Source organism: Brevundimonas sp., assembly GCF_052436175.1.
Classification (GTDB): Bacteria; Pseudomonadota; Alphaproteobacteria; order Caulobacterales; family Caulobacteraceae; genus Brevundimonas.
Map to the genome: position 1 here is coordinate 1 of NZ_JBQVNM010000010.1, position 55,780 is coordinate 55,780.

Here is a 55,780-nt window from a genome sequence, read left to right on the forward strand (position 1 = left end):
GACTCGGGCGCCTCGCTCGGCGACATCCTGGGCGCGGCCCTGCGCGAGAAGGCTGGCAAGGAGTAATCCTTCCTCTCTTTCGTGACTGCGATCAGGCGGCCGGAGCGATCCGGCCGCCTTTTTGCTGGGTGAATCCCCGGATTCACCTCCTGTTGCTGATTTGATTCGGCTTTCGGGGCTTTTTCACGCGCCGTGACGGCGCTAGGGTAGGGCAGGACAGGCCAGCGACCGTCGAACACGTTCGACAGCCGCACAGAACCGGGGGCGGTGCATGATCAAGTCCGAACTGATCGAACGACTGGCCGCCGAGAACACCCATCTGACCCATATCGAGGTCGAGCGCGTCGTCAATGTCGTGCTGGGCCGGATGACGGCGGCGCTCGGCGAGGGCGGACGCGTGGAACTACGCGGTTTCGGCGCCTTTTCGGTGCGGTCGCGCCCGGCGCGCGCGGGCCGAAATCCCCGGACCGGAGAGGCCGTGGACGTGCCCGCCAAGTCCGTGCCCTTCTTCAAGAGCGGCAAGGAGCTGCGCGAGCGGCTGAACGCCTCGGGCGACGCCTGAGACGTTTTCCCTCCCGGTCTTGCCGGATTTGGGGTTGAGGCCCCTCAGCAACTCGATTCATATGCCCGTTCAACGGGAAACGGTCGCCGGCCACTTCCCTGAATGAGTGGGTCGCATGAGCGTGTTTTCAGAATTCCGCGATTTCGCGGTCAAGGGCAATGTCGTCGATCTGGCCGTCGGGGTCATCGTCGGCGCGGCCTTCGGCAAGATCGTCACCAGCCTGGTGGATCAGGTCGTCATGCCGCCGATCGGCCTGCTGACGGGTGGGATCGACTTCTCCAAGCTGGAATGGGTGCTCAAGCCCGAGAACCCGGCCACCGAGGCGATCGAGAAGGTCTCGATCCAGTACGGCGCCTTCCTGAACGTCGTGATCCAGTTCGTGATCGTGGCCTTCGTCATCTTCCTGCTGGTCAAGGGCATCAACAGCCTGCGTCGGCAACAGGCCGAGGCGCCCGCCGAACCGGCGGCGCCGACGGCGACCGAGGCGCTGCTGGCCGAGATCCGTGACGAGCTGAAGGCCCGCCCCAGGGCCTGATCGCTCAGACCTGAAGCGCGATCCCTGCGTCTGTGCGAGCGGGCGCCGGTCGGTCGGCCGGCCCGAACGGGATCGGGCGCTGGCAAACGCCGTAGTCGCCGTCGAACGGCGTCGGCTGCCAGTTCAGGCTGGACGGGGCGCCGGGGCGGAAGGCGGCGTGGCAATGACCCCACCCGCCCTCCTGATGCGCCCGGCGCGCCCAGATCCCCAGCCGGCGCAGCAACTCCTCGTTGACGACCTGAAGCCTCAGCTTTGCCGCACCCAGGTTTTGCGCCGTCTGGACCAGGGCCTGCATCAGGGCCGGGATGGCGTGGGGTTCGTCCTGCAAGGCGATCAGGTCGATGATCTCGAGGGTCGCCGGCTCGACCGGATTGCCCTTGGCCGGAAGCGCCATGGCGTAGCCGGTGATCGCCCCGTCGCGGCGGAAGGCCAGCAGAACCGGCGGGTCGGTGCGATCCGGGTCGGCCAGGCGCCAGCGCAGCATCTCCGGACTGCGATCCGCGATCAGCCGGCCCTCCGATCTCAGGGTGCGCCAGAAGATCTCGTAGTCGGAGTCGTCCGTCAGATCCGTCAGACCCTCCACCGCGCCGGGAAGGGCGGGGGGCGAGGCGAGCCGCGCGGCTTCGGAGCGGCGACGCTTCAGACGCCGGTTCATGAAATGCTCGCGATGCGGATCGGCGAGGCGCGGGGCGCGATGCAGCAAGGCGCGCAACAGCCGCCCCTGCAGACATTCCAGCGGATCCACGATCCACGACAGCTTCAGCCCATGGGTGCGCGGCGGCCATGAGGCCAGCCCCTGACGCGGATAGAGGCGCGCCGCCATCGGATTGGCGTTGAAGGTGTAGGTCGTGAAGACGTGCGGCTGGCGCATCACCGCCTGGATAAGGTTGCGGCTGCGGCCGCGTGCGGCGTGGGGCACGATGATGGAGAAGCCGGTCCCCCCATGGAGTCGGTCTTCGCCATGCCAGAAGCGCTGGATCAGGTTGCCGACGAAGGCGACGGGTCGGTCTGTCCCATCCACCGCCACCCAGCCTGACGGCGCGCCGATATCCTGACGGGCCGGATTGGTGTCCAGCCAGGCCCAGCCGGCCTCGGACCGTTCCGGCCACCAGACGGCACGGTGCAGGGCGTTGACGGCCTCGCGGTCGGCGGCGGTGAAGGGGCGGACGGTCATGGCGGTTTCCCGAACCGGGACGGAGAAGGAATTCTCCTTTCGGGCGTGCAGGGATCACGCCAGTTCGGCCGTCCTCCTCCGACCTTGGCGAGCGTCTCATATCCTTAACACTTGTTCGCGCGGACCGGCCGTGGTCCTTATGGCCGCAATCGCGCCGGAGGGGCGCCGAGTTATATGGAGTATGGCATTTGACCGCGACGGATGGGGGGGCGCTTACGCCTCGCAAGACGTTCCTGGGACACCCGCGAGGGCTGGTGATCCTGTTCTTCACCGAGATGTGGGAGCGCTTCTCCTACTACGGCATGAGGGCCCTGCTGGTTCTGTATCTGACCCAGCACTTCCTGTTCGGCCCGGCCGAAGCCCAGGGCATCTACGCGGCCTATGCGGCCATGGTCTATCTGATGCCGGTGCTCGGCGGCATGATCGCCGACCGCTATCTGGGGTCGCGCAAGGCCGTGATCATCGGCGCCGTGCTGCTGGTTCTTGGTCACTTCACCATGGCCTTCGAGGGCACGGGCGGCAAGGAACGCCTGACCGTCGCGGGCACGACCTATGAGCTGCAGGTCGAGGGCCGCGACCAGAACCGCAAGATCTTCGCGGTCAACGGCGCCGAGCGCACCGAGGTGGTCATCGCCGCCACGGGCGTCACGGCGGTCGGAACGCCTGCGGGCGCCTTCCCGGCCTCCATCCCCGACGGCGGCTATAAGCTGGAGAAGACGCGGGACCTGAAGGTCGGCGAGCCCCTGCTGTTCCTGGCCCTGTCGCTGATCATCGTCGGCGTGGGCTTCCTGAAGGCCAATATCTCGACCGTCGTGGGCGCCCTTTATGAGGAAAACGACCCGCGGCGCGACGGCGGCTTCACCATCTTCTACGTCGGCATCAATCTGGGCTCCTTCCTGGCGACGGCGGCCTGTTCCTACCTCGGCTTCACCTACGGCTGGGCCTATGGCTTCGGTCTGGCGGGCTTCGGCATGCTGGCGGGCCTGCTGACCTTCGTGCTGGGCCAATCGTGGCTCGAGGGTCGCGGCGCGCCGCCGGTCCCGACCGAGGGGCGTTCCATCCTGGGCGTGCCCCTGGTGCCCTTCTTCTGGATCGCGGGCCTGGTCGCCGTCTTCCCGGTCTGGCTCCTGATGCAGCGCCATGAGCTGATCCAGGCCATCCTGCTGCCGGTCGCCGGCCTGACCTTCCTGCTGGTGGTCGGCTACACCGTCTTCCGCCTCAAGGGCGCCGAGCGGTCGCGCATGCTGATCGCCCAGCTGCTGATCTTCTTCTCGGTGCTGTTCTGGGCCCTGTTCGAACAGGCCGGGTCGTCGCTGACCCTGTTCGCCGACCAGTCGACCCAGATGCCGTCGTGGTTCAACGCCGGCTACACCCAGATGTTCAACCCGGGCATCATCGTCATCGGCGGTCCGATCATGGCCGCCCTGTGGGTCTGGCTGGGCAAGCGTGGCAAGGAGCCGTCGACCCCGGTCAAGTTCGCCGCGGCCCTGGCCTTCGTCGGCGCCGGCTTCCTGCTGCTGGCCTGGGCCTCGGGCAATGCGGCCAATGCGGACTTCCGCGTGCCGCTGCTGTTCCTGTTCCTGACCTACTTCCTGCACACGGTCGGCGAGCTCTGCCTGTCGCCGGTCGGCCTGTCGATGATCACCAAGCTGTCGGTGGCGCGGGTGGTCGGTCTGATGATGGGCGTCTGGTTCCTGTCCAGCTCGGTGGCCCACATCGTGGCCGGCTGGATCGCAGCGGCGACGGCGACCGACACGGTCGCGGGCGTGGTCACCAACCCGGCCCTGGCCCTGCAGACCTACGGCTCGATCTTCGGGACCATCGGCTGGACGGGCGTCGGCGTCGGCCTCTTCCTGCTGGTGCTTTCGCCCCTGCTGAAGAAGGGCATGGCCGGGGTCCACTGATCCCGACGGCACCCCGGACAAAAAGAGCCCCGGCGGAGCAATCCGCCGGGGCTTTTCAGTTTGCGGTGGGTGTAGTCAGAAGGTCTTGCGCAGACGGATCTGGAAGAAGGTGCGCGGGTCGATGAACCGCTCTTCGGTATAGGCCACCGGGCGGGTCGTGCGGTTGGCGTAGACCGTGCGGCGGGTGGTGAAGTCGTCCCACAGGTTCAGCTGGGCCCGGATCGACAGGGTCGCGGTCGGCTTGTACTCGGCCGCCAGTTCGAAATAGTCCGAGCCGCGCCAGATGAAGGTCTGGTCCGGGTCGTAGCTGCCCTGGCCCAGACGCGGCAGCCAGGCGATGCTCCAGTTGGTCTTCCAGCTGGTGATGTCCTGGCTGAGGCTGACCACGGCCTGGCTGGCGCGGACGCCGGAGATGCGACGCTCCTCCAGCGTGGTCGGGTCGGTGACGCGGGCCGAGTTCCATTCGTTGCGGAAGCCGAACTTGCCGCCCGAGAAGCCGATCTTGCTCAGCGGCAGGGTCAGGTTGACCGCCAGCTGATCCAGCGTGCCGTCGCCGATATTGCCCGTCGCCGACAGGCCGCCCGGCAGAGGCAGGCGGTCGATGACGTCGATGATCTCGTCATGCCGATAGCCGACCGACAGGATGCCGTCGCCGAGGAAGCGGCGCTCATAGGTCACTTCCGAGATCCAGCGCTGTTCCGGCTCCAGATCGACATTGCCGCCGAACACGTTCTCCTCGCTGAGCTCGGCCGAGGCGGCGAAGTCGCCGAAGTCGAGCTGGCCCAGTTCGCGCTCGAAGCGGAACCGCAGCTGGTTGGACGGCATGGGCGTCCAGGTCATCAGCAGGCGCGGCTTGGCGAAGAAGAAGCTCTTCTCCAGATTGGCGTCGCCAGACTGGCTGATGGTCGAGGCTTCCAGCCTCAGGCCGCCCTCCACCGTCAGATTGGGGCGTGCGCGCCAGGTGGCCTTGGTGAAGGCTTCGCCCCGCGTCTCCTCGACCTTGACCGAGGCGCTGGGCAGGGGCACGGCGACGCCGCCGACGCTGTAGGCTTGGGTGACGTCCAGCATGTTGTAGGCCAGCTCGCCGCCGAACTCGACCGTCAGGGACGGCGACCGCTCGTTGCGCAACAGGGCCCGGACGATGGATTCGGAGTTGTCGCCGCTGGACTCGAACTTCGATTCCGGGTCGGTCACCCCATTGATCCGGGCGTTGGACAGGGAGGTGCGGTCGAACTGGCCGAACACGTGCATCAGCCGGGTTTCCAGCGTCCAGCGCGGGTTCAGGGCCCGGGTCCAGGTCAGGCCGGCCTCGCCATAGATTCCGTCCTCGGCATAGTCGCTGCGGCGCAGGGCGGTCGGGGATTCCAGGGTCTGCCAGTTCTGGTAGTCGTTGCTGCCCAGGCGGGCCGTGGCGTCGATCTTGCCGCCGAACAGGGGGCCGGCGTAGTTGACGCGCCCGGCCTGGCCGCCGCCCCAGCCGTCGTTCTCGAACCGCTCTTCGCGAATGATGTTTCCGGCGGCGTCGCGGCGGATGCTGGGGCCGGAGCCGTTGGAGTCGCTCATCCCCATGCCGTCGGACAGGGTGACGCCCCAGCTACGGTCGCCCTCCTGGGCCGTGAAGCGGTAGCTGCCGCCGAAGATGTCGCGGCCGCCGTCGAAAAAGATGCTGTCGTGCTGGACGATCGACTGGCGGCTTGAGGTCGTCTTCAGGATGACGTTGGCCACCACCGAATAGCCCTGCATGTCGATGCCGGGGGCGCCGCCGCGCACCAGTTCGATGCGCTCGACCTGACCGACGGTGGTTCGCGCCAGGACGTTGGAGCCCGTGTCGTTCTTGGACGCCGGACGGGCCCCGTTGATCAGGATGTTGCCGACCGCCCCCTCGAAGCCCCGGGCGCCGGAGCCGTCCTCGATGGAGAAGCCGGGCAGGCGGTTGACCATGTCCAGGGCCGTGGCCGGACGATAGGTGGCGAAGAAGTCGGGCTGGAAGACCAGCACGCCCTGCTGGTCGGCCTCGGCCACGGGCGCGGCCTGGGCCGGGGTGGGGGCGGGCGTCGGGGTCGGAGCGGTCTGGGCGACGGCGGCGCCGGCCGTGAACAGCAGGGCCGTGGTGGCCAGAAGAATGGTCTTGGTCATCGCCTTGGGGTTCCCCTCTTTGGTGATGACGGTGTCGCCGCCTGCGACGTTTCGTTCCAGTTACAAGCTGGACAGGTGGATTAAATCGGAGACAGGATTACAGGAAATTCACGTGTATTTTCCGTAATATAATCGCCATGATTTCGGCATGACCCGTCGCCCCACCGCCCTCGTCGCCCTTTGCGCCGCCCTGTCGCTCGCCGCCGCGTCAGGGTTGCTTTCCGCCGGTCCGGCCCAGGCCCAGGACGAGGCCGTGGACACCGTCGAGGAGGTGGTGGTCACCGCCCGCCGCGCCGGGGCGCCGATGTGGACGGTGGAGCAGGGCGGGTCGACCGTCATCCTCGTCGGGGCCATCTCGGGCGTGCCGCGCGACTACGCCTGGCGGCCCGAGGCGCTGGAGGCGGCGACGGCCCGGTCGCAACGGATCCTCTATCCGATGGAGGCCCAGGCCTCATTCAGCGACATCCTGCGCCTGCTCTGGCGCATCCGCACCATCGCCCGTCTGCCGAAGGGCCAGACCACCGCCGACGTCCTGCCGCCGGAGCTTCAGGCGCGGCTGGAGCGGGTGATGGCCGACGAGCGCAACGACAACTGGCGGACCCAGAGCCTGGTCGGGCTCGGCTTCGACCTGGTGGAGAAGGGCGGGATGGACCGGCGCGGCCGCGGCGCCAACGACGCCGTCCGACGCGCGGCGCGTCAGGCGCGGGTGGAAGGCGGGCCGGTCGGCACGGTGCGCGGCGACGACCTGATCGACAACCTGATCACCGCGCCGCCTGCAACCTATGTTCCCTGCATCGAGGCGGCCGTGGCGGCGGCGGAGGCCGGACCAGAGGGGGCGGCGGCGCGACTGGACGCCTGGCGGTCGCTGAAGGTTCCCGAGGTGCTGGCCAGCCCGCTGGATCAGGCCACCAACCTGTGCTGGCCGTCCGGCGATCCGGACATCGCCCCGGTGCTGCGAACCCAGTGGGCGGAGGCGACGCGAACCGCCCTGACCCAGCCGGGCGTCACCCTGGCCGTGGCACCCCTGCGTATTCTGGCCGAGCCGGGCGGGGTTCTGGACCAGTTGGTGGCCGGCGGGCTGGATGTCGTCGGGCCGGTCTGGAAGCCGGAGCCCTGATCCGCGATCAGTAGAAGGCGGCGTCCGGATCGCCGGTCGGCCGCGAACTGTAGCGGCGCGCGGGTTCGCGCTGGGGACGGCGCGCTTCACGTTCGGCCCCGCTCTCGGGCCGAGGGCCGTCGAAGCCGAGGCCCATCCGATCGCCCCGTCCCTCGTAGGTGCGCCACTCGTCGGGCGGCGGCCCGTCGCTGGAGTAGCGGTCGCGGGGGTATGGATCGCCGCCATAGGCGTCGCTGGCGTATCGCCGCACACGCGGCGGCGGGGCGTCGTCCGTATAGGCGGGCTGGTCCAGATAATAGTCCTCGCCCGCATAGTCAGCCTCATCGGCCGGCACGGGTTTGGGAATGGCGTCGGCGTCGAACCCGTCGACCAAGGCGCCGACCTCCATGACTTCGCCGGGCTGGATGTCCGGCTCCACGGGCGCCACGACGGCGATGTCCAGGGCCGGTCCCGTGGTGCGAGGTACAGACCCCCGCCCGCCGTTCAGGGCGAAGGCGCCGAGGGTCACCAGGGCGACGGCGCCGATCACGCCGCCCACGATCAGTCGCGGCCTCCGGCGCCAGGCCTCAGTCAGACGATCCGGCATCACGCTCTCCCAAATCCGCCATCGCGGCGGCCCCCGCTGTCAAACCCGGCGCGTCGTCGCCGGTTCCGGTCAGACCGCCGTTCCGCCCACCGTCAGGCCGCCGATCTTGAGGCTCGGCTGGCCGATGCCGACCGGCACCCCCTGTCCCGCCTTGCCGCAGACCCCGACGCCGGGATCGAATGCGAAGTCGTCGCCGATCATCTGGATATGGGTCAGGGCCGTCGCCCCGTCGCCGATCAGGGTCGCGCCGCGCACCGGGGCGGTGATCTTGCCGTCCTCGATCAGATAGGCCTCGGTGCACTGGAAGACGAACTTGCCGTTGGTGATGTCCACCTGGCCGCCGCCGAAGTTGGCGGCATAGAGGCCGCGCCTGGTCGAGGCGATCATGTCGTCCTTCGAATCCTTGCCGCCCTCCATGAAGGTGTTGGTCATGCGCGGCATCGGCATATGGGCGAAGGACTGGCGGCGGCCGTTGCCGGTCGCGGCCACGCCCATCTGACGCGCCGACAGCCGGTCGTGCATCAGCCCGACCATGATGCCGTCCTAGATCAGGACGTTGAGCGAGGTCGGCGTGCCCTCGTCGTCGATCGACAGGGAGCCGCGCCGTCCGGCGATGGAGCCGTCGTCCACCACCGTCACGCCGGGGGCGGCCACCCGCTTGCCCATCATGCCGGTGAAGACCGAGGAGCCCTTGCGGTGGAAGTCGCCCTCGAAGCCGTGGCCGATGGCCTCGTGCAGCAGGACGCCGGGCCAGCCGGCGCCGAGCACCACGTCCATCTCGCCCGCCGGGCAATCGACCGCGTCGAGGTTGATCAGGGCCTGACGCAGGGCCTCGTCGATCTGGCCTTGCCAGCGGTCCGGTGCGATCCAGGTCTCGAAGCCCGCCCGGCCGCCGGCGCCGGATGAGGCGCTCTCGCGTTTGCCGTCGCGCTCGACCGTGACCGAGACGTTCAGCCGGACGAGGGGCCGCACATCCCGCAGGTTGCGGCCGTCGGCGCGCAGGATCTCCACCGTGCGCCGCTCGCCGATGATGGAGGCCGAGACCTGGACCACACGCGGATCGCGGGCGCGAGCGAAGGCGTCCATCTCGGCCAGCAAGTCGATCTTGTCCGAGAAGGTCGGCGAGGCGAGCGGGTCGATCTCGCCATAGAGCTTCTGGTTGGTGGCGCGCGGAGCGTCGGCGACCACGGCCGCATGGCCGCGCTTGGCCAGGGAGGCCGTCTCGGCCGCGCGGCGGATGGCGGCGGCGGAAATCTCGTTGGAATGGGCGTATCCGGCCGTCTCTCCCGCCACGACCCGCAGGCCGAAGCCCTCGGTGGCGTCATAAGCGGCGGACTTCAAGCGGCCGTCGTCGAAGACCAGGCTCTCGCTCTCGGCGCGTTCGAGGAACAGCTCGCCGTCGTCGGCGCCAGCGAGGGCGCCTTTCAGGATCGACATGGCCTCGTCGGGATCAACCCCGGCCTGATCGAGAATGGGAGGCGTGGGGACGGAAACGGTCATGGCCGATAGATAGGCGACGCGCGCGCAATCGGCTACAGGGCCGCGATGACGACTGTTCTTTATGGCCGCCCGCCTCTGGTCTTCGATCCCCCCGCCACGAGCGGAGAGGGTGCGGCGATCCAGACCTCGCCCCTGATCCCCGGCTCGACGCCGCTGGAGAGTTTCGCGCCGGGTTCCTTGGACGCCGCCATGATCTACGCCCCGCCCGGTGTGCTGGAGCGGCGCTATACGCTGGCCCTGACGCTGCGGGCGCTGAAGCCCGGCGGGCGGCTGACGACCATGGCGCTGAAGGACAAGGGCGGGTCGCGGCTGAAGAAGGAGCTTCTGGCCTTCGGCGTCGAGATCGCCGAGGACGCCAAGGCCCATCACCGCCGCTGCGTGGTGATCCGGCCGGAAGCGATGACAGGCATTGAGGAGGCGATCGAGGCGGGCGCGCCGCAGATCGTGCCGGGGCTCGAGGCCTGGTCCCAGCCCGGCGTCTTCGCCTGGGACCGGATCGACGGGGGATCGGCCCTGCTGGCCGAGGTGCTCCCGCCGCTGAAGGGGGCGGGCGCCGATCTGGGCTGCGGCTATGGCGCTCTGGCGACGGTCGTCCTGCGCTCGACAGCGGTGACCTCGCTCAAGCTGGTCGATCTGGACCGCCGGGCGGTGGAGGCGGCGAAGCGCAATGTCGAGGACGGGCGCGCGACCTTCGACTGGGCCGACGCACGGACGCTGGAAGACATGGGCGATCTGGATTTCGTGGTCATGAACCCGCCCTTCCACGACGGCGGCGCCGAGGACCGGCGACTGGGCCAGGCCTTCGTGCGCAAGGCGGCCGGCCTGCTGAAAAAGGGCGGGGTGCTGTGGCTCGTCGCCAACCGGCACCTGCCCTATGAGGCCGAGCTGAACGCCGCCTTCAAGCGGGTGACGCCGGTGGGCGACGGCGGCGGCTACAAGCTGTTCGAGGCGGTGAAGTGAAGACGCCGACCAGTCGCATCGACAAGCTGCTCGGCTCCATGGGCTACGGCTCTCGGTCCGAGATCGCGCGGCTGGGCAAGGTCGGCGGCATCGTGCTGGACGGGATCGATCTGACGGATGTGTCCAGGCGCATCCCGGTGACGCCCGACCTGCCGACGCGGATGGAGATCGACGGCGAACCGCTCGATCCCGTGGCCGGCATGGTCATGCTGCTGAACAAGCCCCTGGGCATGACCTGTTCGAGGAAGGAGGACGGCGCCCTGGTCTATGACCTCCTGCCAGACCGGTGGAAGCGTCGCGACCCGGCCATCTCGACCGTCGGGCGGCTGGACAAGCAGACGAGCGGCCTCCTGTTGCTGACCGACGACGGCGACCTGCTGCACCGGATCATCAGCCCGAAACGCCATGTGGCCAAGGTCTATCGCGCGACCCTGGCCCGGCCTCTGAACGGGTCGGAAGAGGCGTTGTTCGCGGCGGGGGGCATGGTGCTGGAGGGCGAGGACAAGCCGCTGGCGCCCGCCGTTCTGGAGGTCCTGTCGCCCACCGAAGCCCGGCTGACGGTGACCGAGGGCCGCTATCACATGGTGCGGCGGATGTTCGCCGCCGTGGGCAACCACGTCGAGGCCCTGCACCGCGAGCGGATGGGCGGTCTGAGCCTGCCAGACGATCTCGCGCCCGGTCAGTGGCGGTTGATGACGCCCGCAGAGATCGACCTGATCTTCACCTGACCCTTATCTTGGGTTGGGACGGACCCAAGGGCGCGCGTCGGCGTTGTGTGCCCGAGCGGGCGTTGACCCGCCCGGGGACGACCGCCTTGACCACCAGCGCCACCATCAAACGCGACCTCCGCACGGGTCGCTCTCTCTGGGCCGACAGCGCAGGGCTCGGCGTGCCGATCAAGCCCCTGACCCAGGCCTTGTCCGTCGATGTCGCCGTGGTCGGGGCAGGGATTTCCGGCGCCTTCATGGCCCATGAACTGAGCCGGGATCATTCGGTCGCCGTGCTGGATCGCCGCCGGCCGCTGATGGGCTCGACCCTGGCGTCCACGGCGATGTTGCAGTGGGAGATCGACCTGCCCTTGACCGAACTGGCCGAGCGGATCGGGACGGCGAAGGCCAGACGCGCCTGGCTCCGCTCGTTCGACGCGGTCCAGGCTTTGGAGAAGATCGTGACCGACGAGGGCATCCGCTGTGGTCTGGCGCGCAAACGCAGCCTCTATCTGGCCGGTGACGCCTATGGCCGCCGCGCCCTGGAGGCCGAAACCGTGGCGCGGGCGGCGATCGGGCTGGACAGTCGTTGGCTCAAGGCCGCGGATCTGCGCGACCAGTTCGGCGTCGATCGCACGGGGGCCATCCTCTCGACGGGCTCCCTGAGCGGCGATCCGGCGCAGATGGCGGCGGGTCTCCTGCGTCGGGCCGAGAAGAACGGGGCGAAGATCTGGTCGCCGGTCGAGGTCGAGGAGGCCCTGGTCGATCCGGACGGCGTGACCCTGGTCACGGACGCCGGCGTGCCGGTCCGGGCGGAGCGGGTGGTCTTCTGCTGCGGCTACGAATTCCCCAAGGGCGTGCCGACGCCCGGCGCCTCTGTGGCCTCGAGCTGGGCCGTCGCCTCGAAGTCGCGTACGCCCTGCCCGTCCTGGCTCAAGGACATGCTCGTGTGGGAGGCGTCCGATCCCTATCTTTATATGCGGATGGGCCGGGACGGCCGACTGATCGTCGGCGGCGAGGACGAGGCCTCGGCCACCGCGCATGAAGACCCCGACAAGCTGAAGCGCAAATGCCGGGCGCTCGTCGAGAAGCTCGAGACCCTGTTGCCGGGGGTCGAGTTCGAGGCGGACTACGCCTGGGCCGCCGCCTTCGGAGAAAGCGTGACCGGCCTGCCCCAGATCGGCCCGGTCGACCCGGACGGCCGCATCCACGCCGTCATGGGCGTCGGCGGCAACGGCATCACCTATTCCGTCATCGCCAGCCAGATCGTGGCCGGGGCCCTCCGGGGGCGGCCCGATCCGGATGCGGACCTGTACCGCGTCTGATGGACATCTGTGCGCCAGATGGCTATCTTGATGTTCATGACCCACTACTCTGTCGCCGAAGCCAGGAACAATCTTCCGAAGCTGCTGGATCGCATGCTGGCGGGCGAGGCCGTGACGATCACCCGACGCGGCAAACCTATCGCGCGGCTTGAAGCCATTTCCGAAACCAGACCTGCCCCAGGTGTCGTCGATATCGAATGGTTGCGCAGCGTGCGCGTCAAGCCCGCCGCGCCCATGAACGCCGTCGACCTCGTTCGGCAGATGCGCGACGAGGACTAGGTGGCCGTCTATCTGGACACGAGTATTCTGGTCTCGGCCTTTGTCGAAGACGATCATTCCGACCGGGTCGCGGTCTTCCTGACCGGACGCCGGGACCTGGTCGTCAGTAGTTGGGCTGAGGCTGAGTTCAGTTCCGCCCTCGGCGTGCGGACGCGATCTGGCGCGCTGAGTAACGACGACAGGGCGGAGGCTGAGGATGTTTTCGACGGCTGGCTGGCTGGCCAGACGGCCTGTCGTCTCGACGAACTGGACATCATTCGGTCCCGAACACTGCTGCGGGATGGAGCTCGGCTGCGAACGCCGGACGCCCTACATCTGGCGGTGGTTCTTCGGCATGGCTATGGCCTCGCGACCCTCGATCACGACTTGGGCCGGGCGGCTCGGCTGAAAGGCGTCGAGGTGGCGGACCTGTGACCCGCGTCAAGATCTGCGGCCTGTCGACGCCGGAAACGCTGGAGGCCGCCCTCACCGCCGGCGCAGACTACGTCGGCTTCGTCATGCTGCCCGCCAGCCCGCGCTTCGTCGCGCCGAACGTGGCCCGGCGGCTGGTCGATCAGGCGCGCGGTCGGGCGAAGACCGTGCTGCTGTTCGCCGACACGCCGCGCCTGGACATGGATCGGCTGGTCCATGACATCCAGCCCGATCTGATCCAGTTGCATGGGCGCGAGACGGTCGCCGAAATCCTTGATGCCCGAAATGATTATGCTCTGCCCGTGATCCGCGCCGTCGGCGTCGGTTCCGCCGCCGATCTGGACGGTCTGGACGAAATCGAGGCCGCCGCCGACCACCTTCTGCTCGACGCCCGCCCGCCCAGGGGGGCGGACCGGACCGGCGGGCACGGTCTGGCCTTCGACTGGTCGCTGCTGGCCGGGCGCGCTTTCAACAAGCCCTGGTTCCTCGCCGGCGGGCTGAACCCGGAGAATGTGGCGGACGCCGTGCAGGCGACCGGGGCGCCGATGGTCGATGTCTCCTCTGGCGTGGAAACCGCCCCGGGTGTTAAGGACGCCGGCCGGATCGCGGCCTTCATCCAGGCCGTGCGCCGGACGTAATTCGGACGCCCCGGTCTGGTGACTGGACGCCCCGGACCCCGCCGACTGAAAGCCTCGCCCGTGAACGCCATCCATCCTGCGCCGTCTTTGACCAACGCCTACGCCCAGCCCGACGAGGCCGGCCGCTTCGGTCCGTATGGCGGCCGGTTCGTCGCCGAGACCCTGATGCCGCTCGTGCTGGAGCTGAACCAGGCCTATGAGGCGGCCAAGGCCGACCCCTCCTATCAGGCGGAGCTGGACGGCTTCCTGACCGATTATGTCGGCCGGCCCAGCCCCCTGTATCTGGCCGAGCGGCTGACGGCGCATTTCGGCCAGGCCGACATCTGGTTCAAGCGCGACGAGCTGAACCACACGGGCGCCCACAAGGTGAACAACTGCATGGGCCAGATCCTTCTGGCCATGCGCATGGGCAAGAAGCGGATCATCGCCGAGACCGGGGCCGGCCAGCATGGGGTGGCGACGGCGACCGTCTGCGCCCGCTTCGGCCTGCAGTGCGTCGTCCACAAGGGGGCGACCGATGTGGAGCGTCAGCCGCCCAACGTCCTCCGCATGAAGCTGCTGGGCGCCGAGGTGGTGCCGGTGACCTCCGGGCGCGGCACGCTGAAAGACGCCATGAACGAGGCGATGCGCGACTGGGTCACCAATGTCGCGGACACCTATTATCTGATCGGCACGGCGGCGGGGCCGCATCCCTATCCGGCCATGGTGCGCGATTTCCAGAGCGTGATCGGCAAGGAGACCCGGGCCCAGATGCTGGCCAGGAAGGGCAAGCTGCCCGACGCCTGCGTCGCCGCCATCGGCGGGGGCTCCAACGCCATCGGCCTGTTCCATCCCTTCATCGACGACGCCGGGGTGCGGCTGATCGGGGTCGAGGCGGCCGGACGCGGGCTGGACGGCCCGGATCATGCGGCCTCGATCCAGGGCGGACGCCCCGGGGTCCTGCACGGCAACCGCACCTATCTGCTCCAGGACGAGGACGGCCAGATCCTCGAGGGCCACTCCATCTCCGCCGGGCTCGACTATCCGGGCATCGGGCCGGAGCACGCCTGGCTGAACGACATCGGCCGGGCCGAGTATCGCGCCGCGACCGACACCGAGGCCCTGGAGGCCTTCCAGCTGTGCTCGAAGCTGGAGGGTATCATCCCGGCGCTGGAGCCCAGCCACGCCCTGGCCCGCGTCGGCGAGATCGCCGCCGAGGTCGGCAAGGGCGGCGACGTGGTGCTGAACATGTGCGGCCGGGGCGACAAGGACATCTTCGCCGTGGCCCGGCATCTGGGCGTCGAACTGTGAGGCGGCTCGCCCTTCTGGCCGCCGCCGGCCTGATGGCGGCCACTCCGGTCTTCGCCCAGAATGCGGAAGAGCCCGTGCGCACCGCGCCCGAGGTGGCGTCGGCCCGCACCTTGGGCCTGCAGACGCCCGAAGGCGTCGAGGTCGCCCTGGACTGCGGCGGTCTGCTGCCCGACCCGGAACTGGCCTTCTGCGTGACCGCTCCGGCCGAGCGGATGGCCGCGCTGGCCTCGAGTTATGTCAAGGATCTGAAGACCCAGGGCTGGCTGGACGCAGACGGCGACGAAAGCCGGATCGTCTTCGTCCGTCGTCGCCCGGGCGGCGGTTGCCACGGGCTGGTCCTTCAGGCCCTGCCCGGCGCCGCCGACGGCAAGGCCTATCTGGCCCTCGTTCCCACCCCCGGCGACGCCTGTCGTTCGCCCTCCATCGGCGGAGCTCCGCAATGACCACCGCCCGTATCGACGCCCGTTTCGCCGCGCTCAAGGCCGAGGGTCGGGCCGGGTTCGTGGCCTATGTCATGGCCGGCGATCCCACGCGCGATCAGGCGCTGGAGATCCTCCGCGGCCTGCCCGCCGCCGGCGCCGACATCATCGAACTGGGCTTTCCCTTCTCCGATCCGATGGCCGAGGGGCCGCCGATCCAGCGTGCGGCCCTGCGTGGATTGCAGGCCGGGTTGACGCTGAAGGGGACGCTGGATCTGGCCCGCGCCTTCCGCGAAGGCGACGCCGACACCCCACTGATCCTGATGGGCTATCTCAACCCGATCGAGACCCATGGCCATGAGGCCTTCGCCCGCGACGCGGCGGCGGCCGGGGTGGACGGGGTCATCATCGTCGACTGCCCGCCGGAAGAGGCCGATCCCCTGACCGACGCCCTGGACGCTGAACAGGTGTCGCTGATCCGCCTAGCCACGCCCACCTCCGACGATGCGCGGCTGAAGATCGTCGCCCGACGCACCTCGGGCTTCGTTTACTACGTCTCCGTGGCCGGGGTGACCGGGGTCAAGGAGGCGGTGGCGGCCGACGTCGCCCCTGCCGTCGAGCGGGTCCGCGCCGCCTCGGGCCTGCCCGTCGCGGTCGGTTTCGGGGTCAAGACGCCCGAGCGCGCCGCCGCCATCGCCCGCGTCGCCGACGCCGTGGTCGCCGGTTCGGTGCTGGTGGACGAGGTCGCGGCCGCCCTGGCCGAAGGGACCGATCCGGTCTCCGGCGTGCTCGAAAAGGTGAAGGCCCTGGGCGACGCCGTCCGGGGTGCGCGTCTGGTCGAAAAGGTCTAGAGAGCGGCCATGGCTGACAAGAACACTCCCGAGAAGACCAACGACAAGAACGCGGGCGAAAAGCGCGTCGGCTGGCTCAGCCGTATCGCCCCCGGCGTGCGCAAGATCGTCAGCCGCCGCAGCGACACCCCGGACAACCTCTGGGTCAAGGACCCGGATTCGGGCGAGATGCTCTATCGCCCCGACCTCGAGGCCGCCCTGTGGGTGACCCCGTCGGGCCGCCACATGCGGATCAACGCCGAGCAGCGTCTGAAGTCGACCTTCGACAAGGGCCGCTATATCTCCATCGACACGCCCGACGTGCCCGAGGACCCGCTGAAGTTCTCGGACGGCAAGCCCTACAAGGATCGCCTCAGCGCCGCGCGCAAGGCGGCCGGCCGCAAGGACACCATGGCCATCGGCTGCGGCGACGTCGGCGGGGTTCCCGCCGTGGTCATCGTCCAGGACTTCAGCTTCATGGGCGGATCGCTGGGCACGGCGGCGGGCGAGGCCTTCATCTGCGCCGGCCGCGAGGCGGTGAAGCGCGGCGTGCCCCTGGTCTGTTTCACGGCCGCCGGCGGCGCACGCATGCAGGAGGGCGCCCTCAGCCTGATGCAGATGGCCCGTTCGACCCTGGTCGTGCAGGAGCTCAAGGCGGCGAAACTGCCCTATGTCGTGGTCCTGACCGATCCGACGACCGGCGGGGTCACGGCCAGCTACGCCATGCTGGGCGACGTCCATCTGGCCGAGCCGGGCGCCCTGATCGGTTTCGCCGGAGCGCGCGTCATCGAGAGCACTATCCGCGAGAAACTGCCCGAGGGCTTCCAGCGCGCCGAATATCTGCAGGCCAAGGGGATGGTGGACCGGGTCGTGTCGCGCGCCGACCTGCCGCGCGAACTGGGCCTGATCCTCGGCATGCTGATGGGCGGAAAACGGGCGGCCTGAGGCCGTGGACCCGATCTCGGAACGCCTGAGAGCGCGCCACCCCCAGAAGATCGACCTGTCGCTGGACCGGATGCGGACCCTGTGCGCCGTGCTGGGCGAGCCGCAGCATCGCCTGCCGCCGGTGGTTCATGTCGCGGGCACCAACGGCAAGGGGTCGACCGCCGCCTTCATCCGGGCCATGGCCGAGGCGGCGGGCCTCAGGGTCCACGCCTATTCCTCGCCCCATCTGGTGCGGTTCAACGAGCGGATCCGGCTGGCGGGCGAACTGATTTCGGATCGGGCGCTCGGGATCATCCTCGACCGGATCGAGGCGGTGCGCGGGGTTGAGACGACCGTGTTCGAAAGCACCACGGCCGCCGCCTTCGTCGCCATGGCCGAAACGCCCGCCGACCTGGCGATCATCGAGGTCGGCCTCGGCGGCACGCTCGACGCGACCAATGTGATCGAGCGGCCCCTGCTCAGCGTCATCACTCCGGTCGATCTGGACCATGCCGAGTTCCTCGGCACCGATCTGGCGACCATCGCGGGGGAGAAGGCGGGGATCCTGAAACCCGGCGCGCGGGGCATCGTGGCGCGCCAGTCGGAACCCGCCATGGCCGCCATCCATGCCTCGGCGGGCCGGGCCACGGCGCCCCTGACCGTCATGGGAACCGACTTCGACGCCTGGGCCGAGCGGGGCGGCATGGTGTTCCAGGATCTGGAGCGGTTCCTCGACCTGCCGGCGCCGGCCCTGTTCGGTGCGCATCAGATCGACAATGCCGGGCTGGCTGTGGCCGTGGCGCTGGAGCTGGATCTGCCCGAAGACGCCATCGCCGAAGGGCTGAAATCCGCCCGCTGGCCCGCGCGGATGCAGAGGCTGACGGCCGGTCCCTATGGCGAGGCGGCGAGACAGGCAGACGCGGAGCTCTGGCTTGACGGGGGGCACAATCCCCATGCCGGGCGGGCCCTGGCCCGGACGCTGGAGGACCGGCAGCGTGTGGCGCCGCGCCCCCTGGCCCTGATCGTCGGCATGCTGGCCAACAAGGACGCGGGCGGCTTCTTCGAGGCGCTGAAGGACACCGGCGCCCAGGTCTTCACCGTCGGCTTCGAGGGCGCGGCGGCCGAACCCGAAGCCCTGGCGGCGGTGGCGCGCGGTCGCGGTCTGGGGGCCATGGCGGCCGGATCGGTCGCGGAGGCGCTGGACCGGGCCTTGGCCTTCGGCGCCGGCCGGGTGGTGATCTGCGGCTCGCTCTATCTCGCCGGCGAGGTGCTCGGCGCGAGCGCCGAGACCTGGCCGGACTGAGAGACGGGCTTAAGCGGCGGCGGTGATGCCGGCCTCGGCCAGCCATTCGGCGATCTTGCCCTTGGGCATGGCGCCGACCTTCAGCGAGGTCAGCTGGCCGTCGCGGAACAGCATCATAGTCGGGATGCCCTTCACGCCCAGCTTGGACGGGGTCATGGGGCTGTCGTCGATGTTCAGCTTGGCGATGGTCACCTGACCGGCCAGTTCGTCCGACAGCTGCTCCAGCGCCGGGCCGATCTGTTTGCAGGGCCCGCACCATTCGGCCCAGAAATCGACCAGCACGGGCTTGCCGGACTGCAGGACGTCGGCGTCGAAGCTTTCGTCGGTGATCTTCACGGTGGCCATTATGTCTCTCCAGAGGGCCGCGTCGGCGCGCCCGGTGTCATGTCGGTCGAGATGTGGGGCGATTCCCGGGGAAATCAACGGAAGGCGCACCGGAACTGTGATGAGCTTGGCGGACGTTCTAGATATCCACACAGTTCGAGCTTTGAGGAACGGTTATGACACCTGAAGACAAAGCCCTATACGCCGACATCTCCTCGCTCGCGTCTCGGTTATGGACGGCTTCGGCAGCAGTTGAGGGATGGAACACCGATCCCAAGATGTTCAGTGTGATGCTCTTCAGGCGGCTTTGGGGCAACCATCGTGGCTACACTGTCCTCTTCGAGGCCGGTCTCGCCGTCGAAAGCGACATCATGTTGCGGTCTGGGGTCGAGACGTCGATCTGTATTGCAGCGAACCATCACCTTCGCGATGGCTTCGTGCTTTTAATGAAACAGGACGCGGCTCAGACCTTGGCGGGCCAAATCAAGCAGCACCGCGACAACAATGACACTGACCTAGTACGCGAGGCGGAAGCGATCCTGCGAAGTATCCTCGCTAGCTTGCCGGACGGAGTGAAGGCCGCGAAACTGGACTGGAAGGACTTGGCAGCTAAGGGACAGGTGCCAGCCCTCTACAGCATCCATCGCCAGCTCTCAGGCGTGTCGGCTCACGTCACAGGCATATCACTTCTACCCGGGGTTGATTTTGTGGGCGACGAGACTCCGCATGATCACTTTCGGATGCTGACCAAACAGTCGCAACCTATGTGGATGATGGCGGCAACTCTTCACGGCGCGCTGATCCATGCAGGCATGATCGAACAACTAGATTTGTTGGCCGAGGCTGTCGTTCTTGCAGGACGCCTCAATAAGGCGACGGAAGCAAAGGGCTGGTAGCAATCCAGCATCTTCGTTCCCGCTTCAATCACCTCAACCCCGCCAGCGCCTCGTCCATCAGTCCCTGCGGCACCGGCATCAGCTTCGGCCCGTCCGTCCAGACCAGGGCCGCCTCGACCGGGCGGTCGGGATACAGCCTCGCCAGCACCGCCGCATAGGTCGCCATCTGGGCGACGTAGGCGGGGTCGGCGTTCTCGATGCGGTCGGGGGCGGGGCGGTTGGTCTTGTAGTCGACGACCAGAACCCGCTCGGGCGTCACCACCAGCCGGTCGATGCGGCCATTGATGACCACGCCGGGGCGCAGGGCCGCGGCCCCGCCGGTCAGTGCGATCTCGGCGCGTGAGCCGGGGCCGAAGACGGCGGCGAAGCGGGCGTCGTCGAGCACGCGGAAAGCGGCGGCGATCATCTCGGCCCTCTGATCGTCCGACAGGTCGCGTTCCTTCCCCAGCAGGCGAGCGGCGGCGTCGCGGCGGTCGGCGACCGGCATCTCGGGCAGGCGTTCGAGCAGCAGGTGGATCAGGTCGCCGCGCCGGAAGCGGCCCAGCGGGGCGCCTTCTCCAGTCGTCGTGACCGCCAGCGGCGACGGCGCGGCGATGCGTTTGGCGCCCTCCATCTGGGACGGGGAGACGTAGCGTGCGGACGGATCGACCGGGGGGGCGGTACGGGCCCAAGGCGCGCGGACCTCCAGGTCCGCACCTGGCGACACGAGCGGACCTGGTGGTCCGCGCTCCACGACCGGGTCGTAACCGTATCGACGGCGGCCGTCGCCGATGTCGCGGACCTGTCCATCCAGCCGCTCGAAGGTTTCGGTCAGAACCGCCCACCAGCTGCCGTCCTCATAACCCTGCTTCGACCGGCCCGAGCCGCGCCCCAGCACCATGATCCGATCGCGGGCGCGCGTCAGGGCGACATAGAGAAGCCGCAGGGTCTCGTCGTCCACCCGTTGCTGTCGCGCGGCGCGGGCCTCGGCGGAGGCCTCGCAGTCCTCCTTCTCCGAGCCCGGCGCCATCAGCCAGGCCTCGCCGTCCTCCCGTTCGACCGGCATCAGGGTCGGCCCCTGGGCTTTCGCCCGCGCCGTGGTGTCGGGCAGGATCACCACAGGCGCCTCCAGCCCCTTGGAGCCGTGGACGGTCATGACGCGGACCTCGCCGCGCGCCCCCTCCAGCTCGCGCTTCACCTCGACGTCGGCGCCCTCCAGCATCGACAGGGCCGTCTCCAGATCGAGGCCACCGCGCTGTTCGGCGGCCAGCACCTGGTTCAGGGTCTCGTCGATCGCCTCCTCCGCCTCGCGCCCCAGACGCGACAGGATGCGGGCGCGCCCGGACCGGCCGGTGTCGTCCAGCCGGTTCAGCAGGCCGGCGAAGAAGGCGAAGGGATCGCGACCCCGCGCCTCGATGGCGAAGTCCAGCAGGTCGCGGGCGCGGGCCCATTGCGGCCGTTCGCCGGCCCGGTCGCGCAGTTCGCGCCACAGCCTGCCGCGCTTCGGCTGCGCGCCGGCCAGTTCGAACAGGCTGTCCTCGTCCACGTCGCAGAAGGGGCTGCGGAGAACCCCGGCGAGGCTGAGATCGTCGTCGGGATAGAGGGCGAAGCGGGCGACGGCGATCAGGTCGTCGAACGCGATATGGCTCGACAGCTTCAGCCGGTCGGCGCCGGCCACGGGGACGCCATTGGCCTTCAGGGCGCGGATGATCTCCTCGAAGGTCGCGTCGCGGCGGCGGACGAGGATGAGGAAATCGCCATAGCCGCAGGGGCGCAGCGCGCGGGACTTGCGGTCCTGCACCGTGACCCCGGTCTCGACCTGGCGTTTGATCTCGCGGGCGAGGTCGGCGGCCATCCGCTTGCGCGCGCTCTGGGCCGGCTCCTGGTCGACCGGCTCATCCCAGGCGTCACGCTCGGGCGGCTTCTCGTCCTCATAGAGGGGCCAGATGTCGATACAGCCCTGATCCCCGACGCGTTTGGCGACATGGGTCGGGATCGCGCCGAGCTGTTCGCCCACCAGGGCGCGGGTCCGCTCCGGCCCCTCGAACACCGCATCGACGAACTTCAGAACCTCGGGGGTGGACCGGAAGGAGGTCGCCAGTTCAACGCCCTCGAAGGCGAAACCGGCGCCTTTGACGAGCATGTCATAGCTCTGGGCCTCGCGGTTCAGCCGCTCTGGCCGGGCGCCCTGGAAGGAGTAGATCGACTGTTTCTCGTCGCCGACGGCGAAGACGGTGCGCTCGACCTTGCCCGCGCCGTATCGTTTAGAGCCCGCGCCGGAGAAGAAGCCCTCGGTCAGGGCGCGAATGATGTCCCACTGTTCCGGGGCCGTGTCCTGCGCCTCGTCGATCAGGACATGCTCGACCCCGCCGTCCAGCTTGTAGAGGACCCAGGCCGCATTCGCGCGGACGGTCAGCAGTTCGACCGTGCGGGCGACCAGATCGCCGAAGTCGAGGGCGCCGCGCCGGGCCTTGGCCTGGTCGTAGAGGGCGCCGTGGGCCTGGGCCAGGGTCAGGACGTGGACGGTGTCCTCGGCGACGCGGGCCTTCCTCAACTGGCCGAGGGTCGCGACGACCTTGTCCTGAAGGGCCGTCAGCCACTCACGGGCCTCGGGCGGGGCCTGTTTGGTGGCCATGGATTTGCGCGGGGCGCCCGAGGTCAGGAAGACAGACGCCACCTCCGGGAAGGTCCAGTCGGCGGCGTACATGCGGTCGGCGCAGCCCTGATCCGTGACGGAGCCGGTCGCCATCAGGTCGGCGATCTCCAGCCATGCCTTGCGGTCGAGGAAGCGCATGAAATCCGACTGGATCGCGGCTACGTCGCGGTCGGGATCGGCGCCGACCAGGTCGTGGGGGCCGGGCGAGACGCCCTCGGCGATCCGGCGGGTGTAGTCGATCAGCTTGACCCGGTCCGCCTCGATCCGGGCCAGCAGCCCCTCGAAGGCGTTGAAGTCCAGCTCGACGGCGAAATGGGCGTAGGCGCGGCCGATGCGGCCGTCGGTGTCAGCCAGCGCTGCACGGGCCAGATCCTCGCGCGCGGCGCGGGACAGGGCGACGGCGGCCTGATCCTCCAGCACGGTGAAGCCCGGTGTGACCCCGGCCTCCAACGGGAAGCGGCGCAACAGCTTTTCGCAGAAGGCGTGCAGGGTCTGGATCTTCAGCCCGCCCGGCGTGTCGAGCGCCTTGGCGAACAGTTTGCGGGCGCGCGAAAGCTCGGCGTCGGGCAATGAGGCGACCGGTCGTCCGTTGAGGTCGGCGAGCTGGCTTTCCAGCTGCGCGTTGTTCAGGACCGCCCATTCGCCCAGCCGCGCATATAGCCGCGCCTGCATCTCGGCGGCGGCGGCCTTGGTGTAGGTGACGCAGAGAATTTCCGCCGGCTCGACCTCTTCCAGCAGCAGGCGGGCCACACGATCCACCAGGGTGGAGGTCTTGCCCGAGCCGGCGTTGGCGGTGACGAAGACCGACTGGCGCGGATTGGCCGCCGCAATCTGGGCGGGGTCGGGCAGGATGCGGACAGAGGTATCGACGGCGCTCATTCCGCCGTCTCCGCATCGCCCTGGACATGCCATTCCCAGACGCGGGCCAGGTGGTCGTAGTTGCCGCCGAAATTCCCCATGAACTGAGGCGCGACCCAGCTCAGGTAGGGTGTGCTCGCATTGTCGAACCGGGCGACGCGCGCCTTCAGCCCGGCCAGGGCCGCCATCGACAGCTCGGCCGCCTCGGCGCCTTCCGCGATGGTCTTGGCCTCGCCCGGAACCTTGCGGCCGACGACCCGGACATAGGTGAGGTCTTCCGGCTCGACCGGCCCGGCGGTCTTCAGCCCCGCCTCGGCCAGGATGGCGCCGGTCAGGGTCAGCTGGGGGGCGAAGCCGGTCTTCACCTGTTTCGCCGAAGGGATCGACCCGGTCTTGAAGTCGAGAACGGCCGCGCCCGTGGACGACAGTTCGATCCGGTCGGCCTTGGCCGTCAGGGTGAAGGGGCCGGCGGGCGCGGCGAAGGTCATCTCGACCTCCTCCTCCACCCGGATCTCGATGCCGCGCGCGCGGCGGCGCATCTCGAACCCGGCGAGCCAGCGGGCGCTGTTGCGGGCGAGCGGCCCCTCGCGCGCCATGGCGGCGTCCTCGAAACCGTGGTGGCGCAACTCTTCGTGCAGCAGGGTTTCAAGCTGATCGCCGCAGTCCTCGGGCAAGCCGTCGGGCCAGGTCAGGGTCAGGCGCTCGACCGCCCTGTGGATCGCCTGACCGCGCAGCAGGGCCTCTGCCGACTGGTCCGGGCGGTCCAGCGGCTTCAGGTTCAGGACGTAGCGGGCATAGACGGCATAGGGATCGCGCACCCAGCGTTCGACGCCGGTGACCGGCAGTTTGCGCGGACGCCGATCAACGGGCGGTCTGGGCTCCGGACGTTTCGCCAGACCGCCCTGACCGGCGACGGGGGCGTCGAGGGCGCGGGCGGCGTCGAGGATTGCGGACGGCCGGTCGATCTCTACGCCGGCGCCCCGCGTCAGCATTTCCAGCCGCCACAACCAGCGGGAGCGGACGGCGGGCTGGCCGCCCCGCCGCTCGGAATGGATCAGGACGGCCTCGGGCGCACAGGCGGCCTGGACGAAATCCTGGGCCGTCTGGCCGACGCGGCGCTCGGGCGGGGGCAGGCCCAGGCTCTGCCGCATTGGCCTCGACAGGAAGGGATCGATGGGCGCCCCCTGGGGCCAGACGCCCTCTTCCAGCCCGGCCAGGATCATCCGGTCGGCCCGGACCAGACGCGCCTCGATGGCGCCGAGAATGCGCAGGGAAGGATGGGTCGCGCCGCCGGTCCGGACGGTCGTGTCATGTAGCAGGGAGGCGACCAGTTCGGCGAAGTCGTCGGCGCCGATGTCGCCCAGCGACGCCCCGCCCTCGATCAGCTGCGACAGCAGGGAGGCCGCCGCCTCGCCGTCCGGCCCGGCCCAGACCTCGACCCCGGCGAGGGTCTCGACGAGGGCGGTCAGGGTGCGGGCGGCCTGATCGAGCGGCATGGCGCCGCCGAGCGTGGCGGTCCCGGCGAGCGTCTGAAGACGACCGGCAAGGGCGCTCGCCTCGGCGAGACGGGCGAGGGTTGTTTCGGCGGGTGGTCGCCCGTCCCGGCGCGGGTCGGCGGCGCGGGTCAGGCGGGTCTCGATCCGGGTCCAGTCGCGCGAGCGCGGGCCCCGGAAGGCCGCTTTCTCCAGTTCGGCCACGGCCAGGGGCGTGGCCTCGGCCAGGGTCGTCAGTTCGTGTTTGATGAGGCCCAGCACCGTCTGGGGCTTCAGCGGATCGGCGATGAAGCGGGCGGCCAGATCGACCAGCACCCCGACCGGCATCTGGTCCAGCGTCGCGCCGGAGGAGGAGTCGGCGACGACACCCCACCGCTCCAGGCGAGCGGCGACCCGACGACTGAGCGCGAGGTCGGGGGTGACGAGGGCGCAGGTTCGTCCCGGCGTTTCGAGCGTCTCGCGCATCATCAGGGCGATGGTCGCGGCTGCCTCCTCCTCGGTTCGGGTCGTGACGACAGACAGGCCGTCGAGACCCAAGGCGATGGGGTCGGCGACGACGCCCGCCTCGGCCGAGTCACGGCGCAGGCGCGCGATCTCGGCGCGCCAGTCCGCGGTGGCCTCGGCCGGACGCAGGGCCTCGTTGACCAGACGCTGACGGGCCCGGCCGCGCGCCTCGACGGCGGCTTCTGCCTGGCGGTGGAACCAGGGCCGGACGGCGGCGCGGTCGATCCCCGCGCGTTTCAGCAGGCGCTTCAGGGCGCTCTGGGGATGCTGTTCCTCGATGGCGTCCCAGGCGTCCGGCCGCAGATCGAGATCGAGACCCGGCAGGACGACGCAGCCCAGCGGCGCCGTCGCCACCGCCTTCAGGACGTCCGCCGCGGCCTTGACCGTGCCGGTCGACCCGGCGGCGATGACCGGCCCCTGGGGCGGGTGCCTGTCCCAGCGTCCGGCCAGCAGTCGGAGCAGTCTGGTGCGCCGTTCCGAAGCGTCGATCAGGCCGAGTTCGGCCAGCCGCTCGGGCCAGGCCCTGACCACGAGACCGAGAAATTTCGCCGAAGCCTGCCAGTGCTCGGCGAAGTCCGCCTCGGCCAGATCGGCGATCCGCTCCCGGTCCTCGACCTCTTCGATGTGGCAGGAATCGAGGAAGGCGCCGAGGCTGTCGGCCAGCTCCAGCGCGCGCATCGGCGACAGTCCGCCATCATGCCGCTCGACGATCAGCCGCGCCATCTCGAACCGGCGCGTCAGGGGGGCGATGGCGGGCGGCAGGTCGAGACCCAGTTCGCCCGGGGTGAACGGCGGCTCGTCCTCCTCCAGATCGCCGAGCGGCCGGACCTGGGGCAGGAGGACGGGACGGTCGCCGCTGAGCGTCGACAGGGCGGAGGTGAAGGCGCGGGCGGCCCGACGATTGGGCAGGAGGATGGTCGCGTCCGACAGGGTCTCCGGGGCCTGGTCGCCCAGCCAGTCCAGCACCCCTGCAGCCAGATCCTCGAGAAAGGGCCTGTGGGCGGGAATGGCGAACCAGCGGGGGTCGTCCCCGCCGCCCGGACCCGGAAATGGATGGAATGCGCTCAACCGCCCGCCAGCCTGATTTCCGCCTCGTCGCGGGCCTGGGGGTCGCCGACGTGCATCCAGTCGCCGTCCAGAACGCAACCGTAGAGCCGACCGGCCGCCGCTGTCTTGCGCCAGAGGCCGGCCAGAGAGAAAGGCCCGTCCGGTCCGCCGTCGGCATAGTCGGGCCGGGTGATGTGGACGCCCATATAGGCGTAGGGCGCACTGGCGGCATCGCCCCGGAACGTGAGCGCGCCGTCCCCGCCGAGGAAGAAGTCGCCATCTCCCTCGAAACCGACGGAGCCCTCGCGTCGGGCCAGAAGGAGGCAGGCGTCCATACGTGCCGGATCCCACAGTCGGATCAAATCGCCCAGGGCGTCCCCCCGGTCGATCCAGACGCTGTCGATATTGGCGACGAACACGGGGTCGTCGCCGAGCAGGGGCCGCGCCTTCTTCAGACCGCCGCCCGTCTCCAGCAGTTCGGCCCGTTCGTCGGAAATGACGATCTCCGGTCCCAATCCCAAGACCTGGCCGCGCGCCGCCAGATGGGCCTCCAGTCGGTCGGCGAACCAGTGGACATTGACCACCGCTCGCTCGACCCCCGCCTCGCTCAGCCGGTCCAGCACATGGTCGATCAGGGCCCGACCGCCGACCTCGACCAGGGCCTTGGGCCGGTCGTCGGTCAGGGGGCGCATCCGCGTGCCGAGCCCGGCGGCGAGGACCATGGCGGTTTTGGGGGCGGTCACTGGCGCGCCTCGACGGGCACATGCCGGTCGAACCAAGCCGCGACGCCTTCGAGGCCGGGCCGGGTCAGGTTTCGGTTCAGATGGCCCCACATGCGCGGCATGAACTGACGGTAGCGCGGCTTGCCGTCACGCGCGATCAGCCGGGCGAAGATGCCGAGAATTCGCGCCTCGTTCAGGGCGGCGAGACCGGCGTAGAGCCGCATGAAGTCCGCGCGATCGTGCTCGGGACGCAGGGCGAAATAGCGATCCATAGCCAGGGCCTCGATCTCCGGCGAGACATCGCGCCGCGCGTCCTGAAGCAGGGAATGCAGATCCCAGGACGGGTGGGCGCGGACGGCGTCCTGGAAGTCGATCATGCCGACACGTTTCACCCCGTCCCGTTCCGGCATCCAGATCAGGTTCTCGGCGTGATAGTCGCGGTGGGCCATGACGGTCGCGTTCGCCGCGCCCTCGGCGGTGATCGGCGCCCAGGCCGCGCGCCATCCGGCGACGGCGGCCGCATCGAAGACCAGTCGTTCGTTCAGCTTCGGCAGCCACTCGACGAACAGATCGGCGCCGCCCTGAAGCGCCGTCTCGTCATACGTCAGCAGGGGCCAGTCTCCGACCGGGCCCTGCAGGACCTCCGGCGTCGGGGCGGCATGCAATTCGGCCAGGGCCTCGACGGCGGCCAGATACAGCGGGGCCTCGTCCTGGCCCTGTTCGATCACGCGGGCGAACAGGCCGTCGCCGAAGTCCTCCAGCACCGCCAGCCCCTTCGGCGCGTCGAGCGCGGGAAGGGCGGGGGCGGACAGGCCGACCGACCTCAGGTGTTCGGCGACGGCGGCGAAGGCCTCGATCCGTCCGGCCGACAGCCGGGCGGTGGCGTTCCAGCCGCTGGCGATCCGCTGTTCCGGCGTCCAGGAAGGATCGGCCGGCGGGCTCTCGGCCGAGGCGGCCTGGTCCATCAGCATCAGGGTCGGGCCGGACGGCGGGGTCAGCCGCTCGTACCGGCGCGTCGAGGCGTCGCCGGGCAGGGGATGGCGCACCGCATCGGCGAGGCCGGCGGCGGCGAGGAAGTCCAGGCGTTCGGTTTCGCGATCAGTCATTCAGGGTCTCGAGTTTCGCTTGCCACGCCCCTGCGCCTGAAACGGTCGCACGGCGCGAAGCGCCGTCCTCGACAAGGGCGACCGTCAGCCGGTTCGGGCCCAACCAGCGGGCCGGATCGTCGCCCAGCCGTTCGGGCCATTCGATCAGGGCGACGCCCTCGTCCAGGGCCTCGTCCAACCCGATCTCGAACGCCTCCTCCGGCCGGGTCAGGCGATAGAGGTCGAAATGAGCGACGGGCGGATCGCTTTCGTAGAATTGCACGAGGGTGAAGGTGGGGCTGGGCACGTCCTCGTCCGGCGAGGTCAGGGCGCGGATCAGGCCCCGCGCCAGGGTCGACTTGCCCATGCCCAGAGGGCCGTAGAGCAGCACCGCCTCTCCGGGCGCCAGCAGGCGCGCGATACGTTCGCCCAGCGCCGTCGTCGCCTCGGCGTCGGCCAGATGGATCACGACTTCGGTCATCCGAACACCGCATCCGGATCGGCGGGCAGGGTGCGCTCGACGAAGGTCTTCAGCGTCGCCGTCGCCTTGACCGCATCCACGTGCAGCGCCTCGGGCGGGATCGGTTTGCCGACGATCAGGTGGAAGGGCTTGCCGGCCTTGTTCAGCAGCTCGTGGAACAGGGTGATGTCCCTCAGCTCGCGCGACACCCGGTCGAACAGGTGGAAGAGCGTGGAAGTCGGGCCGGTCATATGGATGGGGATGACGGGCGCGCCGTATTTCCGCGCCATGGAGGCGGCCGTCGCGGCCCAGTCGGGATCGGTCAGCAACCCCTTCTCGACCCGCGCCAGCCGACCGGCCGGAAACATGACCAGGCAGCGCTCGCCCTCAAAGGCGGCGCGTGCGGCGTCGAGCGTCCGGCGCGTCTTTTCCCGTGTGCGCTTCTCCAGCACCCATTCGACCGGGATGATGATTTCGTCGAGGCGCGGCGAGACCCGCAGGGCGTCGGCGTTGGCGAAGAATATCGCGTCTCTGCGCCGGTCGTTTATCGCGTCATACATGGCGATGCCGTCGGCGATGCCGGTCGGATGATTGCAGACGACGACGCAGCGGCCGGTCGCCGGTATCCGCTCGGCGTGATCCACCGTGACCTTCAGCTTCAGCAGATCCGACAGATGGTCGAACCCCTGCCTGCCCGACAGGTCGCGCACCGCGTCCGCCATCCGCCGCGCGGCTGAATAGTGCAGCAGGCCGTAGAGCGGCGGCCGCACGAGGGGCCAGGCCGCCGACCGCGTCAGACGCGGCGCACGCTCGGCGATCAACACATCGACGATGTGCGGTTCACTCCGAATCGGCAGGGTGGCGGGCGCGGGATCCATGCCCTGCGCTTGTCGCCGGATCGCGATCCGGGAGCAAGCGCCCGCTTACCAGAGGCGGGAGACGCCGAAGGCGTCGAAGACGCTGTCGCGGGAAACGAGGGTCAGATCGTTGAGCAGTCCTTGGGCGACAAGCAGACGGTCGAACGGATCGCGATGCTCATTTCTCATCCGGCCGGCCAACTCCGCCTCGGCCAGGGTGATCGGCAAGGGGGTCAATCCGAGTTGATCGACCGACCCGGTGAAGTCCAGCGCCAGGGGCCCCGCCTCCGGCAGCCTGCCGATCCGATGCTTGGTCGTGATTTCCATCGCCGACACGGCGCTGACGAAGAGCGGTGAAGCGCGATCCTCGAGTCGGCCGCGCACGCGTTCAGGCAGGCGCTCGTCACCAAGCGCCAGCCAGAGAAGGGCGTGGGTGTCCAGCAGGAGGCTCAATCGTCACGACCTTCCCAGAGGCGAAGTTCCTCTTCCGGCAGGGGCTCGAAGAAGCGATCGTCCATCGCAACCTGTCCTTTCAGTCGGCCAAACCGGCGAGCGGGTGGCGACGGTTCTGCAGCGACAAACGGCACGATCCGCACGGCGGGCTTGTCGCCCCGGGCGATCACCACCTCCGCTCCGCGTTCGGCGGCGGCGATCAGCCTGGACAGCTGGGTCTTGGCCTGATGGACGGTGAAGACGGTCATGATCGGCTCCTTAGCTAATCAAGATAGCTAATGACGACGGCTCACGCAACTTTCGCCGGCCGACGACGGGTGCTACCCCGTCGCCCATGAACTTCACGAGGACTGTCGAGATGCGTCACCGTTCCCTGCTCGCCGGCTGCGCCCTGATGGCGATGGCCGTGGGTCTTCCCGCCTTCGCCCAAACCGCCCCTGCCGCCGCCTCCGCCGAACCCACCGCCAACGCCCCCTGGGCCGGGACCCACGCCCCGGCGACGCCCAACGCCTTCACTTATACCGACATGATCTCGGCCAACCGGCTGGGCGATCCCCAGGTGTCGCCGGACGGCAGGCGGGTGGTCTATTCGGTCACGACCACCGATGTCGCCGCCAATGCGCGCAAGTCGGCCCTGTTCGTGCGCGATCTCGACGGCGACGCCGCGCCGCAGCGACTGGCCATTTCTGACGACGGCGCCAACACGGCGCGCTGGGGCTCGGACGGCCGGCTCTACTATCTGTCGGGCAAGTCGGGGACCAGCCAGGTCTGGTCTGTGGCGGGCGACTTCACCGCGCCGGTTCAGGTGACCAACCTCCCGCTGGACGTCAACGCCTACAGGCTCAGCCCCGACGCCTCGAAGGTGGCGGTGTCCCTGGCCGTCTATCCGGATTGCGACGACATCGCCTGCACGGTCGATCGCGCCAAGGCCCGGGCCGACAAGAAGACGACCGCCCAGATCTACGACCGCATGTTCGTGCGCCACTGGGATCAGTGGGCCGATGGAACCCAGAACCATCTGTTCGTCGTGCCAAATACCCAAGGTTCAGGCGCCGGCGGCGAGCCGGTCTGGGTCACGAAAGGCTTCGACGGCGACACACCCTCCAAGCCCTTCGGCGACGAGAGCGAGTTCACCTTCACGCCGGACAGTGCCGGGATCGTCTTTTCCGCGCGTCAGGCGGGCCGCAGCGAGCCCTGGAGCACCAACTTCGACCTCTATCAGGTCTCCATCGCCGAACCCGGCAAGCTGACCAATCTGACCGACGACAATGACGCCTGGGACACCGGTGCGGTCTTCTCGCCGGACGGAAAGACCCTGGCCTACCGCGCCATGGCCCGGCCGGGCTTCGAGGCCGACAAATACGCCATCTTCCTGCGGGACGTGGCGACCGGCCAGACGCGTCAAATCGCCGCCAACTGGGATCGTTCGGCCGACGGCCTGCAATGGTCGGCGGACGGGCGCAACCTTCTGACCACCGCCGGAGACGTCGGCCAGACCCGCCTGTTCCAAATCAACGTGGCCTCCGGCGACGTCCTGCCGCTGACCGGGCCCGGCCATGTCTCGGCCTTTTCCCAGACGTCTTCGGGCTTCGTCTTCGCCGCCGACAGCCTGACCACCCCTTCGGACCTGTGGTTCAAGACCTGGCGCGGTCGCGAGATGCCGCGTCGCCTGACGAACGTGAACCCGCAACTGGCCGACAAGGCCTTCGGCGAGGCCGAACAGTTCAACTTCGCCGGCTGGAACGGCGAGACGGTCCACGCCTATGTCATCAAGCCGGTCGGCTATGAGGAAGGGAAGAAGTATCCCGTCGCCTTCCTGATCCACGGCGGGCCGCAAGGGTCGTTCGGCAACAGCTGGTCCTACCGCTGGAACCCCGAGACCTACGCTGGGGCCGGCTATGCGGTGGTCATGATCGATTTCCACGGCTCGACCGGCTACGGCCAGGCCTTCACCGACTCCATCTCCCAGCACTGGGGCGACCGTCCGCTGGAAGACCTGCAGAAGGGCTGGGCGGCGGCCCAGGAGAAGTATCCCTTCCTCGATGGTCAGAACGCCTGCGCCCTCGGCGCCTCCTACGGCGGCTATATGATCAACTGGATCGCCGGGAACTGGCCGGACGCCTTCAAGTGCATGGTCAACCACGACGGCGTCTTCGACACCTTCGGCATGGGCTACTCGACCGAGGAGCTGTGGTTCACCGAGTGGGAATACGGCGGCACGCCCTGGGACAAGCCCGAGGGCTATCAGGCCTTCAACCCGGCCAACCACGTCCAGAACTGGAAGACGCCGATGCTGGTGGTGCAAGGCGACCGCGACTTCCGGATTCCCACCGCCCAGGGCCTTTCGACCTTCACCGCCCTGCAGCGGCGCGGCATCGACAGCCGACTGGTCTTCTTCCCCAACGAGAACCACTGGGTGCTGAAGCCCGCCAACAGCGTGCAGTGGCACAATGAGGTGTTCGGCTGGCTCGACAAATATCTCGACGCGCCGAAATAGGCGCGCAGCCACGGGATACGGAAAGGCCCGGTCAGTCGCCTGACCGGGCCTTTCTCATAGGGCGGATGCGCTCAGTTCAGGATGTCGCTGAGGCGGGCGTGCTCGCGGTCGGTCATGCAGCGCGGGGCCGACCAGGTTTCGCCGCGGTCGCGGGCCTGCAGGGCCTCGTCGGCGGTGACGAAGATCGGCGCCTGGCCGAAGCGACGCTCGAAGTTGCGGCGGGCCACCGCGCCGGTTTCGCAGGGCATGACGATGCGGACGGCGCCGGGCGGTGGGGCCTCCACCGACAGGGTGCGATAGAGCTGGGCGCCGAACGCCTGTGGCGCGGGCGCCCGCTGCTGGGCGACAGCCGGGGCGGCCACGGCGGCGACCGCGAGGGCGGCGGCGAGGGCGGATGAGAGCGAGAACGACATAGGCGAAACCTCCAAAATCTCCCGAATTCACTCAGGGTTCGGAGGAATAATGGGCCAGAATCCGGCCGTGTAAAGCTTCTGTGACTGTCATAATACGAAGTCGTGAAAAACGCTCAGGAAACGGATGATAATGCGTCCACGGACGATCGCCTTGTCCTGGTCGGAAGGAGCGGAATCCAACCATTTCTGACTTGGAGCGTTGTCATCGGACCAAGGAGACGCCCCCTGACAGATGCCGCCTCGACCCCACCGGGCTGGATCCGCCTGCGCGACGGTGCGCGGCGACGGGCGGGTGTGCTCCGCGACCATGTGACCACGCGCGATCCGGTCTATCTGGCCTTCCGACATCCCGGCCCGGTCGAGACATGGGCCGGCGGCGCGGTGCTCCTGGTCGTCGCCGCCCTTGTGGTTTTTCTGATGCTGTTTGACTGGAACTGGCTGCGCGGGCCGATCGGCCGCTGGGCCTCGGTCAAGTATGACCGGCAGATCGTCCTGGCGGGCGATCTGGATGTGAAGCCGTTCAGCTGGACCCCCTCCGTAATTGTGCGCGGGCTCAGCATCGGCGGGCCGGACTGGGCGCGTGAGCGGAATACGGCCGAGGTCGACGTCCTCCGCGCCTCGGTGCGTTTGCATAGGCTGCTGGCCGGCCAGATCGAGATGCCCCTGCTGGCCCTCACCCGGCCGCGCGCGGTGCTGATCTCGGACAAGGACGGCCGCCAGAGCTGGGCCCTGAATCCGGACGAGCCTGATGACGGGGAGGGGGTGAAGCTGCCGGTGATCCAGCAGTTGGTCATCGACGACGGCCATATCGTCTATGATGACCAGAGGCGCGGCCTGACCCTGGACGCTTCGGTGTCGGCAAGGGAAAGCGACGCCTCGGGCGGCGACGCCGGTTTCGTTCTGGCCGGGGACGGCAGTCTGAACCGTTCGCCTCTCACTCTGCGGGTCGAGGGCGGCCGGTTCATCAACATCCGCCGCAACCGGCCCTATCGCTTCAATGCTGTTCTGGAGGGCGCCGGGTCGCGCCTGACGGCCGATGGGGCGATCACCCGGCCCTTCGATCTCGGCCGATTCACCGCGACGATGAGCCTGCAGGGCCAGAGCCTTGCCGACCTCTACCTGCTGACCGGTCTGGCCTTGCCGACGACACCGCCCTACCGGCTGTCCGGCGCTCTGAAGCGCGACCGGTCCGTCTGGACCTTCAACGACTTCAGCGGTCGGGTCGGCGCTTCGGACCTGTCGGGCGATCTCAGGGTGGAGGCGAAGGACCGTCTGCGCGTGGATGCGCAACTGGCGTCACGGCGTCTCGACCTGGACGACCTCATGGCCATTCTCGGCGCCCGCACCCAGACGGCGGCTTCGGGCCAGGAGACCACCACGATCAGCCCGGGCCCGCCCGGCAAGCTGCTGCCCGACGCGCCGCTGCAAGCCGAGCGTCTGCGCACCATGGACGGGACCCTGACTTACAAGGCGGCCGAGGTGAAGGCCAACGACCTCGACGTGCGCCGGGTCGATCTGGGCGCCAGGCTGGAAGAAGGCGTCCTGAACCTCGATCCCGTCTCCTTCGTCTTCAATCGCGGCGAACTGAACGGCACGGCGCGGATCAACGCCAACCGCGATGTCCCTTACAGCGCCGTCGATTTCCGTCTGTCCGGCTATCCGCTGGAATCGATCATCCCGGCGCGCGGCGGAACCCAGCCTATTTCAGGCCGGGTGCTGGGCCGGGCCAGGCTGGAGGGTTCGGGCGCTTCCATCCACGACTTCGCCGCCGGGTCGAAGGGGTCCATGAGCGTCGTCCTGCCCCAGGGCCAGATGCGCGCCGCCTTCGCCGAGCTGCTGGGCGTCAACGCCTCGGCGGGCCTGCTGAAGCTGCTCAGCGGCGACCAGTCGACCAGCGAAATCCGCTGCGGCGTAGCCGATTTCACGGTGGCGGGCGGCACGGCCACGGCGCGCACCTTCGTCGTCGACACCGACGTGGTTCTGGCGACGGGCAGGGGCTCCATCGACCTCGGCGCGGAGACTCTGAACCTGACCATCGACGGCGAGTCCAAGAAACCCCGCCTCCTGCGCCTTTGGACGCCCATCCATGTGCGCGGCTCCCTGACGGCGCCGAGCGTCGGGGTGGACACCGGTCAGGTGGTGGCCCAGGCGGGCGTGACGGGCGTGCTGGCGGCGGTCGTGGCGCCGATCGCGGCCCTCTTCAGCTTCGTTGATCCGGGCCTGGCCGAGGACGCCGACTGCGGCCGGCTCATCGCGAGCGCACGCTGAAACCCGCGCGCCGGTCTCGTTCGCGCAATCCGCACCCTTGCGTACCGCGTATCGGCGGGGGACTTATTGCCGATGAACCCAGGACCGGACATGACGCGCAGAGGCATATTGGCGCCCTTGATCGGAGCGCCCGTGGTCGCGTCCCTGCTCGCGGCTTGCACGCCGCTGGCCCTGCTGAACCGCCTGGGCCCCCGTGATCGCGGCGCGCGACGTCTGGCTCAGGACATCCCCTACGGCGACGACCCGCGTCAGAGGCTGGACGTCTACGGTCCGCCTGACGCGCCCCGTCACAGCCTGCCGGTGGTGGTCTTCTTCTATGGCGGGGGCTGGGATTCCGGATCGAAGGCCGACTACGGTTGGGCGGCCCAGGCCCTGGCGGCGCGCGGTTTTCTGGTGGTCCTGCCCGACTACCGGCTGGTGCCCCAGGTCGTCTTCCCGGCCTTCATCGAGGACGCGGCCCAGGCGACGGCCCGGGCGGCGGCGATCGCCGACGACTACGGCGGCGATCCCGGCCGTCTGGCGGTCGCGGGCCATTCGGCGGGCGCCCATCTGGCCCTGATGATCGCGCTGGATCGTCGCTATATGCAGGCGGCCGGCCGGCCTGGCCTCATCAAGGCGGCGGCGGGACTGGCGGGGCCCTACGAGTTCCTGCCGTTCGACGTGGCGGCCTCGATCAACGCCTTCGGCCGCGCGCCGGACCCGACCCTGACCCAGCCGGTGACCTTCGTCCGCGCCGACGCTCCGCCGCTGTGGCTCGGGCACGGGTCCGAGGACACCGTCGTCCATGCCGAGGACTCCGTCATCCTCGGCCGGCTGACGCGCGAGGCGGGCGGGCGCTCGGAGCTGAAGATCTATCCGGGACTGGACCACGCCGACCTGATCGCGACCTTCTCGCCCCTGTTCCGGAAGAAGGCGCCGGTTCTGGACGATGTCGCGAGCTTCTTGCACCGTCAGCTGGGCTAGATCGCGCCGTCAGGGATGGTCAGTGGCCGCAGCCGCCGCCGTCGCCCATGATCGTGTTCTGATCCCGGGAGCGACGCGATGCGGATGTTGATGATGACGGCTGTGAAGGCGCTTCTGGCCACGGCGCTTCTGGCGGCCGGTCCCGCCTGCAGCCAGACCCCGGCGGCCTCGCCGGTTCCGACGACGATCGACGCCGCCTATCGCGAGGCCCTGCGCTTGTCGCCCCTGCCGCTCGACGTCGAGGCCGGGCAGAGCGACTGGCTGGCCAGCCGCTCGGACAGCGACGATCAGTACCACCTCGAACGACTGCAACGCCGCATCGCCGCCGACCGCCGCGCCCGCGCCCTGCGGGTCCAGTCCGACGATCTCGAGAAGGACTGTCTGCAGATCGAGCTTCAGGGCTGCGGCGTGGAGGCGGGCGGCTTCCTGAAGGGCGGCGACGACTTCACCCTCTACTGGCAGGTCCAGGACGGCTTCACCGAGGAGGACGGCGTCGGCGGCGGCGTGGTGGTCCTGGAACGGCGCGGCTCCGGCGCCCTGACGCCCCTGGTCTGGACGGCCGAGGGCTCGGCCTATGAGGCGCCGCTCCTGGTCTTCGAGGGGGACGGCGAGTGGCTGCTGATCCTGCCCGGCGTCTCGCGTGGCACGGGGGCGGGTGACATGATGCGCATGATGCTGTTCCGTGACGGGGGCTGGCGTCAGGTCGATACCGACTGGCAATCCCGCGCCGGCGACCTGCTGAAGGGGCGCGAGGTGCGGCATCGCCCCAATTGGAACTTCCACGACGGGATGCGGGCCATCACCCCCCTGTGGAACGCCTCGGACGCCCAGTGCTGCGGCGAGGCCGGCGTCGCCCTGCTGGAGTTCGAGGTCATCGGCGACAAACTGACCCTGACGGACCTGAAGCCCCTCGGCGGAGGTAATTGACCGCGCTGTCCCGGTTCCGAAGCGTCACCGTCTCGCCAAGGTCACGATCTTCCGATATGGGAGGTCATGACAGAACAGATGAACGCATCGGCGGCATTGGACCGCCTCGAAACCCTCTACACCCAATCGGTCGCCAATCTGCGTGAGGCAGTGAAGACCTTCATCGACACCGGCGAGCGCGTCGATGTCGAGGCCAGGGCCAGAGGACTCTTCGCCTACCCCCAGCTCAAGGTCAGCTGGTTCGGCGACCGCCCCGCCAATCTCGAGACCCGCGCCTATGCCCGGCTGTCGCGACAGGGGGTCTATTCCACCACCGTCACCCGGCCCGACCTGTTCCGCCCCTATCTGATGGAACAGCTGACCCTGCTGGAACAGGACTATGGCGCGACCTTCGAGGTCGAGCCGTCGGAGCAGGAAATCCCCTTCCCCTATGTGCTGGACGGCTCCGACGTGGTGCTGGACCGGTCGATGACGGCGGCCATCGCCCGCTGGTTCCCGACCACGGACCTGGCCCATATCGGCGACGAGATCTCCGACGGCCTGTGGGATGCGGACGAGGACTTCCCCCTGTCCCAGTTCGACGGCCTGCGCACCGACTTCTCCCTGGCCCGGCTGCGTCACTACACCGGCACGCCGGTCGAGGACGTCCAGTCCTACGTCCTGTTCACCAACTACAATCGCTATGTCGACGAGTTCGTGCGCTGGGCCCTGGAACAGGTGCGGGATCCCGACAGTCCCTATGAGACCCTGTCCTGCGCCGGCGGGGTGACGATCTCATCCGAGACCGCCGACCCTGAGGCCGCCGCAATGGACGCCGCCTGGAAGAAACACCAGATGCCGGCCTATCACCTGACGGCGCCGGGGCGGACGGGCATCACCCTGGTCAACATCGGGGTCGGGCCGTCGAACGCCAAGACCATCTGCGACCACCTGGCGGTCATGCGGCCGCACGTCTGGATGATGATCGGCCACTGCGGGGGCCTGCGTCCGACCCAGACCATCGGCGACTTCGTTCTGGCCCACGCCTATCTGCGCGACGACCATGTGCTGGACGCGGTCCTGCCGCCGGACATCCCCATCCCCTCGATCGCCGAGGTCCAGCGCGCCCTCTATGACGCGGCCAAGATCGTCTCCGGCGCGCCGGGCGAGGAGGTCAAGCGACGCCTGCGCACCGGCACGGTGGTGACCACCGACGACCGGAACTGGGAGCTGCGCTATTCCAAGTCGGCCCTGAGGTTCAACCAGAGCCGCGCCGTCGCCATCGACATGGAGAGCGCCACCATCGCCGCCCAGGGCTATCGCTTCCGCGTCCCCTACGGCACCCTGCTCTGCGTGTCGGACAAGCCCCTGCACGGAGAGATCAAGCTGCCGGGCCAGGCCAACCGCTTCTATGAGGGCTCGATCTCGGAGCACCTCCAGATCGGCATCAAGGCCGTGGACCTGCTGCGCGAGGAGGGGAACACCCTGCATTCCCGCAAGCTGCGCGCCTTCGACGAGCCGCCGTTCCGGTGACCTGATCCGACGATCAGTCCGCCTCGTCCTCGATGGCGTGGATCTGGTCGTCGTCGAGGCCGAAATGGTGGCCGATCTCGTGGATCAGGACGTGGGCGATCAGTTCGTCCAGGCCCACGTCGCCGCGCTCGCACCATTCGTCGAGGATGGGCCGGCGATAGAGGAAGATGCGCGAGGGCTCGGCGGCCGGGCCCATGGAATCGCGACGGCCGATGTCCACGCCCTGATAGAGGCCGGTCAGCTCGAACGGATCCTCCATGCCGAAATGGGCCAGGGTCTCCTCGTCGGGAAAGTCGTCGATGCGGAACACCACCTCGCCCGCCGCCTGACGGAACATCTCCGGCAGGGCGGCGAAGGCCGCCTCGGCCAGGGCGGCGAAATCCTCCAGCGAAGGCGCGGCGCGATCGGTCCAGTCGGGAGAGGGAGGCATCGGGGCTCTGGGCGAGAGTGACGAGTGACGACTGTGGGGACCGCCTCGCCCGGCCACAAGCGTCGACCGCCGGACTGCGACCTCAAAGCCCAGTTCTCGCCACTCGCCACTCGTCACTCGCCACTTCTCCGGTATGGTGAATCGACGAATCGGCGGGTGAAGGCATGGCGGAGGCCGAAATCGCATTTGTGGCGGCGGCGGGGGCGGCGGGGTTGGCCCTGTCGATCAGCGCCTGGGCGTGGCGTCTGCGCCGTCGCGTCGCCGCGCAGGAGGCGGCGGCCGAACGTCGGGCCGCCCTCCAGGCCGCCGGCCTGTCGGAGCGAGACGGCGCCCTGTCGGCCTTCGACGACGTCCGCATCGGACTGACGCCGGACGGGGCGATCTCGGCCCTGCTGGGCGCTCCGGCGGCGGTGCAGGCGGCGCGGGCCGCCGTCGCTCCGGCGACCGACGCCGCCTCGCTGGACGATGGCCAGGCCCTGCTGTCCATCCTGCGCGCCGCCTTCCCCGAAGCCCTGCGCGACCTGGTGGACGCCGGCGCCCCCTTCGATGAAACCCTGGAGACGGCCTCGGGCGTCTGGACGATCGAGGGGCGGCCCGGGCTGGGCGCCGCCTGGCTGAGGCTGGCGCCGGGGCAGGAGCATGGGCCGGGGGTGGACGTGGGTCTGGGCCTGCTGACCGATGCCTCTCCGGCGCCCACCTGGGTGGTGGATCGCACCGGGGGTCTGGTCTGGGCCAACCGCGCCTGGCTGGCCGAGGTCGGCGCCCAGAGCCTCGACGAGGCCCGCACCCAGTCGCTGAGCTTCGACCGCGGCGCGGACTCGATCCTGAACGAGGCGCGGCGCCTGGCCGTGCGTCAGGAGGGCTTCCGCTGGACCACGGGCGGCGACCGCCGCCGCGCCTGGCGCATCGTCGCCGAGCCCCTCGCCGCCGCCGGGGTGGTGCTGGCCTTCGCCGTCGACATGACCGACGCCGAGGAGACGCGCGACACCCTGCGTCGCCACGTCGAGGCCCATGACGAGACCCTGAATCACCTGGCCGACGCCGTGGCCATCTTCGGTCCGGCCAAGCGGTTGGCCTTCCACAACACCGCCTTCCAGCAGCTGTTCAACATCGATCCGGCCTGGCTGGACGAGCGGCCGACGCACGCCGAGCTGCTGGATCGGCTGCGCCAGAAGCGACAACTGCCCGAGGTCGTCGACTACGCGGGCTGGAAGGCCAACGAGCTCGACTTCTACGGTGCCGCCGAGGCCGCGCCGGACGACAGCTGGTCCCTGCCGGATGGCCGGACGTTGCGCGTCGTGCGCCAGCCCCATCCGCTCGGCGGCATCCTGCTGCTGTTCTCGGACATCACCGACGAGCTGCAGCTGCGCAGCCGCTACAACGCCCAGATCCAGGTCCAGACCGCGACGCTCGACAAGCTGAACGACGCCGTGGCCGTGTTCGGGTCGGACGGGCGGCTGCGGTTGCACAACGACGCCTTCGAGAGCTTCTGGGGCCTGTCCGCCGAGCGTCTGACCGAGGCCGGGGATTTCGACGCCGTGGCCGCCCTGGCGCGTGAGACCATGCCTGATCCGGCGCTCTGGCTCGGGCTGAAGGCGCGGGTCGCCGACCCCGACCCGGAGAGCCGTGTGCCGATCTCGGGCGAAGGGCGGACCGCCGACGGCCGGATCGCCGCCTGGCAGACCCGCCCCCTGCCGGACGGCGCGACCCTTGTGGCCTTCTCCGACGTCACGGCCCGGCGCGAACTGGAACAGGCCCTGGCGGCCAAGGCTGCGGCGCTGGAGGAAAGCCAGGCGTTGAAGCGGGAGTTCGTCGGTTCGGTCAGCTATGAGCTGCGCACCCCCCTGACCACCATCGTCGGCTATTCGGAACTGCTGGAGACGCTCGGCGACCTGCCGGAACGCAGCCGCCAGCACGCGGGCGCCATCCGTTCGGCCGCCAACCAGCTGGCCCGCTCCATCGACGACGTGCTCGACATGGCCCAGATCGACGCGGGGGAGATGGAGCTGTCCATCGGCGAGATGCGGGTGGACACCCTGTTGAGCGACGCCGCCGACGCCGTGCGCGCCCGCATCGAGGGACGCGGCGCGACCCTGAGCGTCGAACACGGCGACGGCCCCTCGTCCATTCGCGCCGACGCCCGCCGCATTCGTCAGGCTCTGGATCACTTGCTCGACAACGCCGCACGCGCGGTGTCCGAGGGGGGCCGGGTGCGGCTGTCGGCCGAATACGGCGCCGCAGAGGTCCGACTGAGGGTCGAGGACACCGGCCGCGGCATCCCCTACCACCTCCAGGCCCACGTCTTCGACCGCTTCGTGCGGCGCGAACGCGGCGGCCCCGGCGTCGGCCTGGCCCTGGTCAAGGCCCTGGTCGAACTCCACGGCGGCTGGGCCGAGGTCGAGAGTGAACCCGGCAAGGGCGCGGCCTTCATTCTGCATCTGCCGCTGGCGGAGGCGGTCGGCGGTGCGCCCGAGCTGGCGCTCGGTTGAGGCGATAGGCATCAGGCAACAGGGAGCAGGCAACAGGCAATAGGAGGCCAATGGCTGGCGATGCGTGGGTTGCGCCCCTGTTGCCTGTTGCCTAGTGCCTAGTGCCTCAGCTCACCGGACCTTCGACATGGCCGACACCCCCCTCCTCAAGACCGCCCTGATCTACGATTTCGACGGCACCCTGGCGCGGGGGAACATGCAGGAGGTGACCTTCATCCCCTCCGTCGGCATGGACATCGGCGACTTCTGGGGCGAGGCGGACAAGCTGACCAAGTCGGCGGACGGCGACAATATCCTGATGTATATGCAGCTGATGCTGCAACGGGCGCGGCACAGCGACCAGCCCATCACCAAGGCGCTTCTGGCCGAGCACGGACAGGAGGTGAAGCTGTTCGACGGCCTGAAGTCAGACCTGACCGGCCCCGGCTGGTTCGAGCGCATCGACGCCATCGGCGCGAAATACGGGCTGGAGATCGAGCACTACATCATCTCCGCCGGTCTGGAAGAGATGATCGACGGCTGTCCCATCCGCGACGCCTTCCACCACGTCTTCGCGTCCAAGTTCGCCTATGACGATCACGGGGTGGCGATCTGGCCTGCCGTCGGCGTCAACTACACCACCAAGACCCAGTATCTGTTCCGCATCAACAAGGGGGTGCTGAACCACTGGGATCACGAGCGGATCAACCGGTTCACCGCCGACGAGGATCGCCGGATACCGTTCGAGCGGATGATCTTCCTGGGCGACGGGGACACCGACGTGCCGACCATGAAGATGATGCACACCAAGGGCGGCTTCTCGATCGCCGTCTATGACCCGCGCAACTCCGAGAAGGATCAGAAGAAGATCTACAGTCTGATCTCGGAGGACCGGGTCAACTTCGTCGCCGCCGCCGACTACCGCGAGGGCCAGCCGCTGGACCTGATCGTCAAGGGCCTGATCGGCCGTATCGCCATCAACGCCGGGACCATGCCGGCGATCGACTGATGATCAGACCAGCCCGGTCACGGCCGGCGCCTCGGCGCCGCTGTCGGGGAAGACCTGGGCGTCCAGCACCGCGCGGTCCACGCCCAGATGGTCGCGCAGCACCCCCTTGAACACCGCCCGCACGTCCAGGGTGGGGGCCAGGTCGCGGTTCTCGAACAGGGCGGCGTCAGACAGTCCCGGCCAGTCGCCGATGGGGCCGCCGCGCTTGATCGCGCCGCCCGCCAGCATCAGGGTCGAGGCCGTGCCGTGGTCGGTGCCCTGGGTGCCGTTGACCCGCGCGGTGCGGCCGAATTCGGTGGCGACGATCACGACGGTGCGGCTCCATTCGCCGCCCAGACCCTGACGCAAGCCGCCGACCAACTGGTCAAGCTGGGTCAGGCGCGCCTGAAGCTGGGCGTTCTGGCGGGCGTGGGTGTCCCAGCCGTCCAGCGACAGGGCGACCACGTCAGCCCCGCTCTCGCCGGTCATCAGTCTGGCGACGGCCGAGCCGAGACCCGCAGCATCGCCCCGGCGGGGCGACCCGTCGGTTCCGCTCGCCATGGACTGAGCCAGGGCCTCGGTTTCGAGACCGCGCGCCAGATTGGTCGCCAGCATCCGGTCCTCGACGTAGAGATCTTGCAGCAGGGAGGCGAGGCGGTCGTCGCCGCCGATTCGGCCCCCGGGCGCCCAACTGGACGTCTCGGCCGGGCCGCGCAGGATCAGGGGCGTCTGGGCGCCGATCGACAGGCCGCGCCCATTGACCGCCCCGAGCGCCCGGTTCAGCCAGCCGCTGTCGGACTGATGCAGCCGTTCGCCGCCGCTTTCCAGCATGTCCTGGGCGTCGAAATGGGAGCGGATGCGGGTGGGGATGGCGACGGCCGGCGCGAAACGAAGCTGGCCCTGGCCATGGAGGCCGTGGAGACCGGCCAGGGCTGGATGCAGGGCGAAACCCTGTTCCAGCCTCAGCCCGCCCTCGGCCTCGCCCGGCGCCTTCATGGCGAGCGGGCCGCGCAGGCGGATGTAGTCGGGGTCGGCCCAGGGGGCGGTGACGGACAGTCCGTCCATGGCGCCGCGGGCGATGACCACGACCAACTTGGGTCGTCCGCCGGCGGTCTGGGCCGCTGCCTGTCCGGCGAAGGTCAGGCTGAGCCCGCCGACGCCGAGTCCGGCCAGCAGGCGGCGGCGATCAAGGGCGAGGCGGGGCGTGTGGATGAGGTCGGTCATCGGCGTTGGAACTCCGGCGACATGAGGAAGAGGGTCAGGGCCTCGGGGCGGCTCTCGGCGCGCGACACGGCGGTGCGGGTGCGGTCGGTCAGGCGGGCGCCCAGCGCCGCCTCGGCGATCTGTACCGGCTCCCTCTGGCCCCGCGCCACGTCGGCGACGGTCGAGGCCCATTCCAGCCGTTTGACCAGGGCGTCCGGCCCGGCCCAGTCCGCAGCCGTGTCCGGCCAGCCCTCGGGCGAGGGCGCGGAGAAGGCCGGCTGGCCCATGGCGATCAGCGGTTGCTGCAGACCCTGCGGACGTTGCGGCGTGGTGCCCAGGGCCCGGTGGGTCGAGACGATGAACTCATAGGGGGTCTTCACCTTGGCGGGCGAAGGTGTCCAGGCCTCGGGGGCGGCGATCAGGGCGCGGGCGACGACGTCGAGACGGCCGTTGGACGACAGCCAGGCCTTCTCCAGCGTGGCCACCAAGGCCGGCGGCGGATCGTCGGCGACGAAATGGACGGCGATCCGGTGGGCCAGCCGCTTCGCCGTCTGCGGCCGGGTCGCGAGGTCGCGCAGGATGGCCTCGCCCTGGGCCTCTCCGCCCTCGGGGTGACGCCGGCCCATGACCGTGCGCTCGCCGGGCTCATGCAGGATGGGACGGAAGGCGAAGCCGTTTCGGCCGGGCTGGTCGGCGACCAGGGCCGCGCGCCGGGCGTTCGGACGCCGGGGCTGGCCTGCGGCCTGGCCCTCCAGCGACCAGCCGGTCAAGGCCCGGGCGAATTCGGTGACATCCGCCTGGCTGTAGCCGCCCTCGGCGCCGACGGTATGTAGCTCCAGGATCTCGCGGGCGAGGTTTTCGTTCAGCCCGGCCGACCGTCTCTGACCCGCGAGGCTGTTGGGCCCGACCGACTGGGCCTGGTCCAGGTAGAGCAGCATGGCCGGATGTTGTTCGGCCGCCACGAGCAGGTCGGCGAACGGGCCGAACACATGCGGGCGGATCGCCTCGCGCTCATACTGGCCGATGAAGACGGCGCTCTGGAACTTCACCGCCGACACGGTCAGGGCGTTGGCCCAGAACAGGGCCCAGCGCTCGGCGAAGCCGTCGGGCGTGCCCGCCCCGAGCTGGGCGCGGGCAAGGAATTCCTGGGCCGTGTCCTGCACCAGATTGCGCCGCTCCATCCGCCGGGCGTCGAAGGCGGCCTGGGCCTGCGGGTTTTCTACCGGGGCGGCGTTCATGGCGGGGACCATGGCGGCGGGAGCCCTCGCAGCCGGGGTCGCAGGCGCGTCCTGGCGGCGTATCTGACGCGCGTTCGAAGCGGCGTCGCGATACGCCGCGAATTGCAGCACCCGCTGGCTGGAGTCGGGGAACTCTCCGGCGGGCTGAGGCGCGCCGGTGGGCCGGATCTGACCCTCGAGCCAGGCCCGGGGGTCGCGCGAGACCGCGTCGATCTCGCCGGGCCTCGCGCCCAGGCCGAATCGCGTCAGGGCGATGGAGGCCGCGAGATTGTTGTCGGATGGAGCCATGTGCCTGCCTCTCCGCATATCGGCGATGACAGTCTAACGGACGTTCGGACCGAATCCGGCGCGACCGTCGCTCATTGGGCGCGATGGCGCATCCAGGCGTCCTTGGCCGCCGCGAGCCGCCCCGGCACCAGTCCGGTCAGGGGCGTGGCCTTGATCGAACATTTCAGGCCCAGATCCTGACCCTTGCTCCAGGCCACCTGGGCTTCGCAGGCCGTGCCCGCCGTCAGGTCCACCACCACGATCACCGGCGGCAGGCCCATGGTCCGGTCCAGCCGGATACGCAGGCCGCTGTCGGAGACGTCAACGATCAGACACCGGGTCTCCTGACCGTCCGACAGGATCAGTCCGCGCGAATCCACCAGCCGCCGGGGCTCGGTGCGGCGTTCGTCGGGGCGGGGGGAGCGGGAAAACAGGGCCATGGATCACCCAACGCCCGAAACGGCGTTACGGCTGCGTCTGTCGGCCCGGAGGCTCAGTGCTGGCTTTCCGGCAGGCGCACGATCAGGCCGTCCAGGTCGTCGGACACCCGGATCTGGCAGGACAGGCGGCTGTTGGGCTGCACATTGTCGGCGAAATCCAGCATGGATTCCTCCATGGCCGAGGGCCGGCCCGTCTCGGCGGCGAAGGCTTCATCGACATAGACATGGCAGGTCGCGCAGGCGCAGGCCCCGCCGCAGTCGGCGTCGATGCCCGGCACATTGTTGCGGATCGCGCCTTCCATAACGCTGAGGCCGGTCTTGACCTCGACCGCATGCTCGCGGCCGTCGTGTTCGATGTAGGTGATCTTCGCCATCAGGGCGTCTTATCAAGGCGGCGGCCAGAGGCAAGGCCGTAAGTTGATGCCATACCTGTTGTATGGCATACTGGCCGTATGGGAGAGATGCGAAAAATTACGGCCTTCATTCCCGCCGACCTGTTGGACGACGGACAGCGTGTGACGGGACTCGGTGTCAGCGAAACCCTGCGGGAGGCCCTTCGGCGCATGAAGCGGGCCGACGCCTATGCACGTCTTCGCGCCTTGCGAGGAACGATGGACCTCGAGGCGGGAGGCGCTACCCTGGCTGACTTGCGAGAGGACAAGGATCATGACTGGGACGGCTCGGTAAGTGATCGCCGTTGATAGCAGCACGCTCATCGATTGGTTCAAGGGCCTCGACACCCCTCAGACGACTGCGCTCGAGGCCGCGATGGATGAGGACAGCCTCTATCTTCCGCCGCCGGTGGAGGCCGAACTGCTGTCGTTTCCTAATCCCCAGCCCGCGCTTTTGGCGGTGCTCAATGATTTGCCCCGGCTCGAGCTTATCGAAGGTTTCTGGTCGCGCGCCGGCCTGACCCGCCAAATGGTGCGTCGAAACGGTCGAAAGGCGAAATTGGCTGACGCCCTCATCGCGCAATTCTGTCTGGATGCAGACGCCACCCTCATCACCAGCGACGATGACTTTCGTCACTTCGCCGCCCACTGCGGGCTCAGGCTGGCCGTCTAGCCAATCGCCCCGTCAGGCGGCGATATAGACCCAGGCTTCAAGGCCCGAGGTCAGCGGGGCCAGAACCCGTCTGTAGTCCTCGGCCTCATAGCGGTCTGCGGCAGCCAGTTCCTGTTCCGTGATGCGGAAGACCACGCCCGGCACGACATCGGCCGGGTCGTCGGTGGGGTGCAGGATCAGGTGATGGGTCAGGCCGCTTTCGGCGATGACCTCGGGATCGGTGATCTCGATTTCGCCGATGGAAAAGCCGGTCAGGACATCGGCCGCCCCTTCGAGACGGCGACCGAAGTTGGCCATCTGGACGGCCGGGTCCTGAAGCGTCCCGTAGGAGAACAGCAGGACCTCGGCCATCGGTTCAGGCAGCCTGCTTCTTCCGGCTCGGCGACACCATCAGGGCCTTGGTCTTGGCGATGGCCTCGGCCGGGTTCAGTCCCTTGGGGCAGACCTGGGCGCAGTTCATGATGGTGTGACAGCGGTAGAGCTTGAACGGGTCCTCGAGGTCGTCGAGGCGCTTGTCCGTGGCGTCGTCGCGGCTGTCGGCGATCCAGCGGTAGGACTGCAGCAGGGCCGCCGGACCCAGGTATTCCGTCTGGTTCCACCAGTAGCTGGGGCAGGAGGTCGAGCAGCAGGCGCAGAGGATGCACTCATACAGGCCGTCCAGCTTCAGCCGGTCTTCCGGTGACTGCAGACGCTCCTTTTCCGGGTCCGGCTCGTCGGACTGGAGGTAGGGCTGGATCGAGTCATACTGGGCGTAGAACAGGCTCAGGTCCGTCACCAGATCCTTGACCACCGGCTGGTGGGGCAGGGGGGAGACGGTGATGTTCGAGGACTGGCATTCATCCCAGCCCTTGGTGCAGGCCAGGGTGTTGCGCCCGTCGATGTTCATCGAGCAGGAGCCGCAGATGCCCTCGCGACACGACCGGCGGAAGGCCAGGGTCGGGTCGATCTCGTTCTTGATGTGGATCAGGGCGTCCAGCAGCATCGGGCCGTGGTCGTCGGCCGAGACCTCATAGACGTCCCAGCGCGGATCGGCGTCGACCTCGGGGTCGTAGCGATAGACCTTGTAGGTCTTGACGTTCTTGGCGCCGGCCGGGGCCTTGTGGACCTTGCCCTTGTTGGGCTTGGAACCGCGGGGGAGGGTGAGCTGGACCATCTTAGTAAACCCGCGCCTTGGGCTCGATATACGAGACGTCGTCGGACATGGTGTAGTTGTGCACCGGGCGGTAGTCGATCTGGACGTTCTGGCCCGGACGTTTCCACGCCAGGGTGTGCTTCATCCAGTTCACGTCGTCGCGGTCGGGGAAGTCCTCGCGGGCGTGGGCGCCGCGCGATTCCGTGCGGTTCAGACCGCCCTCGATGGTCACCAGGGCCTGGGCGATCAGGTTGTCGTATTCCATCGTCTCGACCAGATCCGTGTTCCAGATCAGGCCGCGATCGGTGGTCTTGATGTCCGAGCCTTGCGCGTCGATGGCGCGCAGCTTGTCCACGCCCTGTTGCAGGGTCTCGCCGGTGCGGAACACCGCCGCATCGGCCTGCATGGCCTGCTGCATGGCCAGGCGCAGGTGCGAGGTCGGGGTCGAGCCGTTGGCGTGGCGGAAGCGATCCAGACGGCCGATGTGGGCGTCCGTGACGCTGGCGGGGGCGTCCGGCACGGCCGAGGTCTTGTCCACCACCTCGCCGACGCGCAGGCCGGCGGCGCGACCGAACACCACCAGGTCGGTCAGGGAGTTTGAGCCCAGGCGGTTGGCGCCGTGCACGGACACACAGGCCGCCTCGCCCACGGCCATCAGGCCGGGCACCACGCTGTCGGGATTGCCGTCGCGCAGGGTCAGAACCTCGCCGTGATAGTTGGTCGGGATGCCGCCCATGTTGTAGTGGACGGTCGGCAGAACCGGGATCGGCGCCTTGGTGACGTCCACCCCGGCGAAGATCTTGGCCGATTCCGAAATGCCCGGCAGGCGCTGGTGCAGGATCTTGGGATCGAGGTGATCCAGGTGGAGGAAGATGTGGTCCTTCTTCGGACCCACGCCCCGGCCTTCACGGATTTCGATGGTCATCGAGCGGCTGACCATGTCGCGCGGGGCCAGGTCCTTCACGGTCGGCGCATAGCGCTCCATGAAGCGTTCGCCCTCGGAGTTGGTCAGGTAGCCGCCCTCGCCACGCGCGCCCTCGGTGATCAGGCAGCCGGCGCCATAGATGCCGGTCGGGTGGAACTGGACGAACTCCATGTCCTGCAGCGGCAGGCCGGCGCGCAGCACCATGGCGTTGCCGTCGCCGGTGCAGGTGTGGGCCGAGGTGGCGCTGAAATAGGCGCGGCCGTAACCGCCGGTGGCCAGGATGACCATCTTGGCGCGGAAGCGGTGCAGCTGTCCGTTGTCGAGTTGCAGGGCGGTCACGCCGGTGCAGACCCCGTCCTGCATGATCAGGTCGAGGCCGAAGTATTCGACGAAGAATTTCACCTCGCGGCGCACCGACTGGCCGTAGAGCGTGTGCAGGATGGCGTGGCCGGTGCGGTCGGCGGCGGCGCATGTGCGCTGCACCGGGCCCTCGCCGAAGTTGCGGGTCATGCCGCCGAAGGCGCGCTGGTAGATCTTGCCTTCCTCGGTGCGCGAGAAGGGCACGCCCCAGTGTTCAAGCTCGTAGACGGCCTTGGGCGCGTTCCGGACCAGGTATTCGATGGCGTCCTGGTCGCCCAGCCAGTCCGACCCCTTGACGGTGTCGTACATGTGCCACTGCCAGCTGTCCTCGCCCATGTTGCCGAGCGAGGCGGAGATGCCGCCCTGGGCCGCCACGGTGTGGGAGCGGGTCGGGAAGACCTTGGTGACGCAGGCGACCTTCAGCCCCTGCTGGGCCGCGCCGAGGGCGGCGCGAAGGCCGGAGCCTCCGGCGCCGACGACGACGACGTCATAGGCGTGATCGACGAACTCATAGGCAGCCATTGCGGATCAGACCCCGGCCGGCAGCGGCGCGGAACCCAGCGCCAGCCGCACGATGAAGAAGACGCCGGCCGCGGCCAGCACGAAACAGACCAGGTTCAGCAGAGCGATCAGCGCGCCCTTGGTCCCCGGCTTGTGGATGTAGTCCTCGATCACGACCTTCCAGGCCAGGCTGGAGAAGCCGAAGAAGAACAGCACCGTCAGGACCAGAAGTCCGGCGTTCAGCTTGTCGGCGGCCCAGGCCGCCACGGCCGCATAGTCCTTGCCCGCCAGGGTGAAGGCGCTGGAGGCGACCCAGACGCCCAGGGGCATCAAGGCCAGCAGGGCGACCTTCTCTGTGGCCCATTCCCCGGCGCCGTGGCGCTCGGAGATCTTGACGTCGTTTCTGTATTTCGCGGGACCGCTCACAGCGAAACCCTCCCGGTGGCGAACAGGGCGATCCAGAACAGGACGCCGAGGACGAGCGGGCCCCAGACGGCGATCTGGGACAGCAGGTTGGCGGTCTTCACGTCCAGACCGATCAGGGCGTCGTTGAGCAGGTGACGCCCGCCGTTCAGGATCAGGGAGAAGAGCACCACCGTCAGGCCGAAGCCGACGAACAGGCCGAGCGGCGAGGCGGCCAAGGCGGTGAAGTTCGCATAGGCCTCGGGTCCGAAACCAAGCGCCGCCAGCCAGCCCAGGACGAAGACCGAACCCACGCCCGCCGCGATGATCGTCGCGCGGAACAGGATGGAGGCCGCCATGGTGATGTGCCAGCGCCAGACCTCCATGTGCGGAGACAGGGGCGTCTTGTGACCGTTGGGCTGGACGACGAAGCGGCCGGTGCGATCGCTCATCCCTCCCTTCGGGGCGGCGTGCTTGGGCTGAGTCATGCGAATGGTTCTCAAAAGCCCTGAAAAATCAGGCGTCGGGACTGCGTGCCATGGCTTTAGTGACCGCGCGCCGGGGGTGTCAACGCAGGCGCGCTGCACTGCGGCGAAAAACCCGGGCCAGCTTGGCCGCAGTCCCGGTTTCAGGTGTGGCGTCGAGGCACTAGGCAAGCCTCGGGCCGGCGCCCCAGGGTGGGGGTATGGTGTTGTTCGCGCTCGCGATCCTCGGCCTTTCCGACCCGCAGACGACGACTTCGCCCGCCGTCGCGCCCCCGCCGGTCGTCTATCGCCGCCCGGCGATCGCCCCCTATGAGCCGCCGTCGGACTTTGGTCGGCAACGGGCCGAGGGCGATGCGGTCGGCCGCCCGCGCCGCGCGGCGGGCCGCCCCGATGCGGACGGCGACTATCAGGTCGCCGTCGAGGACCGGCGTCGCGCCGCCCAGGCCCTGATGGGCCCGCTCGACGGGGTCTGGCGTGTGATCGACGACCGGGGGCTGACGGTGATGGAACTGGCCCTGACCGATCCTGGCGAAGGGCAGGCCGTCGAGGGGGCGTGGAGCCGGACCACGGCGCGCGGCGCCCGTCGCTCGGGCATGATCGGGACGGTGGCGCGCGACGGCGCCGAGGTGCGCATCGACCTCGCGGACGACGCCCGGCTCCGTCTGCTCGACGTGGCCGGTCATTGGGTCGGGCTGCTTGACGAGGGGCGTCGGGAGCGAAGCGTCGCCCTTACCCCTGCGTCTCTCTAGACCGGGCTTCGCTTCACCGTTTCGATCAGGCGGTTCAGGGTCTCCAGCTGATGCGGCGCGGCGCCCGGCCGGCCCCAGACCGGATCGGGCCAGAGCGGGTCGTCACGACGGCGGCCCACGACATGGACGTGCAGTTGGGCGGTGACATTGCCCAGGGCGGCGGTGTTCAGCTTGTCCACCGGGCGACCCATGAGGACGCCCAGGGCGCGGTCGACCCGCCCGGCCGCGACGACCTCCTCCATCAGCCGGGCGCGGTCGTCCGCCGACAGATCCTCGAACTCCACGGCGCCCGCCGCGCGTGGAATCAGGATCAACCAGGGGAACCGGCCGTCGTTCTGAAGCCTCACATGGCACAGGGGCCAGTCTGCCACGGCGACGGAGCCGGCCTCGAAGGCGGAATCGACCTCGAACACGCTCATGCCGCCTCAGCGCAGGCCATAGACCACGCAGGCGCTGTCGGTCAGGACCTGAAGCGGCGGCTGCAGGGCCAGACGCGCCGCCTCGATCTGGGTTTCCGACGGCGGCTGGCCCGGTGCGGGCGGAGGCGGCGGAGGTGCGGGCGGCGGTGGGGGCGGGGCCATCATCGCCTCCATGCGCGATCCGGTCACCACCTCCCCGTCCACAGTTGTCTGCTGCCCTCCCGCTGCAGAATAGGAGGGCCAGCCGGCCAGGACATCGGTCTGGCAGGCGCGGCCAGTGGGGTCGATGACGCGCACCGAGCCCAGCTGGGCTCCGGCGTTCACGGCGGCGGCCTCGGCCCGGCGACGGGCGTCCTTCATCGCCTCGGCGGCCAGATTGGCCTTCCAGCTGTTTTCGGGCTCCAGAGTGAACCAGACCGGGCTGATGCTGGTCGGCTGGGTCGCCACCACGGTGGCATAGACCCGCTCCAGCACGGCGATGTCGCGCACGGTCAGCCGCACCGAGGCCTCGGTCTGATAGCGCTGGATCTTGTCGGGGCGGATGTTGTCGCGAAGGTTCCCGGCCTCGTCGCGGTACTGTTCGTACAGGGGGCGGGTGTTCAGGGTGGTCTCGACCCGCACCTTGTCCGCGCCGTAGCCTGCCAGGGTCTGGCTGAGCGCCCGAACCTGATCGGCGGCCTTGCGCGACGCCTCGGCGGCCGAGCGGTCGATGGCCTGGAAGCTGGCGTTGAACCCGGCGCGGTTGGCCGTGATCTCGACCCGCACTTGTCCGATCGAGGCGATGACCGGATCGCGCATCCACCAAGGGGCGGGCACATACTGCTGGCCGATGGTGGCGGGCGGGGTCTGGGCGAGGACCGGCGGCGCGACGGCCGCGCCGAGGGTCGAAAGGGCGAGAACGGCGGGCAGGATACGCATGGGACAGCCTCCGGTTGGTCCCCACCTTCGCAGCCCCGACCAAGGCCGTAAAGCGGGGCGCTTGCTCCAGCGGACTTGCAGGTCTAGACCGCCGCCCAACGATTTCTTCTCGCAACTGCAAACGGCCCGAGCCGCTCCCCGGCGACGGCCTTCAACCCCCGGCCTCAAGTCGCGCGAACGTGCGTCAGGCCCAGAAGGAGATGCGTATGGCTCGCGCAAAGATCGCCCTCATCGGCGCCGGCATGATCGGCGGCACCCTGGCCCATGTGGCCGCGCGCGAAGCCCTGGGCGACGTGATCCTGTTCGACATCGCCGAGGGCACCCCCCAGGGCAAGGCGTTGGACATCGCCGAGGCCACCTCGGTCTTCGGGTCGTCGGTCTCGCTGAAGGGCGCCAACGACTATGCCGCGATCGCCGGCGCCGACGTCTGCATCGTCACCGCCGGGGTGCCGCGCAAGGACGGCATGAGCCGCGACGACCTGGTCTCCATCAACCTCAAGGTCATGAAGGCCGTCGGCGAAGGCATCAAGGCCCACGCCCCGTACGCCTACGTCATCTGCATCACCCACCCGCTCGACGCCATGGTCTGGGCCCTGCAGAAGTTCTCGGGCCTGCCGAAGGAGAAGGTTGTCGGCATGGCCGGCGTGCTGGACTCGGCCCGCTTCGCCTACTTCCTGTCGGAAAAGACCGGCGTCTCGGTTCAGGACATCCACGCCTGGACCCTGGGCGGTCACGGCGACGACATGGTGCCGATGGTGCGCCACTCGACTGTCGGCGGCCTGTCCCTGCCTGACGCCGTCGCGGCGGGCTTCCTGTCCCAGGCCGATCTGGACGCCATCGTGACCCGCACCCGCAAGGGCGGCGGCGAGATCGTGGCCCTGCTGAAGACCGGCTCGGCCTTCTACGCTCCGGCCGAAAGCGCCATCGCCATGGCCAAGTCCTATCTGCTGGATCAGAAGCGCGTCCTGCCCTGCGCCGTCTGGCTGTCGGGCGAATACGGCCTGTCGGACCTCTATGTCGGCGTTCCGGCCCTGATCGGCGCCAACGGCGTCGAGAAGATCGTCGAGTTCACCACCAACGACGACGAGAAGGCCATGTTCAAGAAGTCGGTGGAGTCGGTCCAGGGTCTGATCCAGGCCTGCAAGGACATCGAGCCCTCGCTGGCTTGAGCAGCGACCTCTGACACCGGAGTTGAGATGGGCCGTGGAGATCTCCACGGCCCTTTTTCTTTGCCGGGATCCAGGTTGAGTTTTGGCGGTCCGCGCCCCGCGATGGCGGGCCTCGGTCTTGCGCCTGGGTTCACCACGACGAGCACAGGGATGTCACAGCGACCACAACGGGACTGGTCGCGACCTCGTCGTATTCGTCGTGGCTCGCCGTGTGCGTTGTGATGAACGACATCGGGTCGTCCTTACCACCGGAGGCCCGCTGACGCGGGACACCTCGGCCGAGGTACATCCAGTCTCAGCTATGGCGGCTTCAGCCGCCCGGTGCGGCCGGGGCGACGGTCGGCGTCGCGGTGGTGCGGTCGGTGGTCATGACGCGGACGAACTCGGGCAGGAGGCTGCGCCAGATGGCCAGGGGGTCGGTCAGTTCCTCGGCGCCGCCGGACGGGACCAGCACGTCGAACTGGGCCAGGGCCGAGGGCGGGCCACCGGCCTCGCCGGGCTCGTAGACGGCCTTCATGAAGCGGCGGTCTCGGTTCCAGTCGTTGATCTTCGCCGGGGTGACCTGGGCGTTGGCCAGGCCGGCGGTGAACTGGAGGTCCGAGCAGACGTCGCCGTCGCACGATTGCAGGAACAGGATCCAGGGCAGGCCGTCGGTGGTGACGCGCATGTAGCGGCGGTCGCCGTCCTGCTTGACCGGCTCGGCCGTGGCGCCCTGAGTCGCCAGCCAGGCGGTCAGGGTCGCGGCGCTCAGGCCGGGGACGGGACGAGGCTCGGGCGCCGCGGCGGGTGCGGGGGCGGCGGGCGGGGCGGCCGGGGCGGTCTGGGCCAGAACGGATCCGGCGGAGGCGAGCAGGGCGGCGGCGGCGAGGACGACAGGTTTCATGCCGCCGACACTATCGGCGAATACGGCGAAGTCGAGACGTCAGTCGTGGGCGGCGGCTTCCAGCCATGAGGCGCTGGACATCTCTTGCAGCCGCGACACGGTCCGCTCGAACTCGAAGGCGCCGTCGCCGGTGGGATAGAGGGCCTCCGGCGCCGCGTCGGCCTGAACCACCAGTCGCGTCTTAGCCTCATAGAGGGCGTCGATCAGGGTCACGAACCGGCGGGCCTCCTGACGCCGCTCCGGCCCCAGGGTCTTCACCCCGTCGATGAACAGGGTGTGGAACCGCCCGGCCATGGCCAGATAGTCCTGCGGCCCGAGCGGGCGGGCGCACAATTCCTCGAAGGTCGCGCGGGCCAGTCCGCCGGCGGTGCGCTCGACCACCACGTCGCGGCCCAAAACCTCCAGATGGGTCGGGGCCTCATGCATGCCGCCGCGAAGGTCGGTCCACAGGGCCTCGAAGGCGGCGTGGTCTGCCGGGGTAGGCCCGAACCAGACAGGCGACCCCTTCAGCCGGTCCAGCCGCCAGTCGCGCGCCCCGTCGATCTCGACGACGACGCACCGTTGCTTGATCTCGTCGATAAAGGGGACGAACAGCTGCCGGTTCAGCCCGTTCTTGTACAGGTCGTCGGGCGCCCGGTTGGAGGTGACGGCCAGCACCACCTTCCGCTCGAACAGAGCCTCGAACAGCCGACCCAGGATCATGGCGTCGGCGATATCGGTGACCTGAAGCTCGTCGAAGCACAGCAGCCGCGCCTCCGAGGCGATCAGGGCGGCGATCGGTTCTATGGGATCGTCGCCCTTGTGCGTCCCGAAGACGGCTTGGCGCTGCTTTCTGTCGCCCTCGCGCCACTGGCGAACCAGGTCGTGCACCCGGGCCATGAAGGCGTGGAAGTGGGCGCGTTCCTTGCGCGGCTCCGGCGTCGTGGCGACGAACAGGTCCATCAACATGGACTTGCCCCGCCCCGGCGGTCCCCAGATGTAGAGGCCCCGCACCTCGGGCTGGGCGCCGAAGAACCCCTTCTTGGTCAGATCCTCCTCCAGCCGCTCCAGTTCCGCGATCAATGGCGCCTGGGCCGGATCGGGATTGAGCACGCCCTCGTCGACGCGAATGTCGTAGGCGGAACGGATGCGGGAGGTCATGGGAGGGGATTAGCCCCCGACCGCGCCCGGGAAAAGCGGGCGACGTCCATAAGCAAGACAAATGCCTGAGGCGCGCGAACTTGA

The 55,780-nt window shown here is 69.1% G+C and carries 53 protein-coding genes and 1 pseudogene; 26 read left to right on the top strand and 28 right to left on the bottom strand.

Translation table 11 applies throughout. From position 1 onward, the window contains the following. The first annotated feature begins 271 nt into the window (after positions 1–271). Positions 272–562, top strand: coding sequence for an integration host factor subunit beta (locus ACT6QK_RS04100; protein WP_444596536.1), 291 nt, complete (start codon positions 272–274; stop codon positions 560–562). 115 nt (positions 563–677) lie between these two features. Then, positions 678–1,097 (top strand): large-conductance mechanosensitive channel protein MscL, encoded by a 420-nt coding sequence (gene mscL / locus ACT6QK_RS04105; protein WP_444596537.1) that lies wholly within the window; start codon positions 678–680, stop codon positions 1,095–1,097. 4 nt (positions 1,098–1,101) lie between these two features. Here the strand turns inward: mscL and ACT6QK_RS04110 are convergent, their stop codons facing one another. Further along, a complete protein-coding gene (locus tag ACT6QK_RS04110) occupies positions 1,102–2,271 on the bottom strand; it encodes an N-acetyltransferase (protein WP_444596538.1) in 1,170 nt (389 codons plus the stop codon). A gap of 254 nt (positions 2,272–2,525) precedes the next feature. Between ACT6QK_RS04110 and ACT6QK_RS04115 the strand changes: the two genes are divergently transcribed. Continuing rightward, positions 2,526–4,175 (top strand): peptide MFS transporter, encoded by a 1,650-nt coding sequence (locus tag ACT6QK_RS04115; RefSeq protein WP_444596539.1) that lies wholly within the window; start codon positions 2,526–2,528, stop codon positions 4,173–4,175. A gap of 75 nt (positions 4,176–4,250) precedes the next feature. On the opposite strand, the gene ACT6QK_RS04120 is transcribed toward ACT6QK_RS04115, so the two are convergent. Next, a complete protein-coding gene (locus tag ACT6QK_RS04120; protein ID WP_444596540.1) occupies positions 4,251–6,311 on the bottom strand; it encodes a TonB-dependent receptor plug domain-containing protein in 2,061 nt (686 codons plus the stop codon). A 148-nt stretch (positions 6,312–6,459) separates the two neighbouring features. On the opposite strand from ACT6QK_RS04120, the gene ACT6QK_RS04125 reads away from it, so the two are divergent. Beyond that, positions 6,460–7,428 (top strand): TraB/GumN family protein, encoded by a 969-nt coding sequence (locus ACT6QK_RS04125; protein ID WP_444596541.1) that lies wholly within the window; start codon positions 6,460–6,462, stop codon positions 7,426–7,428. 7 nt (positions 7,429–7,435) lie between these two features. Here the strand turns inward: ACT6QK_RS04125 and ACT6QK_RS04130 are convergent, their stop codons facing one another. Both ACT6QK_RS04130 and tldD read right to left on the bottom strand, forming a co-directional pair. Beyond that, positions 7,436–8,014, bottom strand: coding sequence for a hypothetical protein (locus tag ACT6QK_RS04130; protein ID WP_444596542.1), 579 nt, complete (start codon positions 8,012–8,014; stop codon positions 7,436–7,438). A gap of 69 nt (positions 8,015–8,083) precedes the next feature. Beyond that, positions 8,084–9,514: pseudogene (gene tldD / locus ACT6QK_RS04135) on the bottom strand (metalloprotease TldD). Positions 9,515–9,559: 45 nt separating this feature from the next. Between tldD and ACT6QK_RS04140 the strand changes: the two are divergent. From ACT6QK_RS04140 to ACT6QK_RS04190, 11 genes are all read left to right on the top strand, one after another. Continuing rightward, positions 9,560–10,474 carry a class I SAM-dependent methyltransferase gene (locus ACT6QK_RS04140; protein WP_444596543.1) on the top strand — a complete coding sequence of 305 codons (915 nt, stop codon included), beginning with the start codon at positions 9,560–9,562 and terminating at the stop codon, positions 10,472–10,474. Positions 10,475–10,512: 38 nt separating this feature from the next. Next, positions 10,513–11,202: a 16S rRNA pseudouridine(516) synthase gene (locus ACT6QK_RS04145; RefSeq protein ID WP_444596597.1), complete on the top strand. Its 690-nt coding sequence runs from the start codon at positions 10,513–10,515 to the stop codon at positions 11,200–11,202. A gap of 86 nt (positions 11,203–11,288) precedes the next feature. Further along, the gene (locus tag ACT6QK_RS04150) at positions 11,289–12,506 is read left to right on the top strand and encodes an NAD(P)/FAD-dependent oxidoreductase (protein ID WP_444596544.1); all 1,218 of its coding nucleotides are present in this window, start codon (positions 11,289–11,291) and stop codon (positions 12,504–12,506) included. Between the two features lie 30 nt (positions 12,507–12,536). After that, positions 12,537–12,785 carry a type II toxin-antitoxin system Phd/YefM family antitoxin gene (locus tag ACT6QK_RS04155; protein WP_444596545.1) on the top strand — a complete coding sequence of 83 codons (249 nt, stop codon included), beginning with the start codon at positions 12,537–12,539 and terminating at the stop codon, positions 12,783–12,785. Continuing rightward, positions 12,786–13,199, top strand: coding sequence for a type II toxin-antitoxin system VapC family toxin (locus ACT6QK_RS04160; RefSeq protein ID WP_444596546.1), 414 nt, complete (start codon positions 12,786–12,788; stop codon positions 13,197–13,199). Further along, positions 13,196–13,834 carry a phosphoribosylanthranilate isomerase gene (locus ACT6QK_RS04165; protein WP_444596547.1) on the top strand — a complete coding sequence of 213 codons (639 nt, stop codon included), beginning with the start codon at positions 13,196–13,198 and terminating at the stop codon, positions 13,832–13,834. Before ACT6QK_RS04160 ends, ACT6QK_RS04165 begins: the two co-directional genes overlap by 4 nt. Before the next feature lie 87 nt (positions 13,835–13,921). After that, complete coding sequence (gene trpB, locus ACT6QK_RS04170) at positions 13,922–15,124, top strand: tryptophan synthase subunit beta (RefSeq protein WP_444596598.1); 1,203 nt, start codon at positions 13,922–13,924, stop codon at positions 15,122–15,124. Beyond that, positions 15,121–15,567 carry a hypothetical protein gene (locus ACT6QK_RS04175; RefSeq protein WP_444596548.1) on the top strand — a complete coding sequence of 149 codons (447 nt, stop codon included), beginning with the start codon at positions 15,121–15,123 and terminating at the stop codon, positions 15,565–15,567. The genes trpB and ACT6QK_RS04175 overlap by 4 nt, the downstream gene beginning before the upstream one ends. Further along, positions 15,564–16,394, top strand: a complete 831-nt coding sequence (trpA, locus tag ACT6QK_RS04180) for a tryptophan synthase subunit alpha (RefSeq protein WP_444596549.1) — start codon at positions 15,564–15,566, stop codon at positions 16,392–16,394. The genes ACT6QK_RS04175 and trpA overlap by 4 nt, the downstream gene beginning before the upstream one ends. 9 nt (positions 16,395–16,403) lie before the next feature. Next, the gene (locus ACT6QK_RS04185; RefSeq protein WP_444596550.1) at positions 16,404–17,318 is read left to right on the top strand and encodes an acetyl-CoA carboxylase carboxyltransferase subunit beta; all 915 of its coding nucleotides are present in this window, start codon (positions 16,404–16,406) and stop codon (positions 17,316–17,318) included. Between the two features lie 4 nt (positions 17,319–17,322). Further along, entirely contained in the window at positions 17,323–18,600 is a 1,278-nt protein-coding gene (locus ACT6QK_RS04190) for a bifunctional folylpolyglutamate synthase/dihydrofolate synthase (protein ID WP_444596551.1), read from the top strand. A 9-nt stretch (positions 18,601–18,609) separates the two neighbouring features. On the opposite strand, the gene trxA is transcribed toward ACT6QK_RS04190, so the two are convergent. Further along, a complete protein-coding gene (gene trxA, locus ACT6QK_RS04195) occupies positions 18,610–18,945 on the bottom strand; it encodes a thioredoxin (RefSeq protein WP_444596552.1) in 336 nt (111 codons plus the stop codon). Positions 18,946–19,100: 155 nt separating this feature from the next. Between trxA and ACT6QK_RS04200 the strand changes: the two genes are divergently transcribed. Next, positions 19,101–19,820: a hypothetical protein gene (locus ACT6QK_RS04200; protein WP_444596553.1), complete on the top strand. Its 720-nt coding sequence runs from the start codon at positions 19,101–19,103 to the stop codon at positions 19,818–19,820. A 28-nt stretch (positions 19,821–19,848) separates the two neighbouring features. On the opposite strand, the gene addA is transcribed toward ACT6QK_RS04200, so the two are convergent. The 8 genes from addA to ACT6QK_RS04240 are packed head-to-tail and all read right to left on the bottom strand — an operon-like array spanning position 19,849 to position 30,182. Next, positions 19,849–23,334, bottom strand: a complete 3,486-nt coding sequence (addA, locus tag ACT6QK_RS04205) for a double-strand break repair helicase AddA (protein ID WP_444596554.1) — start codon at positions 23,332–23,334, stop codon at positions 19,849–19,851. Next, a complete protein-coding gene (gene addB / locus ACT6QK_RS04210) occupies positions 23,331–26,378 on the bottom strand; it encodes a double-strand break repair protein AddB (protein WP_444596555.1) in 3,048 nt (1,015 codons plus the stop codon). Before addB ends, addA begins: the two co-directional genes overlap by 4 nt. Next, complete coding sequence (murU, locus tag ACT6QK_RS04215; protein WP_444596599.1) at positions 26,375–27,079, bottom strand: N-acetylmuramate alpha-1-phosphate uridylyltransferase MurU; 705 nt, start codon at positions 27,077–27,079, stop codon at positions 26,375–26,377. Before murU ends, addB begins: the two co-directional genes overlap by 4 nt. A 17-nt stretch (positions 27,080–27,096) precedes the next feature. Beyond that, positions 27,097–28,185, bottom strand: coding sequence for an N-acetylmuramate/N-acetylglucosamine kinase AmgK (amgK, locus tag ACT6QK_RS04220; protein WP_444596556.1), 1,089 nt, complete (start codon positions 28,183–28,185; stop codon positions 27,097–27,099). Beyond that, positions 28,178–28,645, bottom strand: a complete 468-nt coding sequence (gene tsaE, locus ACT6QK_RS04225) for a tRNA (adenosine(37)-N6)-threonylcarbamoyltransferase complex ATPase subunit type 1 TsaE (RefSeq protein ID WP_444596557.1) — start codon at positions 28,643–28,645, stop codon at positions 28,178–28,180. Before tsaE ends, amgK begins: the two co-directional genes overlap by 8 nt. After that, entirely contained in the window at positions 28,642–29,502 is an 861-nt protein-coding gene (locus ACT6QK_RS04230) for a 1-acyl-sn-glycerol-3-phosphate acyltransferase (protein WP_444596558.1), read from the bottom strand. The genes tsaE and ACT6QK_RS04230 overlap by 4 nt, the downstream gene beginning before the upstream one ends. 45 nt (positions 29,503–29,547) lie before the next feature. Then, positions 29,548–29,934 carry a type II toxin-antitoxin system VapC family toxin gene (locus ACT6QK_RS04235; protein WP_444596559.1) on the bottom strand — a complete coding sequence of 129 codons (387 nt, stop codon included), beginning with the start codon at positions 29,932–29,934 and terminating at the stop codon, positions 29,548–29,550. Continuing rightward, on the bottom strand, positions 29,931–30,182 hold the full coding sequence (locus ACT6QK_RS04240) for a type II toxin-antitoxin system Phd/YefM family antitoxin (RefSeq protein ID WP_444596560.1): 252 nt from the start codon (positions 30,180–30,182) through the stop codon (positions 29,931–29,933). Before ACT6QK_RS04240 ends, ACT6QK_RS04235 begins: the two co-directional genes overlap by 4 nt. A 110-nt stretch (positions 30,183–30,292) precedes the next feature. On the opposite strand from ACT6QK_RS04240, the gene ACT6QK_RS04245 reads away from it, so the two are divergent. Continuing rightward, positions 30,293–32,431: a prolyl oligopeptidase family serine peptidase gene (locus tag ACT6QK_RS04245; RefSeq protein WP_444596561.1), complete on the top strand. Its 2,139-nt coding sequence runs from the start codon at positions 30,293–30,295 to the stop codon at positions 32,429–32,431. 71 nt (positions 32,432–32,502) lie between these two features. On the opposite strand, the gene ACT6QK_RS04250 is transcribed toward ACT6QK_RS04245, so the two are convergent. Beyond that, on the bottom strand, positions 32,503–32,844 hold the full coding sequence (locus tag ACT6QK_RS04250) for a hypothetical protein (RefSeq protein ID WP_444596562.1): 342 nt from the start codon (positions 32,842–32,844) through the stop codon (positions 32,503–32,505). Between the two features lie 294 nt (positions 32,845–33,138). Here ACT6QK_RS04250 and ACT6QK_RS04255 point away from each other — a divergent pair, with 294 nt between their 5' ends. From ACT6QK_RS04255 to ACT6QK_RS04270, 4 genes are all read left to right on the top strand, one after another. Beyond that, positions 33,139–35,112 carry an AsmA family protein gene (locus tag ACT6QK_RS04255; protein WP_444596563.1) on the top strand — a complete coding sequence of 658 codons (1,974 nt, stop codon included), beginning with the start codon at positions 33,139–33,141 and terminating at the stop codon, positions 35,110–35,112. Positions 35,113–35,244: 132 nt separating this feature from the next. Next, the gene (locus tag ACT6QK_RS04260) at positions 35,245–36,075 is read left to right on the top strand and encodes an alpha/beta hydrolase (protein WP_444596564.1); all 831 of its coding nucleotides are present in this window, start codon (positions 35,245–35,247) and stop codon (positions 36,073–36,075) included. A gap of 93 nt (positions 36,076–36,168) precedes the next feature. Further along, positions 36,169–37,002, top strand: a complete 834-nt coding sequence (locus ACT6QK_RS04265) for a hypothetical protein (RefSeq protein ID WP_444596565.1) — start codon at positions 36,169–36,171, stop codon at positions 37,000–37,002. A gap of 66 nt (positions 37,003–37,068) precedes the next feature. Beyond that, complete coding sequence (locus ACT6QK_RS04270) at positions 37,069–38,514, top strand: AMP nucleosidase (protein ID WP_444596566.1); 1,446 nt, start codon at positions 37,069–37,071, stop codon at positions 38,512–38,514. Positions 38,515–38,527: 13 nt separating this feature from the next. On the opposite strand, the gene ACT6QK_RS04275 is transcribed toward ACT6QK_RS04270, so the two are convergent. Next, entirely contained in the window at positions 38,528–38,944 is a 417-nt protein-coding gene (locus tag ACT6QK_RS04275; RefSeq protein WP_444596567.1) for a metallopeptidase family protein, read from the bottom strand. Positions 38,945–39,108: 164 nt separating this feature from the next. On the opposite strand from ACT6QK_RS04275, the gene ACT6QK_RS04280 reads away from it, so the two are divergent. Together ACT6QK_RS04280 and ACT6QK_RS04285 are read left to right on the top strand one after the other, a co-directional pair. Beyond that, a complete protein-coding gene (locus ACT6QK_RS04280; protein WP_444596568.1) occupies positions 39,109–41,433 on the top strand; it encodes an ATP-binding protein in 2,325 nt (774 codons plus the stop codon). Positions 41,434–41,560: 127 nt separating this feature from the next. Next, a complete protein-coding gene (locus ACT6QK_RS04285; protein WP_444596569.1) occupies positions 41,561–42,421 on the top strand; it encodes an HAD family hydrolase in 861 nt (286 codons plus the stop codon). Between the two features lie 3 nt (positions 42,422–42,424). Here the strand turns inward: ACT6QK_RS04285 and ACT6QK_RS04290 are convergent, their stop codons facing one another. The 4 genes from ACT6QK_RS04290 to ACT6QK_RS04305 form a co-directional block, all read right to left on the bottom strand. Further along, positions 42,425–43,624 (bottom strand): DUF1501 domain-containing protein, encoded by a 1,200-nt coding sequence (locus ACT6QK_RS04290; protein WP_444596570.1) that lies wholly within the window; start codon positions 43,622–43,624, stop codon positions 42,425–42,427. Further along, complete coding sequence (locus ACT6QK_RS04295) at positions 43,621–45,129, bottom strand: DUF1800 domain-containing protein (protein WP_444596571.1); 1,509 nt, start codon at positions 45,127–45,129, stop codon at positions 43,621–43,623. Before ACT6QK_RS04295 ends, ACT6QK_RS04290 begins: the two co-directional genes overlap by 4 nt. Positions 45,130–45,200: 71 nt before the next feature. Then, positions 45,201–45,548, bottom strand: coding sequence for a PilZ domain-containing protein (locus ACT6QK_RS04300; RefSeq protein WP_444596572.1), 348 nt, complete (start codon positions 45,546–45,548; stop codon positions 45,201–45,203). Between the two features lie 53 nt (positions 45,549–45,601). Beyond that, positions 45,602–45,922: a 2Fe-2S iron-sulfur cluster-binding protein gene (locus ACT6QK_RS04305; protein ID WP_444596573.1), complete on the bottom strand. Its 321-nt coding sequence runs from the start codon at positions 45,920–45,922 to the stop codon at positions 45,602–45,604. Positions 45,923–46,235: 313 nt separating this feature from the next. Here ACT6QK_RS04305 and ACT6QK_RS04310 point away from each other — a divergent pair, with 313 nt between their 5' ends. Next, positions 46,236–46,613, top strand: coding sequence for a PIN domain-containing protein (locus tag ACT6QK_RS04310; protein ID WP_444596574.1), 378 nt, complete (start codon positions 46,236–46,238; stop codon positions 46,611–46,613). A gap of 12 nt (positions 46,614–46,625) precedes the next feature. Here ACT6QK_RS04310 and ACT6QK_RS04315 read toward each other — a convergent pair whose 3' ends face one another. The 5 genes from ACT6QK_RS04315 to sdhC are packed head-to-tail and all read right to left on the bottom strand — an operon-like array spanning position 46,626 to position 50,385. After that, a complete protein-coding gene (locus ACT6QK_RS04315) occupies positions 46,626–46,964 on the bottom strand; it encodes a gamma-glutamylcyclotransferase family protein (protein ID WP_444596575.1) in 339 nt (112 codons plus the stop codon). A gap of 4 nt (positions 46,965–46,968) precedes the next feature. Then, complete coding sequence (locus tag ACT6QK_RS04320) at positions 46,969–47,766, bottom strand: succinate dehydrogenase iron-sulfur subunit (RefSeq protein ID WP_444596576.1); 798 nt, start codon at positions 47,764–47,766, stop codon at positions 46,969–46,971. Position 47,767: 1 nt separating this feature from the next. After that, positions 47,768–49,552, bottom strand: coding sequence for a succinate dehydrogenase flavoprotein subunit (gene sdhA / locus ACT6QK_RS04325; protein WP_444596577.1), 1,785 nt, complete (start codon positions 49,550–49,552; stop codon positions 47,768–47,770). A 6-nt stretch (positions 49,553–49,558) separates the two neighbouring features. After that, complete coding sequence (gene sdhD / locus ACT6QK_RS04330) at positions 49,559–49,957, bottom strand: succinate dehydrogenase, hydrophobic membrane anchor protein (RefSeq protein ID WP_444596578.1); 399 nt, start codon at positions 49,955–49,957, stop codon at positions 49,559–49,561. Further along, entirely contained in the window at positions 49,954–50,385 is a 432-nt protein-coding gene (sdhC, locus tag ACT6QK_RS04335) for a succinate dehydrogenase, cytochrome b556 subunit (protein ID WP_444596579.1), read from the bottom strand. The genes sdhD and sdhC overlap by 4 nt, the downstream gene beginning before the upstream one ends. 236 nt (positions 50,386–50,621) lie before the next feature. Here sdhC and ACT6QK_RS04340 point away from each other — a divergent pair, with 236 nt between their 5' ends. Further along, a complete protein-coding gene (locus ACT6QK_RS04340) occupies positions 50,622–51,167 on the top strand; it encodes a hypothetical protein (RefSeq protein WP_444596580.1) in 546 nt (181 codons plus the stop codon). Here ACT6QK_RS04340 and ACT6QK_RS04345 read toward each other — a convergent pair. Both ACT6QK_RS04345 and ACT6QK_RS04350 read right to left on the bottom strand, forming a co-directional pair. Beyond that, positions 51,164–51,586 (bottom strand): HIT domain-containing protein, encoded by a 423-nt coding sequence (locus tag ACT6QK_RS04345; RefSeq protein ID WP_444596581.1) that lies wholly within the window; start codon positions 51,584–51,586, stop codon positions 51,164–51,166. The two genes, ACT6QK_RS04340 and ACT6QK_RS04345, sit on opposite strands and share 4 nt — an antisense overlap. A gap of 6 nt (positions 51,587–51,592) precedes the next feature. Continuing rightward, positions 51,593–52,504, bottom strand: a complete 912-nt coding sequence (locus ACT6QK_RS04350) for an SIMPL domain-containing protein (RefSeq protein WP_444596582.1) — start codon at positions 52,502–52,504, stop codon at positions 51,593–51,595. Positions 52,505–52,710: 206 nt separating this feature from the next. On the opposite strand from ACT6QK_RS04350, the gene mdh reads away from it, so the two are divergent. Next, positions 52,711–53,673, top strand: coding sequence for a malate dehydrogenase (mdh, locus tag ACT6QK_RS04355; protein WP_444596583.1), 963 nt, complete (start codon positions 52,711–52,713; stop codon positions 53,671–53,673). Positions 53,674–53,983: 310 nt separating this feature from the next. Here mdh and ACT6QK_RS04360 read toward each other — a convergent pair whose 3' ends face one another. Next, positions 53,984–54,556 carry a YbjN domain-containing protein gene (locus ACT6QK_RS04360; protein WP_444596584.1) on the bottom strand — a complete coding sequence of 191 codons (573 nt, stop codon included), beginning with the start codon at positions 54,554–54,556 and terminating at the stop codon, positions 53,984–53,986. 39 nt (positions 54,557–54,595) lie between these two features. Continuing rightward, entirely contained in the window at positions 54,596–55,696 is a 1,101-nt protein-coding gene (gene zapE / locus ACT6QK_RS04365) for a cell division protein ZapE (protein ID WP_444596585.1), read from the bottom strand. Positions 55,697–55,780 lie beyond the last annotated feature (84 nt).

Bases quoted from the DNA above. Each gene is read 5' to 3' on its own strand.
- ACT6QK_RS04100 (WP_444596536.1), top strand. From the start codon at position 272: ATGATCAAGTCCGAACTGATCGAACGACTGGCCGCCGAGAACACCCAT.
- mscL (WP_444596537.1), top strand. From the start codon at position 678: ATGAGCGTGTTTTCAGAATTCCGCGATTTCGCGGTCAAGGGCAATGTC.
- ACT6QK_RS04110 (WP_444596538.1), bottom strand. From the start codon at position 2,271: ATGACCGTCCGCCCCTTCACCGCCGCCGACCGCGAGGCCGTCAACGCC.
- ACT6QK_RS04120 (WP_444596540.1), bottom strand. From the start codon at position 6,311: ATGACCAAGACCATTCTTCTGGCCACCACGGCCCTGCTGTTCACGGCC.
- ACT6QK_RS04125 (WP_444596541.1), top strand. From the start codon at position 6,460: ATGACCCGTCGCCCCACCGCCCTCGTCGCCCTTTGCGCCGCCCTGTCG.
- ACT6QK_RS04130 (WP_444596542.1), bottom strand. From the start codon at position 8,014: ATGCCGGATCGTCTGACTGAGGCCTGGCGCCGGAGGCCGCGACTGATC.
- ACT6QK_RS04140 (WP_444596543.1), top strand. From the start codon at position 9,560: ATGACGACTGTTCTTTATGGCCGCCCGCCTCTGGTCTTCGATCCCCCC.
- ACT6QK_RS04145 (WP_444596597.1), top strand. From the start codon at position 10,513: ATGGGCTACGGCTCTCGGTCCGAGATCGCGCGGCTGGGCAAGGTCGGC.
- ACT6QK_RS04155 (WP_444596545.1), top strand. From the start codon at position 12,537: ATGTTCATGACCCACTACTCTGTCGCCGAAGCCAGGAACAATCTTCCG.
- trpA (WP_444596549.1), top strand. From the start codon at position 15,564: ATGACCACCGCCCGTATCGACGCCCGTTTCGCCGCGCTCAAGGCCGAG.
- ACT6QK_RS04185 (WP_444596550.1), top strand. From the start codon at position 16,404: ATGGCTGACAAGAACACTCCCGAGAAGACCAACGACAAGAACGCGGGC.
- trxA (WP_444596552.1), bottom strand. From the start codon at position 18,945: ATGGCCACCGTGAAGATCACCGACGAAAGCTTCGACGCCGACGTCCTG.
- ACT6QK_RS04200 (WP_444596553.1), top strand. From the start codon at position 19,101: ATGACACCTGAAGACAAAGCCCTATACGCCGACATCTCCTCGCTCGCG.
- addA (WP_444596554.1), bottom strand. From the start codon at position 23,334: ATGAGCGCCGTCGATACCTCTGTCCGCATCCTGCCCGACCCCGCCCAG.
- murU (WP_444596599.1), bottom strand. From the start codon at position 27,079: ATGGTCCTCGCCGCCGGGCTCGGCACGCGGATGCGCCCCCTGACCGAC.
- amgK (WP_444596556.1), bottom strand. From the start codon at position 28,185: ATGACTGATCGCGAAACCGAACGCCTGGACTTCCTCGCCGCCGCCGGC.
- tsaE (WP_444596557.1), bottom strand. From the start codon at position 28,645: ATGACCGAAGTCGTGATCCATCTGGCCGACGCCGAGGCGACGACGGCG.
- ACT6QK_RS04230 (WP_444596558.1), bottom strand. From the start codon at position 29,502: ATGGATCCCGCGCCCGCCACCCTGCCGATTCGGAGTGAACCGCACATC.
- ACT6QK_RS04240 (WP_444596560.1), bottom strand. From the start codon at position 30,182: ATGACCGTCTTCACCGTCCATCAGGCCAAGACCCAGCTGTCCAGGCTG.
- ACT6QK_RS04245 (WP_444596561.1), top strand. From the start codon at position 30,293: ATGCGTCACCGTTCCCTGCTCGCCGGCTGCGCCCTGATGGCGATGGCC.
- ACT6QK_RS04250 (WP_444596562.1), bottom strand. From the start codon at position 32,844: ATGTCGTTCTCGCTCTCATCCGCCCTCGCCGCCGCCCTCGCGGTCGCC.
- ACT6QK_RS04265 (WP_444596565.1), top strand. From the start codon at position 36,169: ATGACGGCTGTGAAGGCGCTTCTGGCCACGGCGCTTCTGGCGGCCGGT.
- ACT6QK_RS04270 (WP_444596566.1), top strand. From the start codon at position 37,069: ATGACAGAACAGATGAACGCATCGGCGGCATTGGACCGCCTCGAAACC.
- ACT6QK_RS04275 (WP_444596567.1), bottom strand. From the start codon at position 38,944: ATGCCTCCCTCTCCCGACTGGACCGATCGCGCCGCGCCTTCGCTGGAG.
- ACT6QK_RS04280 (WP_444596568.1), top strand. From the start codon at position 39,109: ATGGCGGAGGCCGAAATCGCATTTGTGGCGGCGGCGGGGGCGGCGGGG.
- ACT6QK_RS04285 (WP_444596569.1), top strand. From the start codon at position 41,561: ATGGCCGACACCCCCCTCCTCAAGACCGCCCTGATCTACGATTTCGAC.
- ACT6QK_RS04290 (WP_444596570.1), bottom strand. From the start codon at position 43,624: ATGACCGACCTCATCCACACGCCCCGCCTCGCCCTTGATCGCCGCCGC.
- ACT6QK_RS04295 (WP_444596571.1), bottom strand. From the start codon at position 45,129: ATGGCTCCATCCGACAACAATCTCGCGGCCTCCATCGCCCTGACGCGA.
- ACT6QK_RS04300 (WP_444596572.1), bottom strand. From the start codon at position 45,548: ATGGCCCTGTTTTCCCGCTCCCCCCGCCCCGACGAACGCCGCACCGAG.
- ACT6QK_RS04305 (WP_444596573.1), bottom strand. From the start codon at position 45,922: ATGGCGAAGATCACCTACATCGAACACGACGGCCGCGAGCATGCGGTC.
- ACT6QK_RS04315 (WP_444596575.1), bottom strand. From the start codon at position 46,964: ATGGCCGAGGTCCTGCTGTTCTCCTACGGGACGCTTCAGGACCCGGCC.
- ACT6QK_RS04320 (WP_444596576.1), bottom strand. From the start codon at position 47,766: ATGGTCCAGCTCACCCTCCCCCGCGGTTCCAAGCCCAACAAGGGCAAG.
- sdhA (WP_444596577.1), bottom strand. From the start codon at position 49,552: ATGGCTGCCTATGAGTTCGTCGATCACGCCTATGACGTCGTCGTCGTC.
- sdhC (WP_444596579.1), bottom strand. From the start codon at position 50,385: ATGAGCGATCGCACCGGCCGCTTCGTCGTCCAGCCCAACGGTCACAAG.
- ACT6QK_RS04345 (WP_444596581.1), bottom strand. From the start codon at position 51,586: ATGAGCGTGTTCGAGGTCGATTCCGCCTTCGAGGCCGGCTCCGTCGCC.
- ACT6QK_RS04350 (WP_444596582.1), bottom strand. From the start codon at position 52,504: ATGCGTATCCTGCCCGCCGTTCTCGCCCTTTCGACCCTCGGCGCGGCC.
- mdh (WP_444596583.1), top strand. From the start codon at position 52,711: ATGGCTCGCGCAAAGATCGCCCTCATCGGCGCCGGCATGATCGGCGGC.
- ACT6QK_RS04360 (WP_444596584.1), bottom strand. From the start codon at position 54,556: ATGAAACCTGTCGTCCTCGCCGCCGCCGCCCTGCTCGCCTCCGCCGGA.
- zapE (WP_444596585.1), bottom strand. From the start codon at position 55,696: ATGACCTCCCGCATCCGTTCCGCCTACGACATTCGCGTCGACGAGGGC.